Below are 41,883 nucleotides of genomic sequence, written 5' to 3'. Positions count from 1 at the left end.
CGCGTCCGGCTCCGACGAGGAGGTGCGCTCCGACGTCGTCGACCTCGAGGGTCGCCCGCACGTCGTCGGCGTCACCTGGCCCGAGGGCGAGGTCTCCGAGACCGCGACCGTCGAGCTCCGCGAGGAGCGCGAGGGCGAGTGGGGGGCCTGGCAGGAGATCCACGTCGAGGCCGAGGAGGGCCCGGACCCGGGCACCGAGGAGGCCGAGCAGGCCCGGGCCGGCACGATGCCGTGGGTCTCCACCGCGGACGCGCTCCAGGTGCGGGTCGTCGGGGACGACGAGAGCGACGGGGAGGCGGCGCGGCTCGACGTCGTCGACACCACGGTCACCGCGGCCGACGAGGCCGTGACGGCGGACGTGCGCGGCGGGGCCGCCGCGGCGGCGTCGCGTCCGACGATCCACTCCCGTGCGGCGTGGGGGGCCGACGAGAGCATCCGGAGGGGCTCGCCGTCGACCGGCGAGGTGAAGGCGGCGATCGTCCACCACACGGCGGGCTCGAACAACTACTCGCAGTCGCAGGTCCCCGGGATCCTGCGCGGCATCTACTCCTTCCACGTCAAGGGCAACGGCTGGAACGACATCGGCTACAACTACCTCGTCGACAAGTTCGGTGGTGTGTGGGAGGGCCGCTACGGCGGGACGACCCGGGACATCTCCGGCGCGCACGCCGCCCCGTTCAACAGCAGCTCCTTCGGCATCAGCGTGCTCGGCGACTTCACGTCGTACACGCCCCCGGCGGCGGTGCCGGCGGCGCTGGACGGGGTCATCGGCTGGCGCCTCGGCCTCAAGGGCATCGACCCCGCGGGGACGACCTACCTCGAGGGGGAGGGCACCTCGCCGACGGTCATCGGGCACCGTGACGTCAACCAGACCTCGTGCCCGGGCGCCCGGCTCCACGCGATGCTGCCGAGCATCCGCACCGACGCCCGCGCCGCCCAGGGCACGATGCTCTACCAGCCGTCGATCAACCGGACGCGGTACGGGTACGGCAGCGCGGGGGTGACGGTCGCGACGGCCGCGAGCCGCGCCCTCACCTGGCGGCTGACCGTCACGAGCCCCTGCTCCGACGGCCCGGTCGCGGAGTCCTCGGGCAAGCGCTCCGGCGCGGGCGCCTTCACCGCCTCGTGGAACGGGCGACGGGCCGACGGCTCCTTCGTCCCGCCGGGCCGCTACACCGTGACCCTCACCGGAGCGAGCGGGACCGGGACACGCGCGACGGCCCTGTCGAGCAGCTGGACGCTCGACGTCGTCGCCCGCAGCGACTCGCCGCCGAGCCTGTGCCCACCGCGGCTGTCCGGGAGGGACCGCTACGCCGTCGCCGTCTCCGCGGCCGTCGAGAAGGACTCCCGCACCCGTCGGGTCGTCCTCGTCAACGGGGCCTCGGGGAAGATGGCCGACGCGCTCGTCGCCGGGCCCCTGGCCCGGTCCGACGACGCCGTCCTCCTCCTCACCCGGGCGGGGTCGCTGCCCGCGGTGACCCGCAGCGAGATCGTGCGTCGTGGCGTCACCGACGTCACCGTCGTCGGCGGGACCGCGTCGGTCTCCTCGACCGTCGTCCGCGAGCTGCGCTCGGCCGGGGTCTCCCGGGTCGAGCGGGTCGAGGGCGAGAGCCGGTACGAGGTGGCCGCGAACGTCGCCCGTCGGATGGCCGGTGGCGCCCCCGTCACCGACGTCGTCGCCGCGAGCGGGCAGGAGGGCAGGATGGCCGACGGTCTCGTCCTGTCCGGCCCCGCGGCCGCGCTCGGGCGCCCCATCCTGCTGCTGCGCAGCGGCGAGGTGCCCGAGGCCACCGCCGCCGCCGTCGCCGAGCTCGGCGTCCGGCGCACGGTCGTGGCCGGTGGCACCGCCACCGTCTCCGCCGAGGTGCTCGCCGACCTGCCCCGGGCCACCCGGCTGTCGGGGACCTCTCGGTACGCGGTGAGCGCGACCGTCGCGTCGTGGGCCCGCGGCCAGGGCGTCGACGTCTCCGGCGTCCTCGTCTCCTCCGGGGTCGACGCCGCGCTCGCGGACACCCTCAGCGGCGGCCAGCTCGCCCGGCCCATCCTCTACGTCCGGGCCGACGCCTACCCCCGCGCGGTGCGGACGTGGCTCGCCGGTGCGGCGACCGACGAGGTGACCGTCCTCGGCGGGACCTCGAGCGTGTCGATGGTCACCGGTGGGGCGGTCCTCGCCACGGTGACCCGATGACCTCGTCCGGTCGCTGGGTCCGGGCCGCCGTCGGCGCGGCGGTGGTGCTCGCCCTCGCCGCGCCGGCCGCCACGGCCGACGACGGCACGTGGGGGGTGGACCTGCCGCGTCCGGTCCCGGGGGCGGACCCTGCCGAGGCCGCGGAGGTCGCGGAGGGGCTCGCGGCCGCGCCCGACGTGGCCGCCGCGGAGTCCTCGTCGTGGACCCTGTCCGGCTCGGGGTGGGGTCACGGCGTCGGGATGAGCCAGTACGGCGCGTACGAGATGGCGCGGGACGGGTACTCGGCGGCCGACATCCTCGGTCACTACTACACCGGGACCGACTACGAGCGCCGCGACGACGACGCCACGGCCCGGGTCAACGTCCGCAACCGGGCGGCCTCGGTGACGCTTCGCACGAGCGCCCTGTCGAGCGGCGGAGGGTCCTTCCGGGTCACCGTCGCGACGGGCGACGGCGACGTCGACATCCGGGGCGGGGCGGGCGACGTCGTCACCGTCCGGCCGTCCGGCGGGTCGATGGCGGTGTCGTGCTCCGGGTGCTCGGGGACGCGCAGCGCGACCGGGGCCCGGCCGACGGTCCGCTTCGACGACGACCGCACCCTGCTCGTCGTCGACGGCGCCGGGTCCTACCGGGACGGGCTGCTCCGCGTCACGCGCACACCCGGCGGCTCCACCCTCGAGGCCGCGATGTACGTCCGCGTCCACGACGAGTACCTCGACTACATTCGCGAGGTGCCGTGGTCCTGGCCGGCCGCGACGCTGCAGGCCCAGGCCGCCGCGGCCCGCGGGTACGTCCTGCGGAACATCGCCGCCGGGGTGAGCTCCTCGTGCAACTGCCACGTCTACGACGACACCCGCAGCCAGGTCTTCGGCGGGTACCCGACGTCGTCGGGCGACCGGCGGTACTGGCCCGGCTGGACCGACGCCGTGCGGGCGGCGGGGTCCTCGGACCAGGGGTACGTCGCGACGTACCGCGGCTCGATCATCGAGGCCTACTACTCCTCCTCCAGCGGGGGGCGCACCCAGAACAGCGAGGACGTCTGGACCGCCGAGCTGCCGTACCTGCGCAGCGTCGACGACCGGTGGGCCCAGCGCTCGAGCAACCCACGCGCGCACTGGACCGCGGCCCCGAGCCGCAGCGGTCTCGCCTCGGCCTTCGACCTGCGCGACGTCGTGCGCCTCGACCTGTCCGAGCGCTACGTCTCCGGTGCCGTCGCGTCGGCGACGGCCACCTCGTCGACCGGCGCCACCCGGACCCTGTCGGGCGAGAGCCTGCGCTCCCGGCTGCGGCTGAACTCGACGTACGTCGAGCGGCCGACGACGCGGCTCGGCGGCTCCACCCGCTACGCCGTGGCCGCCGCCCTCGCCCGGACGCACTCCTCGTCCGCGCGCACCGTCGTCGTCGCGAGCGGCGCCACCGAGAAGCGGGCCGACGCCGCCGTCGCCGGCCCCCTCGCCCAGTCGCTCGACGCGCCGCTGCTGCTCTCGACGGGGACGGCGCTCCCGGGCGCGACCCGCACCGAGCTGGCCCGGCGGGCCGGGACGCTGCGCGAGGCCGTCGTCGTCGGGGGCGAGGCCACGGTGTCCCAGGACGTCGTCGAGCAGCTCGAGGCCCGCGGGCTCACGGTGCGCCGGATCAGCGGCGCCGACCGCTACCGGGTCGCGGCCAACGTCGCCCTCGACGTCGCCGGGCGGGGCCGCGTGACGGCGGCCGTCGTCGCCTCCGGCACGGCGCTCGCCGACGCCCTCGGGGCCGGAGGGCCCGCGGGGGCGGAGCACGAGCCGGTGCTGCTCACCCGCGCCGACGTCCTGCCCGGGGCGACGGCCTCGGCGCTCCGCTCGACGGGCGCGACCTCGGTCCGGGTGCTCGGCGGCGAGGCGTCGGTGTCCGGCGCGGTCGTCCGTGCCCTGGAGGGCACCGGCGCGCGGACCGACCGCATCGGCGGCGCCGACCGGTACGAGGTGGCGGCGGCCGTCGCGTCGTTCTACCGTCCGCGGCTCGCGGCGGCGACGCACGTCTCGCTCGCCAGCGGCGCCGACGCGGCCCTCGCCGACGCCCTCACCGCCGGCAGCGTGCCGCGGATGACCCTCCTCACGACCCGGGCCCGGCTGCCCGAGGCGAGCACCCGGGTCCTCCAGGAGTCCGGGGACCTCGAGCGGGTCGTCGTCATGGGCGGGACCGCCTCGGTCTCCGGCGGCGTGCGCACCGGCGCGGCGCGACGCTGAGCCGGTCGGCTCGGGCGGACGCGGGGCGGCGCCGAGCCGGTCGGGTCCCGCGGACGCGGCGCCGGAGAAGAACAGGCGTGTAATTCCCACGATCTGCTTGCGGCGTGTGGTACCGCATGAAACAAATGTGGTGCTCGTACATCCGATGTGCCTCGTGTGACTCATGGGACCGGATGACCGAGTGCGTCCGGACCCCCTGCCCCGGACGCAGGTCTCGCCTCGTTTGGAGCATCGCGTGTCCCTGCCCCGCCCTGCCCGACCGGCGCTGCGTCGGGTCCCCACCCGCACGATCGGCGCCGTCTCGGCCTCCGTCATCGCCCTGCCCCTCGGGGCCGCCGCGGCCCAGGCCGCCTCGGTCCCGGTGCCGCAGCCGAGCCGGTCCCTGCCCTCCGCGCTCGACGTCGCCCCGCCGTACCAGGGCGGGTTCCGCTGCCTCAGCGAGAACCAGCCCGGTCCGGTCGCCTTCGCCAAGCTGCTCGAGCAGACGTACGGCAAGCACGCCTACGGCATCCTGCGCGGCTGCGACCAGGAGCACGGGGAGGGCCGCGCGCTCGACTGGATGCTCGACGCGCGCAAGGCCGACGAGCTCGAGGTCGGCAACACCCTGACCCGCTGGCTGAGCGCCAAGGACAGCCAGGGCCGGCCCGGCGCCATGGCTCGCCGGTTCGGGATCAACTACATGATCTGGAACCGGAAGATCTGGAAGGCGTGGGCCCCGGACAAGGGATGGGCCGCCTACAGCGGCTCCTCCCCGCACACCGACCACATCCACATCTCCTTCACCTGGGACGGCGCGTACGCGCTCAACTCGTGGTGGACCGGCCGGGCCCGCACGGACTACCTCACCGGACCGATGAAGACCGGCGGCACCGAGTCCCTCGACCGCTACGTCTCGACGACGCTGCGCCGCGGCTCGACCGGGGCCGCCGTGCGCGCGCTCCAGGGCGCCATCGGCGGGCTCTCCGTCGACGGCTCCTTCGGCCCGGCGACCGAGGCACGGGTCAAGACCTACCAGGGCTCGAAGGGTCTGCCGCGCACCGGTGTCGCCGACCGCGCCGTGTGGGACGCGCTGCGCGGGGCGTCCTCGGGCTCGTCCGGGTCCGGATCCGGCTCGGGCTCCGGGTCGGCCTCCGGCTCCTCCGGGTCGGCCTCGGCCGCCGACATCGACCGCTACGCCTCGACGACCCTGCGACGCGGCGCCCGCGGCGAGGCCGTCCGCGTCCTCCAGCGCGCGGTCGGCGGGATCGCCGTCGACGGCTCGTTCGGCCCGGCGACCGAGGCGCGGGTCAAGAGCTACCAGGGCTCGAAGGGTCTGCCGCGGACCGGTGTCGTCGACCGCGCCGTGTGGGACGCCCTCGCGGGCCGGTCCTCCGGCGGGTCCGGGGCCTCGTCCTCGGCGCACCCCCTCGCGAAGTACTCCGGGGTCACCCTGCGGCTCTGGAGCCGCGGCGAGGCCGTGAAGGCGCTGCAGAAGGCCGTCGGCGGGCTCGCGGTCGACGGCTCCTTCGGACCGCGGACGCAGTCGCGGGTCGTCGCGTGGCAGAAGAGCGTCGGCCTGGCCGCCGACGGTGTCGTCGACGCCAAGGACTGGAAGGCCCTCATGGCCGGCGGGTCCGGTGGCGGCGCGTCGTCGGGTGCGTCGTCCGCCTCCTCGGGCTCCGCGGGCTCGGTGGGCTCCGGGACGGGGTCCTCGACCTCGTCCTACGCCTCGACGACGCTGCGTCGCGGTTCGGCCGGCGCTGCCGTGCGGGCGTTCCAGCAGGCCGCCGGCGGGCTCACCGTCGACGGCCGCTTCGGGCCCCGGACCGAGACCCGTGTCGAGAGCATCCAGCGGGCGAACGGGCTGCGGGTCACCGGTGTCGTCGACGCCAGGACCTGGACGGTCGTGCTCGCCAGGAGCGCGCCGCTGTCGGCGCACTACGACACCGTCCTGAAGCGCGGGGCGCGCGGGGAGACCGTCCGGGTGCTCCAGCGGGCGCTCGGCATCACGGCGGACGGCTCCTTCGGGCCGCAGACCCAGGCCGCGGTCAAGGCCGCCCAGAAGCGGGCGAGGATCGCGCAGACGGGCGTCGTCGCCCGGGTCACGTGGAAGGCGATCGAGCGCCAGATGTGACGCCTCCGTGGGAGGGTCGACCACGCCCTGACGGGGTGGACCCTCCCACGGCGTCCGTCCGGCGCCCGTCCGGTGCCCTCAGCGGTCCGACGGCGCCGTGCGGAACTGCGCCCGGTAGGCCGACGGCGTCGTCCCGGCGACCCCGCGGAAGTGGTGCCGGAAGGTCTCGACGGACCCGAAGCCGACCCGTGGGCCGACCGCCTCGACCGGCAGGGTCGTCGTCTCGAGCAGGTGCTGCGCCGCGTGCACGCGCTGCCGGACGAGCCACCGGTGCGGGGTCTCACCGGTCTCGTCCCGGAACCGGCGCAGGAAGGTCCGCCGGGCCATCCCCGCGTGCCGGGCGAGGTCGTCGACCCCGAGCGGCTGCTCGAGCCGCGAGAGCGCCCAGTCCATGACCGCCGAGGCGCCGACCCGGTCCGGCCGCGCCGGACCCATCGGCCGCGGGACGTACTGCGCCTGCCCACCGGAGCGGTGCGGGGGGACGACGAGCCGCCGCGCGACGGACGCGGCGACGTCGGCGCCGTGGTCGGTCCGCACGAGGTGCAGGCACATGTCGATGCCGGCGGCGCTGCCCGCGGAGGTGACGACGTCGCCCTCGTCGACGTAGAGGACGTCGGGGGTGACGGTGACCGCGGGTCGGGCGCGGGCCAGGCGCTCGACGTAGCGCCAGTGCGTCGTCGCCCGGCGGCCGTCGAGCAGCCCGGCCGCGGCCAGCACGAACGCCCCGGAGCAGACCGACACGACCCGGGAGCCGTCGCGGTGCGCCGCCCGCAGCGCCTCGAGCAGGGCGGCGGGCGGGGTCTCGTCGGGGTCCCGCCAGCCCGGGACGACGACCGTGTGCGCTCCGGCCAGGGCGTCGAGACCGCGGGCGCCGTCGAGCACGAGCCCGCCGAGCCCCCGCAGCGGCCCGGGCTCCGCGGCGGCGACCTCGAAGGAGTACCAGGGGAGGGAGAGCTCCGGGCGGGGCAGGCCGAAGACCTCCGCGACGATGCCGAACTCGAAGGTGCAGAGGCCGTCGTAGGCGACGGCGACGACCCGGGGACGCTCCGGTGCGGTCATGGCGCGATCTTACGGGCACTGGTCACCCGTGCCACTGGTCGTCGAGGTCACGACCGGGCGAGGCTGGGGGCCCCGCCCCTCCCCGGAAGGACCCTCCCGTGCCGAGCAGCGTCACGACGCCGACGACCGCCACCCGCCCCGCGACGCCGGGTCCCGGCCCGATGACCGAGGAGCGCCTGTTCATGACCGAGGAGCGCCTGCTCGCCTTCTTCGACGCGTGCTCCGCCGGCGACCCGGACGCGATCGCGGCGTTCTTCACCGCCGACGCCGTCTACCTCGGCTCACGCGGTCCCGCGGACGACGGCGTCGTCTTCGAGGGGCGCGAGGCGGTCCGCGCCGGGATGGCGGCCTTCCTCGGCGGGTACGCGGACGCGTCGTACCGGGACGTCGACGTCCGGGTCGGCGGCTCGTGGGGCCTCGCGACGTGGACCTTCCACGGGACCCCGCACGGCGGCGTGCCGTCGAGCTACCGGGGGGTCGACGTCCTCGCGTTCGAGGGCGACCTCATCCGGCGCAAGGACGCCTTCCGCAAGGAGCGGTCCGAGCCGGCCGGCGGTGACGGGTCGGGGTCGGTCGGCGGTGACGGGTCGGGGCCGGGCGTCAGACCCCGGTGACCCCCTCGGTGGCGAGCCGGGCCGCGAGGACGTCCGCGTCGGGGGCCCCGCGGGTCAGCACGACCGACCCGTCGCCCGCCCAGGCGCGCAGGACGACCTCGAGCAGCGTGGCGGTCTCCCCGGTCGCGACGTGCTCACGGACCGGTCCGGCACCGGTCGGGACGAGACCCGCGTAGGTGAGGGCGCCCTCCGGGGTCCGCAGCGCGACGGCGTCCGCGTCCGGCTCGTCCCACGCGGTGAAGACGTCGCCGTGCGTCGCGAGGTCCTTCGCCTCGTCGACGGCGCCCGGCGGGACGGGACCGTCCGCCGACCGGGCGAGCGCGGCGAGCGTCACGAGCACGGCGACCTCGCCCTGCTCGCAGCGCTCGGGGTCGTCGGTGACGACGACGTCGACCGGGGTGTCGGCGTCCGCTCCGGGCAGGACGACCTCGGCCCCGACGGACCACACGGCGAACGCCCAGTAGACCGAGCGCCAGTGCGCCGGCAGGTCGAGGAGGACCCGGGTGCCGGGGGCGGCGTCGAGGTCCTCCTGCAGGAGGTTGCCGGCCTTGGAGACCCAGTTCGCGACGACCCGCGCCGACAGCTCGATGCGCTCGCCCCGGGTGGGGCCCTCGGTGTCGTCGTACGTCGTGATCCGCGGGCGTCCCGGGTCGGACTCGACGAGACGGGCGAGCAGGGCGGCGGGGGTCTCGGGGCTCATCGTCCGCACCGTACCCCGGCTGGCTAGGCTCGCCGCCATGACCCGGTCCGTGAGCGTCGGCGCCCCGCTGACCCGGACGGGTCTGGCTGCCGGGCTCTGGCTCGCCGGCACGAGCGTCGCCGCCGGGCTGCTGGCGTGGGTGGGCTGGTGGACGCCGTGGGTGGCCTGGCCGGTGGGCCTGCTCGTCCTCGTCGCGGCCGCCGTCGCCGTCCGCGGCCTGCCCGGGGTCGCACTCGGTCGGGGGCCGGCCGCGGGCCTCGTCGTCGTCTGCCTCGGGTTCGCGGGGTACGCCGCGGCGACCCACTCCGAGCACGTGATGCCCCGGCGGGACGCCGCGAGCAACCTCCAGGCCGCGGTGTCCCTCGCGGCGACCGGAGAGCGCGTCGTCCCGGTCGACGTCTCGGTGTTCGGGGGCCCGGACCTGCTGCGCTCGGGCGACCTCACCCTCGCGAGCGCCGCGTTCTACCAGGTCGGGTCGGCCGCGGACCCGGCGATCCAGCCGCAGTTCCTCATGGCGCCGGCGACGGTGTACGGCTACGGCGTCCTCGCCGGGGGCCCCGAGGCCGCGATGCTGCTGCCGGCCGTGGCGATGGCCCTCGTCCTCATGCTCCTCGGGCTGCTCGCGGCCCACCTCACCCGGCCGTGGTGGGGGGTGGCCGCGGCAGGCCTCACGGGGCTGCTCTTCCCGGTCCTCAACGTCGCCCGCGGCACGTACTCCGAGCAGCTGGCGCTGCTCACGCTCGTCGGGGGTCTCCTCGCGCTCGTCCTCGCCGCCGGGCGGGACGGCGGCGACCGGACGGCCGGACGGCTCGCCCTCGTGGGCGGCCTGCTCGTCGGCGGGACCGGCGTCGCGCGGGTCGACGCGCTGCGCGAGGTGATGCTCCTGCTGCCGGTCCTCGCGGTCGCCGTCGCGCTCGGCCGGGCGTGGGCCCGGCCCGCCCTCGCCGGGCTCGTGGCCTCCACGGTCGTCGCGTACGGGCTGGGCTGGGGCCTGTCCTTCCGCTACCTCGGCGACATCCACGCGAGCCTCCTGCCGCTCGTCGCGATGGTGGTCGTCGTCGCGGCCGTGTCCGGGGCCGGGGTGCGGCTCTGGCGGCGGGGCCGCCGCCTGCCCGCGGGGCTCGTCCGCCGGGCCCCCGACGTCGTCGCCGGGCTCACCGTGCTCGCGGGCCTCGTCCTGTGGTCCCGGCCGTGGTGGCTCACCGTCCGGCAGGACCCGGACGACCCCGGGGCGCGGTACGTGGCCGGCATGCAGCGGCGCCAGGGCCTGCCGGTCGACGGCGGACGCACCTACGCCGAGCACACCGTCGACTGGCTGTCGTGGTACGTCGGCTGGGCGGCCCTCGTCGTCGCGCTGCTCGCGCTCGCCCTCGTCCTGCGGGCGATGCTCACGCGGCTCGCGGACGGCGACCTCGTCCCGTGGGCGGCGCCGCTCGTGCTCGCCGCGGGCTCGACTCTGCTCACCCTGCTGCGCCCGGGCATCACCCCCGACCACCCGTGGGCGGACCGGCGGCTGCTCGTCGCGCTGCCGTTCGTCGTCCTCCTCGTCGTCGTCGCCGGGCGGTGGGCAGGCGACCGGGTCGCCCGCGAGGGCCGGCCGTGGGCCCGTCCGCTCGTCGCCGCGGTCGTCGTCCTCGGGCTCGGGGTGCCGGCCGGGCTCGCGTCGTGGCCGTTCCGCGGCGTCGGGGTCGAGCGCGGCTCGCTCGCCGCCGTCGACGAGGTCTGCGCCGTGCTCGACCCGGACGACGTCGTCCTCGGGATCGACGGACGGGCGTCCTCGGAGTGGCCGCAGGTCGTCCGCGGCATGTGCGGGACCCCCTTCGCGGTCGCGACGACCCCGGTGCGCGAGGACCCCGAGCGGCTGCGCGCCGTCGTCGACGAGGTGGCGCGCGGGGCGGCGGCGCAGGGCCGCTCGCTCGTCGTCCTCGCCGCCGACGGTCCGGAGGCGGTCGAGGAGATCGGCCTCGACCCGCGCGAGGTCGTCGACATCCGCTTCCCCGAGGAGGAGCACGCCCTCGACCGGCCGCCGCGGCGGTTCGACGTCGGCGGCATCCGGGTGTCGGTCGCCGACGTCCCCGCCGGCTGAGCGACGGTGCCGACCCGGCCGGGTCAGTCGCGGGTGAAGTGCTCCTCGACGCGGCGCTGGACCGCCCCGCACGTGTGCGGGTCGACCCCGACGACGAGCCCGGGCCGCAGCGAGCGCGGCGAGTAGCGCGTGCCGTCGGGGTGCGCGACGCAGCCGCCGGCCTCGGTGACCATGAGCGTGCCCGGCGCGTGGTCCCACGGGTTGGAGCGGGAGTACACGATGTAGTCGGTCGCCCCCTCGAGCAGGCGGGGGTAGTCGACCCCGCAGCACACCCAGGACAGGCCCATCGGGGCGAGCCCGTCGAGGGTGTGGCCCTTGAGGGCCCAGGCCGAGGTGACCCCGCGCGGGGTGGTGCCCGCGTCGACCGGGGTAGTCGTCACCGGCTCGCCGTCCCGCCGGGTGCCGGCGCCGCGCTCGGCGGTCCAGGTCACCCCGTGCGCGGGCTGGTGGATCCAGGAGCGGACGGTCTCGCCGCCGACGACCTCGGCGACCATGACGGCGTGGTCGGGGGAGCCGTTGACGAAGTTCTTCGTCCCGTCGACGGGGTCGACGGTGAACGCGTGCTCGGCCGCGAGGTAGCGGTCCATGAGTCCGCGGTCCGCGGCGTAGGCCTCCTCGCCGAGGACGACGGCGTCGGGGTAGGCCGCGAGGAGGCGGCCGGTGATGAGCTCCTCGGCCTCGCGGTCGGCGACGGTGACGAGGTCGCCGGGGTTCTTCTCCATCACCTCGTCGTCGTCGAGCGAGCGGAATCGAGGGGTGATGACCGCGGCGGCGACCTCGCGGAGCAGGTCGGAGACGGTGTCGGTCGAGAGCCCGGACATGCCTCAACGCTTCCACACGCGGCGAGCAGCACCAAACCCGCTGGTCGTCGAGGGTCGGCGTCCGTGCAGGTCACGGCGCCGGTCACTGTCTAGAGTGCGGGCATGGCGAGGTTGCGACGGGTGTCCCCGCGGTCGGCCGGGTGGACCCGGCGCCGGGCCGGCAGGCACTTCTCGTACCGGGACGCGGGCGGGGAGCGGCTGCCGGCGGAGGACGTCGCCCGGGTCAAGGCGCTCGCGATCCCCCCGGCCTGGGAGGACGTGTGGATCTGCCCGTACCCCACCGGTCACATCCAGGCGGTCGGCACCGACGCCGCGGGCCGGCGCCAGTACCTCTACCACCCCGAGTGGCGGGCCAAGCGGGACGAGCTGAAGTTCGACCGGGTCGTCCTCGCGGGGGCCCGGCTGGCGCGGGCGCGCGAGCGCATCGTCACCGACCTCGCGGGAGAGGGCATGCCGCTCGCCCGGGCCGCCGCGACCGCGACCCGGCTGCTCGACCTCGGCTACTTCCGGATCGGGTCCGACGCCTACGCCGACTCCAACGGCTCCTTCGGCCTCACGACCCTCGAGCGTCGCCACGTGCGGCGTCGGGGTGAGGACCTCGTCTTCTCGTTCGTCGGCAAGTCCGGGGTCGAGCACTCGATCACGATCAGCGACCCGGCGGTCATCGAGTCGCTCAACTACATGCGCCGCCGCCGCGGGGGCTCCAAGCGGCTGCTCGCCTACCGCGGCACGGCCCGCTGGGCCGACCTCGACGCCGCCGCCGTCAACGACTACATCTCGCAGATGGTCGCCGAGGACCTCACGGCGAAGGACTTCCGGACGTGGCACGCGACCGTCCTCGCCGCCGTCGCGCTCGCGGAGTCCGACGAGCCGGGGGACACGAAGGCCTCGCGCAAGCAGGCGGAGAAGGCGGCGGTCGAGGAGGTCGCCGCATACCTCGGCAACACCCCGACGATCGCCCGCTCGTCGTACATCGACCCGCGGGTGCTCGACCGGTACGAGGACGGGGTGACCATCGCCGGCACCCTGCGGCGCCGGTACCCGGACGAGACCCGCCGGCAGGCCGCGGTCGAGAAGGCCGTCGCCCGGCTCGTCGACGGCGCCTGAGCCCCGGCCCGGGGGCGCGCCGGTAGGCTCGCGGGCGATGAACGAGCACCCCGAGGCCGGCGACACCGGCGCCGACCACGACGCCCTCCACGCCGCGTCCACCGAGCGCATCGACGTCCGCGTCGGCGAGCTCGCCGGACGCGGGTACGACCCCTCGGCGCGGCCGTCGAACGAGCGGACGCGTACGAGCGGCGGCTACGTCGTCGAGGACGGCCCCGAGGGCCCCGGACCCGTCCCGTACGTCACGGTCGTCCTGCCGTGCTTCAACGAGGGTGCCCACGTCCTCGAGGAGATCGACCGCATCTCGGCGGTCCTCGACGACAGCGAGCTCACCTACGAGCTGCTGTGCATCGACGACGCCTCGACCGACGACACGCTCGCCGTCCTGCGCGCCGCCCAGGACCGCTACCCGCACGTGCGCGTGCTGCCCTTCCGGCGCAACGGGGGGTCCGGGACGGCCCGGCGGATCGGCACCCAGCAGGCCCGCGGCGAGATCGTCGTGTGGACCGACGCCGACATGACGTACGAGAACGAGCGCATCCCCGAGCTCGTCCGGACCCTGCGCGACGACCCGACGTACGACCAGGTCGTCGGCGCCCGCACGACCGAGGAGGGCACCCACAAGTGGGCCCGCGTCCCGGCGAAGTGGCTCATCCGCAAGATCGCCGAGTGGCTGACCAAGACCCGCATCCCCGACCTGAACTCCGGGCTACGGGCCTTCCGGCGCGACGTCTCGCTGCCCTACCTGCGGCTGCTGCCCGCGGGGTTCTCCTGCGTCACGACGATCACGATCGCGTTCCTGTCCAACCAGCACGACATCAAGTACGTCGAGACGACCTACGCCAAGCGCGCCGGGGTCAGCAAGTTCCACTTCGTCCGCGACGCCTACCGCTACATCCTCCAGGTGCTGCGGATGGTCATGTACTTCGAGCCGCTCAAGGTGCTCATGCCGCCGGCGCTGTGGATGCTCGCGATCGGCGTCGTCAAGGCGGTCGTCGACATGGTGCGCCACCCGTTCTACTTCCCGGCGAGCACCGTCCTGCTCGTCGTCAGCGGCATCATGATCGCCTCGCTCGCCCTGCTCTCCGACCTCGTCGTCCGGTCCCGCGACGGTGTCTGAGGACCGGCCGGACGGCCCCGGGTCCGACCTCCCCGGGTCCGACGCCGCGCTCTCCGTCGCGCTCGTCGGCCCGACCCACCCCTACAAGGGCGGGGTCGCGGCCCACACGACGACCCTCGCCCACGAGCTGTCCGAGGCCGGCCACGACGTCGCGCTCGTCTCCTGGAGCCACCTGTACCCGGCCCGCCTCTACCCGGGCGAGCAGGCGGTCCCCGGCGGCAGCCCCGACGTCACCCCCTACCCGCGGAGCATGCGGGTGCTGTCCTGGGCCCGCCCGGACACCTGGGTCCGCACCGGACGCCGGCTGCGGGACGTCGACGTCGTCGTCCTCGTCCACGTCGTCCCGGCCGTCGTCCCGGCGCACCTCGCGCTGCTGCGGGCCGCCGGCGCCGGTCGACGGGACGGCCGCCGCGGGCCCGCCGTCGTCGTCGTCGCGCACAACGTCCTGCCGCACGAGCCGCACCCGGGGGACCGGCGCCTCGTGGGGGCGCTCCTCGCCGCGGCCGACGCCGTCGTCGTCCACTCGGGCGAGCAGGCCCGGCTGGCCGCGGAGCTCGGGGCGCGCCGGGTGCGCGAGGTCGACCTGCCGCCGCACCTGCCGGGAGGCCCACGTGTGGACCGGCCCGCGCACGACGGCCCGGTCCGCCTCCTCGCGCTCGGCATCGTCCGCGACTACAAGGGGCTCGACCTGCTCGTCGAGGCGGTCCGCGAGGTCGAGGGCGTGACCCTCACCGTCGCCGGAGAGCTGTGGGGGGAGGCCGGTCGCCGCGTCCGCGACCTCGCCGCCGACCCTCGGCTGCGGGGCCGGGTCGAGGTGCACGGCGGCTACGTGCCGGCCGACCGGATCGCCGGGCTCATGGCCCGCCACGACGTCCTCGCCCTGCCGTACCGCTCGGCGACCGCGTCGCAGAACGTCCTCCTCGCGCAGCGGCACGGGTTGCCCGTGCTCGCGACGAGCGTCGGGACCTTCGCGGACCAGGTGCGCGACGGCGTCGACGGGGTGCTCGCGGCGCCGGGGGACCGGGACGCCCTCGTCACGGCGCTGCGCCGTCTCACGGGACCGGGTGCCGTCGCGGCGCTCGCGGACGGGGTGCGCGAGCCCGACCTCGACCGGGCCTGGGCCAACTACGTCGGTGCCGTCGAGGCCCTCGCCGCGGCGCCGACCGTCTGGGACGACGACGAGCCGGCCGCCGTGCCCCTCGGCCGGGTGGCGCGGGTGCGGGCCGCGGTCGCCGGCCTGCGGGCCCGTCGCGGCCCCGTGCTCGAGCTGTCCCCGGTCGACCTGCCCGACGAGCTGCGGGCCACCGACCTGCTCACCGTCGACGCCGAGGCCGTCGACGCCCAGGAGGTCGCCCGTCTCCTCGGGCTGCCGCGCGCCAAGGACCCCGTCGCCGCGTGGGCTGCCCTCGGGGCGGTCGCGGCCCTCGTGCGGGTCCTCGACGACCGGTCGCGGACCGCCGTCGTCGTCGACGAGTCCGGGTCGGGCAGCCCCTTCTCGCGCTGGACGCGCGCGCTCGGCTTCGCCCCCGTCGAGCTCGAGCTCACCGGCCGCCGCGCCGCCGTCGAGGTGCTCGACGTCGACACCGCGAGCCTCGACGTCGTCGCCCGGCTGCACCCCGGCGGGTGCACGGCGTCCGACGTCGACCTCGTCGTCGGGCAGGCGTCGTGGACGCTGCGCACCGGCGGGCTGCTGCTGCTCACCGTCCCGATCGGCGACGACGACCCGGAGTTCGCCGTCCGCCCGGCCGACGTCCGCGGCATCCTCGCGCGGGCCGACGACCTCGGGCTGACCCTCGTCGGCGACGTCGACGGCGACGTCCTCGGGCGGATGGCGCAGGCCCGGTCCTCGTTCGGTGGCAGCGGGTCCCCGGCGTACGCGGTGCTGCGGCTCACCTTCCGGCGGAAGTGACGCCGGTGTCCCGCTCCCGCGTCGTCGACGTCGTCCGCTTCGGGCTGCTCGTCGTCATCCTCGCCGCGGTCGGGTGGGCGCTCGCGCGGAACTGGTCGGAGGTCTCGAGCGAGCTCGGCCGGATCAGCCCCGTCGCCGTCGTCGTCGGTCTCGTCCTCACGGCGGGGGCGCCGCTGCTGACCCTCGGCGGCTGGCGGGTCCTGCTCGCCGACCTCGGCAGCCCGCTCGCCCTGCCCCCGGCGGCGAGCGTCTTCTTCGTCGGCCAGCTCGGCAAGTACGTCCCCGGGTCGGTGTGGACGGTGTTCGCGCAGGCCGAGATGGGGGCGCGGCTCGGGGTCCCCCGGCGCCGGATGGCGGTCACCGGTCTGCTGTCGATCGGTCTCGCGATCCTCTGCGGGGGGCTGCTCGGCGTCGTCGCCCTGCCCCGGCTGCTCGCCCGCGGCAGCTCGCCCGTCACGGCGTGGGCCGTGGTCGCGGCGCTCGCCGTCGGGGCGGTGCTGCTGTGGCCGCCGCTGCTCAACCGGCTCGTCGGCCTCGGCCTGCGGGTGCTGCGCCGCGAGCCGCTCGAGCACGCCCTCGGCGGCCGCGCCGTGGCGCTCACCTGCGCCTGGTTCACCGGCGCCTGGGTGTCGGCGGGGCTCGGGGTCGCCGTCCTCGTCCGCTCCGTGCAGCCCGACGCCCCCGTCGCCGACCTCGCCGTCGCGGCGGTGTGCGGGTTCGCGCTCGCGTCGGCGGTCGGCCAGCTGTCCGTGCTCGTCCCCGCGGGGGTGGGGGTGCGCGACGGGGTGCTCGCCCTGCTGCTCGTGACGTTCATGCCGTTCGGCGCCGCGACGGCGGTCGTCGTCGTCGCCCGGTTCCTCGCCGTCGTGGCGGACCTGCTCGTCGCCGGGGGCGGATGGCTGTGGGGTCGTCGGCACCACCTCCTAGGATCCGGGGGATGAGCGACCCGAGCGAGCCGGTGCAGCCGGGCCATCCCGTGCAACCTGACGAGCCCGTGCGGCCCGAGGACGCCGCTCCGGCGAGCGGCCGGGCCGAGCAGCTCGCGTACTCCGACTCGATGGCGAAGATGCTCGACGAGACCGGGCGCCGGCAGAAGGCGGCGAAGATCGTCGCCGTCGTGCGGCACGCGCTCGGGGTCGACGACCTCTCCGGGCTCGCCGCCGTCGACGTCGGGTGCTCGGCGGGGTTCATCGCCGACGAGCTCGCCCTCGCCGGGGCGCGCACGACCGGGGTCGACATCGACGAGCCGGGCCTCGAGAAGGCCCGCGCCCGGTTCGGCGAGCGGGTCGACTTCCGGGTCGCCCGCGGCGAGGACCTGCCGCTGCCGGACGGCTCGGCCGACGTCGTCGTCCTCAACCACATCTACGAGCACGTCGTCGACCCCGAGGCCGTCGTCGCCGACATCCACCGGGTGCTGCGGCCGGGCGGCCTGCTCTACCTCGGGGTGGGGCACCGCTGGCAGGTCGTCGAGCCGCACCACCGGCTGCCGTTCCTGTCCTGGCTGCCGCGGCCGGCGGCCGACCGGTACATGCGGCTCACCCGCAAGGGCGAGGAGTACTACGAGCGGTACTACACCCCCGGCGGTCTGCGCCGGCTCTTCGCGGCCTACGACGTGTGGGACTACACGCTGCCGGTGCTGGCCGACCCGGGAGCGTTCGCGGCGGGCGACACCGTGCCCGCGTGGGCCGAGCGGGTGCCCGAGCGGGTGCTCGCGGCCGCGCTGCCCCTCGTCCCGACGTACGTGTGGGCCGCCTTCAAGGGCGCGTCGACCCCGGCCGGTCCGCCGTTGAAGGTCGCCCCGCGGCACCTCGTCTGACGATGGCGAGCGCGGGCGCGGGCGCGGGCACGGGAGCGGGGGAGCCGCGGGTCCGGGAGGTGCGCTGCTCCCGGCCGGTGCCGCTCGGTGCCGTCGTCGGCATCCTCCGCCGGGGCGCGGGCGACCCGACGAGCCGCCGTGACGAGCGCGGCTGGTGGTTCGGGTGGCGCACCCCCGACGGACCGGCGACGCTGCGGCTCGAGGCGCCCGGCGGGGTGTCCGAGGTCGTCCGCGCGAGCGCGTGGGGCGTGGGGGCCGGGTGGGCGCTCGAGCAGGTGCCGGGCCTGCTCGGTGAGCACGACGACCCGTCGGGGTTCGAGCCCGCGCTGCACCCGCTCGTCCGGGACGAGTGGCGGCGCCGGCCCGGCTGGCGGGTGCCGCGGACCGGTCTCGTGACGCAGGCGCTCGTCGCGTCGGTCATCGAGCAGAAGGTCACCGGCAAGGAGGCCTTCGCGGGCTACCGGCGGCTCGTGCGGCGGTTCGGAGAGCCGGCGCCCGGGCCGGGCGAGGCGCTGCACCTCGCCGTCCCGCCGAGCCCGGCGGGATGGGCGGCCGTGCCGTCGTGGGAGTGGCTCGCGGCGGGGGTCGACGGCGCGCGGTCGCGCACGGTCGTCCAGGCGGTGCGGCGGGCCGGCCGGCTCGAGGAGTGCGTCTCGATGTCCGCGGACGCCGCGCGTGCTCGGCTCACGGCGCTGCCGGGCGTCGGGCGCTGGACGTGGGCGGAGGTCGCGCAGCGGGCCCTGGGGCTCGCCGACGAGGTGAGCTTCGGGGACTACCACGTGGCGAAGGACATGACGTGGGCCCTCACCGGGACCCCGGCCGACGACGACGCCCTCGCCGCGCTGCTCGAGCCGTGGGTGGGGCACCGGTACCGGGTGCAGCGGCTCCTCGAGCTCGGCGGCCACCACCGGCCCCGGCGCGGGCCGCGGATGTCGACGCCGACGCACCTGCCCACCCGCGGCCGCTGACCACCCGACCGCCACACCCGTCCACCCGCTCGCCCGCCTGCGCACGTCGCCCGCTCTGCGCGCTTGCCCTGCTCCGTGGGAGGACCGACCCCGCCCGGACGGGGTCGGTCCTCCCACGGAGCGCCTCACCGGCTCCGGACCGCACACGACCGACGCCGACAGGGCCGCAGGGACCCGGTCCAGCCGTGGGCCCGGAGAAGACCACCGATGTCGACCGCCGTGTCGCAGGGCGTCACGGCGACGTCGGGCCAGAAGACGCGCGTCGTCCATCCGCCGTCGACGGCCGCCGCCCGGTCCCTGCGCCCGTCGCGGACCCGGTCGCTCCACGCCTCGTGGCCCAGGCGGCCGTCGACCTCGACGACGAGGCGGTAGGCCACGTAGACGTTGTCGTGCCGACGCCACGGTCCGGTGGTACCGGCCACCTGTCGACGGGCCTGGGGAAGGCCGTGGGCCCGCTCGACGTCGCGCACGTACCGGACCTCGGCCGGGCTGTGGGCGCCGGCACCGACGTCGAGGAGCACCTCCCGCAGGAGGACGCCGTGCCGGTGCCGCCCTCGGGCAGCCAGCTCGCCCGCCAGGTCGGCCGCCGTCGCGGCACCGCGGGAGACGACCGTGGCCACGACCGAGACGGCGTGGTCCGCGTCGCCGGTCGAGGCGGCCTCGAGGGCGGCGGCCGGCACGACCGTCCGCCAGGGGTAGGTCCGCGGTGCGACGATCTCCTCGAAGCGGGCGCAGCGGCGCAGCCGGACACCCGCCGGTGCGGTGACCCGGCGACCGTGGGGGACGACGAGGTCGATGCACGACGGCGCCCGCGCGGTGAGCCCGGCCACGTGCAACGCCGTCGCCCCGGCGAGGGCCACGTCCGCGTCGTCGGGTGCGGACCGCGCCGCGAGGAAGGCGGCGACCGCCCGGGTCCCCCACGACGCCGTGCCCTCGGTGAGGTAGACCCCGCGGTGGAGCACCAGCCACCGACCGGACTCCACCCGCCACTCGACCGCCCGCTCGCTCATGCCCGCGGCGAGGCACTGCCCGCGGCTGACGACGCCGAGCTGTCGACCGACCTGCCGGGACATCGGACCCGGGAGGTCCCGAGCGAGGCGCTCCACGTCGCGCCGCGGCCCGACCGATTCCTGCCGCCCACCCATCCGCACACCCCCGGTGCCCAGCATGGCCCCGGCGCGCGACTCGGCCGGCCACTCGTCCACAGGCGTCGGTCCGGAGAGCCCCGTGGGAGGATCCACCCCGTTGCAGCGGGGTGAGGGCTCCCACGGAGCGGTCAGGGGAGGGTGAGGCGGACGGTGACGGCGTCGGGGGTCCGGGACGCCACGTCGCACCGCAGGTCCTCGGAGGCGGCGGCGACCTCGGTGCGGACGACGAGCCGGCCGACGTCGTAGGGGTCGGCGGCCGTCAGCGTGACCTCGGCGCCGTCCGGTGCGACGGACACGTCGGCGCCGCCCTCCTCGACGTCGTGGAGCGCCAGCGCGACGACCCGCCCGACGCGGACGTCGAGCGGCTCCGGGGCCACCGACCGCAGACCCACCCGGTCGGACGCCGCCGACCCCGGCCGCACCCCGAGGGCGCCCCGCAGGGCCTCGACGTGGCCCGTCGCGAACCAGTCCCCGGGCCCGGTGCGCACGAGCTCGCGGGCCCCGCCGTCGCCGTCGAGCCACGCCGGCGGCAGCCCCCGAAGCAGCGCCGCGGGGACGCCGTCGGCCTTGCCCTTGACGAGGTCCGCGGCGGCCGCCACCTCGTCGGCGACCGCCCGGGCCGTCACGGCGAGCGGTCGGCCGTCGTGGTCGACGCCGCCGCGCAGGTCGTCCAGGACGGCGAGCCCGGCGGCACCGAGCGCGAAGTCGGTGAGGCCGGCCCGCCACGGCCGCCCGGCCGTGTCGGTGAGGACGACGCCGAGCGGGGTGTCCGCCGGCAGTCCGGCCCGGGACAGCAGCGCGGCACGCAGGGTCGCGGCCTCGGCGTCGGGATCCGCCGGCAGCAGGAGGACCCGGCCGTCCGGACCGGTGTTCGAGGCGTCGACCCCGGCGGCGGCCATGACGGGACCGGCGACCGACTCGACGACCCGCGTCGGCTCACCCGTCGACCCCAGCCGCTCGGCGACGACCCGGACGGTCTGGGAGTCGACGGCGGCCGCGCGTTCGCCGTCGACCGTGAGCCCCCGTGCCTTGGAGACGACCTTGCTCGAGACGGCGAGGCAGTCCCCGGCGAGCAGCGTCGTCCCCGCCCGGTCCAGCGCCTCGACGAGCAGGGCGGCGACGTCGTCCCCCGCCCCGACCTCCGGGACGCCGGGCAGCCCGACGACGCGGACGCCGGCCTCCGACGGCTCTGGCGACAGCTCGGCCGACGGCTCCGGCGACGTCACCCGCCCACCGACCGGGCCAGCGCCAGTGCCCGACCGGCGATCCGGCCCGCGGCCTCGACGTCCGTCATGAGCAGCGGCTCGTCGAAGGCCTCGACCCGCACGCCGCGCACGCTCGTCCCGGCGTCACCCGGGTCGACGAGCCAGCCGTCCAGGAAGTCGGCGAACAGCCCGCCGACCCCGGCCGCCGTCGACGCGACCCCGACCGCCCGGAGGCACGCGTCGGCATGGCCCCGGACCGGCCGGCCGGAGATGAGCGGCGACACCCCGACGACCGGCGCCCGCGTCCCGCGCAGGGCGTCCCGGACGCCGGGCACGCCGAGGACGATCCCGATCGACACGACCGGGTTGCTCGGCGGCAGGAGGACGACATCGGCCTGGCGGACCGCGTCGAGGACCCCGGGGGCGGCGGAGGCCCGGTCGAGCCCGGCGACGACGAAGCGCCGCGCCTCGAGCGCCGCCTGGTGACGGACCCACCACTCCTGGAAGTGGATCGCCCGCTCGCCACCCTCCCCGTCGTCGACGACCACGTGGGTCTCGACGGGGGTGTCGGTCATCGGCAGCAGCCGGATCCGCCGGTCCGGGAGGCCCCACCGCTGCGCGAGCCGGGCCGTGACCTCGGACGGGGTGAGCCCGCGGGAGAGCCAGTGCGTCCGGACGACGTGGGTGCCGACGTCGCGGTCGCCGAGGGAGAACCACTGCGGCTGCGCCCCGTACGCGGCGAGCTCCTCCTGGACGTGGTGGGTCTCCTGCGCGCGCCCCCAGCCCTGGCTCTCCTCGACGCCGCCGCCGAGGGTGTAGAGGAGGGTGTCGACGTCGGGGCAGACCCGCAGGCCGTGGAGGGTGATGTCGTCGCCGGTGTTCGCGACGACGGTGACCTCCGCGTCCTCGAGCCCGGTGGTGTCGAGGTGGTGGCGCAGGCCGCGGACGAACCGCGCGCCCCCGACACCCCCCGCGATGGCCGTGATCCGCATGGATGGCAGTCTGGCAGCCCCGGGGCCGGACCGATGCGTCCGCCCGGGCGTCCACCTCCGGACAGCACCCGGACCACCGTCGGACCGGGACCGTGCCGCGCGTCGGCGCACCGGGGTGCTGGTACCACCTGAGGGAAATCCGAGCAATAACACCATTCGGCTTGACGTGCGCGGCATGACACGCGTGTAATTCCATGCATGTACTCCGCGGCGGTCGTCCGGAGGACGAGGGTCGAGGGTCGAGGAGGCACACCGTGAACGACCTGGTTCTGATCGAGGGGCTGTTCGAGGACGTCGAGCCCGAGGAGGGCGCGCTGTCCTGGCAGGAGCGCTCGCTCTGCGCGCAGACGGACCCGGAGGCGTTCTTCCCGGAGAAGGGCGGGTCGACGCGCGAGGCCAAGAAGGTCTGCGTCTCCTGCGAGGTGCGCGCCGAGTGCCTCGAGTACGCCCTCTCCAACGACGAGCGGTTCGGCATCTGGGGCGGCCTGTCCGAGCGGGAGCGGCGCAAGCTGAAGAAGCGCGCCGTCTGAGGGGCCCGCCCCTCACGACCCCGCCGTCCCGCATGACGCTGGCCCCGACGCGCCCCGACGCCGCTCCCGCCCCCTCCGCCGGAGTGGTGGCGCCGCGGGTCGTCGCCGTCCTCGTCAGCCGGCGCGAGCCGAGCGGCATCGGCGACGTCCTCGAGGCGACCCTGGCCCAGTCCCAGGTGCCCGACGCAGTCCTCGTCGTCGACCGCACCGGCGGGCGCACCGCACCGACCGCCGACAGCCCGGAGGGCGAGACCCTCGAGGCCGTCGTCGCCGCCGTCCGCGACGGGCACCCCGTCCCCGTGTCGGTCGTCCCCGTCGAGCGGCGCCGCCCCGTCCGCACCGCCGTCGCCCGCGCCGTCGCCGACGTCCCCACCGAGGAGGGCGTCACCGACCTCCTGTGGTTCCTCCCCGTCGGCGCCGTCCCCGAGCCCGAGGCCCTCGTCCGGCTCGTCGACGCCTGGCGCCGCTCGCCGTCGACGGGGATGGTCGGCCCGAAGCACGTCGACGCCGACGCCCCGCACCGGCTGCGCGCCCTGTCGATCCGCACGACCCGCGGCGGACGGCTGCTGTCCCGGCCGCACCCGGGGGAGCCCGACCAGGGCCAGTACGACGCGACGACCGACGTCCTCGCCGTGCCGTTCGCCGGCGCCCTCGTCGAGCGCGACCTCCTCGACCGGCTGCGCGGCTGGGAGCCCTCGTTCGGCGACGTCGGCGCCGACCTCGACCTCGGCTGGCGGGTCCAGGCGAGCGGCCGACGCGTCGTCGCCGTGCCGACCTCCCGGGTCCGCTCGCAGCCCGGCGTGGCCGTCGCCACCGCCACGACCGCCGCCCGACGCCGCGCCGCCCGCCGGGTCGCGCTCGCCCGGGCCCCCTGGTGGTCCGCGCCGCTGCTCGCCGTGTGGATCGCCCTCACCTCCGTCGTCGCCGCCGTCGGGCTGCTGCTCCTCAAGCGCCCCCGGGCCGCCGTCGCAGAGCTCACCGCCCTCACCTCGCTCGACCCGGTCCGCGGGCTGCGGGCCCGCTGGCGCACCCGGCACCGCAGCGAGGTCCGCCGCCGGGACCTCGGGATGCTCTTCGAGCCGCGCCGGGCCGTCCTCACCGGCTGGGCCGACGCCGTGCACCACGCGGTCGTCCCGCCCCAGGCGCCCGTCGGTGACGCGGCGACCGACCTCAACCCGCGCTCGTGGGCCGGGCGCGTCGTCCGGCACCCCGGCGTCGTCGCGGTCCTCGCGGCGCTCGCCGTCACCGTCGCCGCGGGCCGCACCCTCGGCCTCGGCGTCGTCACCGGCCTCGGCTCCGGGCTCCAGGGCGGTGAGCTGCTCGGCACCCGCGCCGACGCGGCGGCGCTGTGGCACGCGTGGACCGACGGCTGGTCCGGTACCGGCCTCGGTGGCCCGGAACAGGCCGGCCCCGCGAGCGCCCTCCTCGTCGCCCCCTCCTGGCTCGTGGCGCACCTGCCGCTCCTGCCGGCGCCGACCTCTCCCGGCGGCCTCGTCGTCGGGCTCCTCGTCCTGCTCGCGATGCCGGTCGGCGCGCTGTCGGCCTACCTCGCGCTGCGGGTCGCCGCCCGCCGCCCGTGGGTGCGGGCCCTCGGGGCCCTCGCGTGGGCCTGCTCCGCGCCCGCCGCCGCGGCCGTCGGCCAGGGCCGGCTCGGGGCGGTCGTCGCCCTGGCGCTGCTGCCGGGGGTCGCCGCCGGGCTCTGGCTCGTCGCGGCCCGTCGCTCGACCGCGACGAGCGCCTTCGCAACGGCGCTCGGGATCGCGACGCTCGGGGCCTTCGCGCCGACGCTCGCGGCCCTCGCCGTCGTCGTGGCCCTCCTCGTCTGCCTCGTCCGGGGGCCGCTGCACACCGCCGTCGTCGTCCTCGTGCCGTCGGCGCTGCTCGCCCCCTGGGTCGTCCCGGCCGGTGCCGCCGGCTGGACCGGGCTCGTCGCGGGCTCCGGCCTCGCGGACTGGGGAGGCACCCCGGTGGCGCCGTGGCGGCTCGCACTGCTGGACCCGGGCGGCGTGGCGGCGCCGCTCGTGTGGACCTCGGCCGCCCTCGTCGTCGCCGGCGGGCTCGCGCTCGCCGGGACCCGCGCGTGGCGCGGCGCCCCGTCGGTCCTCGCCCTCCTCCTGCCGGTCCAGGTCGCCCTCGCGCTGGTCGCGCCGCGGGTCACCCTCGGCACGGTGCCGGCCGGGCTCGACCGGGCCGGGGAGGCCGTGACGCCGTGGGCCGGGACGATGCTGCTCCCGGTCGTGCTCGTGCTCGTGCTCGCCCTCGCGCACACCCTCGACCGGGTGCCGGTGGCCGGACGCACCGCCTGGCGCAGCACGGGCGGCCGGGTGCTGGTCGGCACGGCCGTCGGCACGGTGCTCGTGTCGGTGGGCGGCGTCGTCGTCACCGGGCTCGGCGACACCGTCGACGCCTGGCGCGACCCGCGACCCGCGGTCGCCGTCGACCAGGCCCAGGGCGCCTTCGCCACCCGGTCGCTCTTCGTCGTCCCGGGGGACGCCGGCGCGGCCTACCGCTTCGTCGGCCGCGAGGACGCCGCCGTCGTGCGCACCCTCGACACCGGCGCGCGCGCCGACGACGAGGTCGCCGGCACCGTCACCGACCTCCTCGTCGCGGCACCGGGCAGCGAGGACCTCGCCCCCGCGACCGCGGCCGACCTCCTCGCGATCCGCGGCGGGCAGGTGCCCGAGGTCGCGCGGCGGCTGGACGCGACGACCGGCCTGCAGCGGATCTCGCCGCGGGACGGCTGGACGCTGTGGCGGCTCGCCCCCGTCGGCGAGCGCGCCGAGGCCCTCGTCGCCCCGCCGCGGCTGCGGATGGAGACGCCCGACGAGACCCGCCTCGTCCCCACGACGGGCCTGCACGCGGCCACCGACACCCCCGTCGAGGTCCCCGAGGACGCCACCCTCGTCGTCGCGCAGCCGGCCGCCTGGGCCGAGCGGGCCGTCGTCCGCGTCGACGGGTCCGTCCTCACCGCCGTCGAGGGCGCCGCGTCGCCGACCTACGAGCTCCCGCCGGGGGAGGGCCGGCTGACGGTCGACCTGCCCGACCCGCACGGCTGGAGCCACCTCGGCCAGACCCTCGGCTTCCTCGTCGTCGGCTTCCTCGCGATCCCGTTCGGCCGCCGCGAGTCCCGGGTGGTCGAGCCGTGAGCCGCCCGAGCCTGCCCACCCGCCCCGACGTGCGCGCCGCGCTCGGCCGGCTGCGGGCGGTGCGCCGGCTGCGGCCCGCCGTCCCCGGGGCGGTCCGGGTGCTCGTCGCCGGCGGCGCGGCCGCGGGCCTGGTCTGGGCGGCGACCTCCACACCGTCCACCCTCGACCTCGCCGCCGCCAGCGGCGCCGTCCCGACCGAGGCGCCCTCGACGAGCCTCGCGACGACCCTCGCCGCGATGTGCCCCGGCAACGAGCTGAGCGGCATCTCCGGGGCCGACGACATGCGCGTCGGGGGCACCGTCACCGCCGTCACCGGCCCCGACGACCTGCTCCCCGTGCCCGTCGAGGGCGAGGGCGAGGCCGCGCTCACGGCCGGGTCCGCCCCGCTCGGCGAGCTGCCCGCGCAGCGGCCGGGCTCGGTCTCGGCCGACCTGCCGCGCAGCGGGCCGGTCGCCCTCGACGCCCGGTCGGCGCTCGCGCCCGCGACGACGGCGACGCAGGAGTGGCGCGTCGACGAGGACGGGATGCGCGGCCTCGCGACCTCCCCGTGCCTGCCGGCGGCGTCGGACATGTGGCTGCTGGCCGGGGGCGCCGGGCCGGGACGCCAGGAGCGCCTCGTCCTCGTCAACCCGGGGGGCAACCCCGTGACGGCGGACGTCACGGTCCACGGCGAGGCCGGCCGGGTCGGCGAGCCGCGCTCGGAGTCCGTCCCGCCCGGGGGCCGGGTGACCCTCCTCGTCGACGCCCTGGCGGGTGAGGAGTCGCTGCCCGTCGTGCACGTCGCCGCGAGCGGCGGCGGGCTGCACGCCACGCTCACCGACACCTGGGTCGACGGGCTCGCCGCCCGCGGCGCCGAGACGGTCGTCCCGGCGGCGGACCCCTCCCGGCGCGTCGTCGTCCCGGCCGCGGTCCTCGGCGGCCGGGCGGCCGTGCGGGTCGCGGTGCCCGGTGACGAGGAGGCCGTGGCCCGGGTGACGCTCGTCGGGCGCGACGGCGTCGTCCCCACCGAGGAGCTCACCGTGCTCAGCGTCCCCGGGGGCGCCGTCGGCGAGCTGCCCCTGCCCGACGTCCAGGACGGGACGTACGGCGTCGTCGTCGAGGCCGACGTGCCGGTGACGGCGGCGGTGCGCACCGAGGTCGGCCCGGCCGACGGCTACGGCGAGATCGCCTGGTCCGAGGCCGCGGCGCCGGTCGAGGAGGTCGCCGGGACCGCGCTGCCGGACACCTCGGGGGTCGAGCGGACGCTGCGCCTGCTGAGCACCGTCGGCGGCTCGACCGTCCGCGTCTCGCTCGTCGTCGACGGCGAGGTCGAGACCCGCGGGGTGGACCTCGGCCGGGACCGGGCCGCGGACGTCGACCTCGACGGGGCGAGCGCCGTGTGGGTCGCGCGGTCCGCCGGGTCCGGGGAGGTCCGCGGCGGCGTCGTCTCGACGTCGGGGACCGGCGCGGAGCAGATGCTCTCCGTCGTCCCGCTCGAGCCGGTCGCCGTGTCCTCGCCGGTGAGCCGGGCGTTCCCGCTGCCCTGACCGGGGGATGCGGCTCCCTCAGACGTCCGGGTCGGCCTCGGGGTCGAGCTCCTCGGGGGGCACGCCGAGCAGGGCGGCGACCTGCTGCGTCACGACCCCGCGGACGATGACGGCGAGGTCGTCGGCGTCGAGCGCACGCGCCTCGACCGGGCGCCGGTAGAGGACGACGCGGTCGGTCCGTCCGGCGCCGGCCCGCAGCAGCCGACCGAGCGGCGGCGCCTGGTCCTCCCACGGCGCGGGGTCGGTGGGTGGGACCTCCTGGACGGCGAACTCCGTTCCGGCGTAGCGGTTCCCCAGGTGGGGCCGCAGCCGGTCGGCGGCGTCCAGGACGAGGTCGTCGAAGCGCTCCCGACGGGTCGTCATGGCCGGGACCGGGGGCCACGCGAGGGGTCCCCGGGGCCCTCGCCCGTGCCGGTCCCGTCGGCGTCTCGTCACGTCCCGCATGCTACGGCGTGCCTGCGTCGGGCTGTCCGGAGCGCCGTCTATCGTCGCTGGCGTGAATGTGTCGCGCAGGTGCACGAAGACCGGGTGCCGCCAGGGGGCGGTGGCGACCCTCACCTACGTCTACTCGGACCGGGCGGCCGTGCTCGGCCCGCTCGCGACCTACGCCGAGCCGCACACGTACGACCTGTGCTCCGACCACGCCACCCGGCTCACCGCGCCGCGCGGCTGGGAGGTCGTCCGGCTCGCGACGGAGTACGCCGAGCCCGAGCCCAGCTCGGACGACCTGCTCGCCCTCGCCGACGCCGTCCGCGAGGCCGCCCGCCCCCGCGAGGAGCGGGCCACCCCACCGGCGGCGCCGCTGCCGGGTGAGGTCCGCAAGGGCCACCTGCGGGTGCTGCGCGGCAGCGCCGAGGGCTGACGGCGGCCCCTCCGCCACCCCACCCGGACACCGGGACGGACGCCCGCGACCCGCAGGTAGGGTCGCCGTCGTGTCTCGCTCCCTCTCCGACATCGTCAAGGCCTACGACGTCCGTGGGCTCGTCCCCGACCAGCTCGACGGGGAGGTCGCCCGTGCGCTCGGCGCGGCCTTCGCCGAGGTCGTCCTGCTGCCCGAGGGCGCCTCGGGCTGCGTCATCGGTCACGACATGCGCGAGTCGGGCACGGAGCTGACCCGGGCGTTCACCGCGGGCGTGCGCAGCCGGGGCCTCGACGTCACCCACATCGGCCTGTGCAGCACCGACGGGCTGTACTACGCGAGCGGGTCCTTCGACCAGCCGGGCGCGATGTTCACGGCGAGCCACAACCCCGCCGCCTACAACGGCATCAAGCTGTGCCGGGCGGGCGCGCGTCCCGTGGGCCAGGACAGCGGCCTCGCCGACATCCGCGAGCGGGCCGAGCGCATCCTCGCCGGCGAGGTCTCCGACCCGGACGCCACGAAGGGCGCGGTCACCGAGACCGACCTGCTGCCGAGCTACGCCGCGTTCCTGCGCGGTCTCGTCGACCTGTCGGACGTCCGGCCGCTGCGCGTCGTCGTCGACGCCGGCAACGGGATGGGCGGGCTCACCGTGCCGGCGGTCCTCGAGGACGCCGCCGGCCTCGCCCCGCTGCCGCTCACCGTCGAGCCGCTGTACTTCGAGCTCGACGGCACCTTCCCGAACCACGAGGCGAACCCGCTCGAGCCCGAGAACCTCCGTGACCTGCAGGCCGCCGTCCGGGCCCACGGGGCCGACATCGGCCTCGCCTTCGACGGCGACGCCGACCGCTGCTTCGTCGTCGACGAGCGGGGCGAGCCGGTGAGCCCCAGTGCGATCACCGCCCTCATCGCCCGCCGCGAGGTGTCCCGGGCGGTCGCCGACGGCGCCGACGCCGCGGACGTGAGCATCGTCCACAACGTCATCTCCTCGCGGCAGGTCGCGGAGGTCGTCGAGGCCACCGGCGCCACCCCCGTCCGCACCCGGGTCGGCCACTCCTTCATCAAGAGCGAGATGGCCCGCCACGGGGCCGTCTTCGGCGGCGAGCACAGCGCCCACTACTACTTCCGCGACTTCTGGTTCGCCGACACGGGGATGCTCGCCGCGATGCACGTCCTCGCCGCGCTCGGGGAGCAGGACGCGCCGCTCAGCGAGGTCATGGCCGACCTCGCCCGCTACGCCGCCTCCGGTGAGGTGAACTCCACGGTCCCCGACGCCGCCGCCGCGACCGACCGGGTGCTCGCGTGGGCGCAGGAGCGGGACGTCACCCTCGACCGGCTCGACGGGCTCACCGTCGCGCACGAGGGCGGCGAGGGCGACCCGATGTGGTGGTTCAACCTCCGCGCGTCGAACACCGAGCCGCTCCTGCGGCTCAACGTCGAGGCGGAGGACGAGGCGACGATGGCCCGCGTGCGCGACGAGGTCCTCGCCGTCGTCCGCGCCTGACCCCGGTGGGCCGACGACGCCGCCGCCCGGGTGTGCGAGGATCGTCGGCGACCGACCCGGCCAGCGAGAGGACCCGAGCATGAGCGAGACGTCCGGCGCCGCGCACCTCGAGCCCTGGCTCCGCGAGATCCTGCGCTGCCCCGCGTGCCGCAGCGAGCTGCGCGACGAGGCCGGTGAGGCGGGTCCCGAGCTCGTCTGCGTGTCCGACACCTGCGGTCTCGCCTACCGCGTCGACGACGGGGTCCCCGTGCTCCTCGTCGACGAGGCCCGCCGGCCCGCCTGACCGTCCCGGTCCCGGGCGACCCGCTCGCCGGGTCCCGACCCCGAGGAGGTCCGCGATGACGTGGGTCGACGAGTCACGGCTGGACGACGTCGAGGCGCTGGAGCGGCTCGACGGTCGTGGCGCCCTCCGCTCCCTGGCCTCCGCCGGGGCGCAGGTGCGCCGCTCCCTCGTCGCGGCCGAGGAGGCCGGCGTCGACCGGGTCGGTGGGGGAGAGCGCCCGCGGTCGGTCCTCGTCGCCGCCCTCGGCGGGTCGGCCGTCGTCGGGGACGTCCTGGACCTGCTCGCCGAGCCCGGCTCGCCCGTGCCGCTGCTGTGCCGGCACGACACCCCGCTGCCCGGGTGGGTGGGCCCGCTCGACCTCGTCGTCGCCGTGTCCCAGTCCGGTCGGGCGGCCGGACCGCTCGCCCTCGCGACCGAGGCGGCCCGCCGCGGCGCGTCCCTGCTCACCGTCGGGGCGGCCGACTCGCCGCTCGCCGACGTCACGGCCCGGGCCCGGGGCGTCCACGTCGACACCGTGCTGCCCACGCCCTCCTCCCGGACGGCGCTCTGGTCGCTGCTCACCCCCGTGCTCCTCGCCGCCGACCGGCTGGGCCTCGCGGACTGCCCGCCGGCGGTGCTCGAGGGGGTCGCCGACGTCCTCGACGCCGTCGCCGAGGAGTGCCGGCCGTCGTCGGAGTCCTTCGTCAACCCGGCGAAGGTCCTCGCCGTCGGGCTCGACGGGACGATGCCGACCGTCCTCGCCGACGGTCCGCTCGCCGGGGTCGCGGCCGTCCGGGCGGTGCAGATGCTCTCCCGGACCGCCCGGGTCCCCGCGACCCTCGGGGTGCTGCCGTACGCGGCGTCCCAGGTCGTCGCGACGCTCGACGGGCCGTTCGGCAGCGGGCTGCGCGACGCGCCGGACGCCCCGAGGGGGGAGCGGGACATCTTCGCCGACCCCTACCTCGACGGGCCGTCGGTGCCACGGCTCGGTGTCGTGGCCCTGCGCGACCCGGACGTCGGTCCGGAGGGCGTCGCCCTCGCCGACGCGGTGCTGGAGTCGGCGCGCGAGGCGGGCGCGGTCGTCCTGGAGCAGGAGGCCCGCGGCGGGCACGCCGTCGAGCGGCTCGCCTCGCTCGTCGCCCTCACCGACTTCGCCGCGACCTACCTGGCGCTCGGCCTCGGGCTGGACCCGACGCCGTCTCGTCACGTCACCGACCTGCGGGACCGCACCTCGTCCTGAGACGCGACGGACCGGCGCCCCCGAGGGGGACGCCGGTCCGCGTGGTGCGCTCCGGTGGCCGTCAGCCGCGCGGCAGGACGAGCCCGGTGCGGCGGGCGAGCAGGAGGCCGAGGACGGTGTAGCCGACGAGCAGGTGCGCGCCGCCGACCCAGTCGCTCACCGGGGCCCCGACCGTCGCGAAGACCGGGATGCAGACGACCGCCCAGCTCTCGGCGACGACCGGCCAGGCCCGGGCCGCGCCGCGCCAGCGGCCGGACACGGCGACCTTGATGCCGATGAGGAACATCCCGAGCATCGACAGCGGCCAGAAGACGTCGAGCGCGGCGAGCCAGCCGGCGTCCCGGAAGGCCGGGAAGCAGCCGTGGACGACCGTCCACAGCATCGCGAGCGACAGCAGGACCCGCTCGACGCGGATCGCGACGCGGGCGCCGCGGCCGGTGCCGACGGCCCCGGTGAGGGACATCGCCCCGAGGAGGGCCATGACGCCGACCTGGAAGGGGAGGGCGGTGAGGTCGGAGACCGTGACGCCGACGGTCGTCTCCGGGTTGGCGCCGACGGTGACCATCGAGAGCGCCCAGGTGGCGGCGCCGGCGGCGAGGACCAGGCCGCGGCGCCGGACGGCGGCGGCGAGGTCGGGGTGCCCGGGCGAACCGGTGGGGGTCGCGGTCCGGCCGTCGGTGCGGGCCGGGGCGGGGGTGACGGTGGTGCGTGACATGGCGGGTGCCTCTTCGTGGTGCGGGGCGGTGGGACGGTCCCACCGCGACTGCCCCGAACGGTGCCGCCAGGGCGTCCCGGGTCGTCAGGGCCGCCGGTCCCGACCCGTGTCACCTCCGATGTCCCGGGTCGACCGGGACGCGCGTCCCGGGACAACGGGACGCCGGGTGCGGCACTCTTCTCGCGTGAGCGAGAGCACGGCCCCGTGGGTGGGCCCCGAGCAGGAGGTCGGTCCCGAGCGGGCGCCGGGACGGGTCCCGGCGGACCCGCCGGCCGCCCGCCGCGCTCGAACCGTGGCCCGGGTCCTGCTCGCGGTGGCCGTCGGGTGCGCGGTGCTCGCCCTCCTCCTCGAGCTGCGGGTCCCCGCCGGGCACCGGGTGCGGATCGGGCTCGACGCGACGTGGACCGCCGGGGTCCCAGGGGTGCTCCTCGCCGCGGCGGGCGCCGTCGTCGCCGCACGCCGGCCGGGCAACCGGCTGGCCCTCGTCCTCGGGGTGCTCGGGCTCTGGTGGGCGCTCGACGAGGTCGCCGCCGCATGGTTGGCCCTGGCGACCGCGTCCGAGCCCGCCCTGCCGGGGGCGTCGGCCGCCTTCTTCGTCTTCCAGCGGCTCGGGGCGGGTCTGCTCGTGGGGGTCCCGCTCGTCCTCGCGCTCTTCCCCGACGGGCACTGGCCGCGCGGACGGCTGCGATGGCTCGCCGTGGCCTCGGTCGCGGCCAGTGGCGCCCTCGTCCTCGTCCTCCTCACGATCCCGTCCGAGGTCGCCCAGCGCGCGTCCGGGGCGGGTGCGATGCCCGCGCCGCTCGCCGCGCTCGCCCTCGACCCGCTCGCCCTGCCGCTGCCGGACGACCTGTACGAAGGCGCCTTCCTCGTCGCGCGCCTCCTCGTCCCGCTCGCGCTCCTCCCGGCGCTCGTGCTCGTCGTGCTGCGGCACCGGCGGGCCTCGGGACGGGTCCGCGCACAGGGGCGGTGGCTGCTGTGGGCGGCGGTCGTGGACCTCCTCGTCATGGTCGTCGTCACCGTGGTCCCCGGGCTCGGGACGATCGGGGTGACGGTCGTCGTCGCCGTCACCGCGGCGGCGGTCGTCGTCGCGGTCGTCGAGCCGGACGTCGTCGACGTCGACCGGCTGCTCGTCGACACCCTCGTCGTCGCGGTGCCCGTCGTCGTCACCGTCCTCGTCGACCTCGCGGTGCTCGGCGGGGCGTCGTGGCTGCTCGGGGACCGGGTGCAGCAGCGGGAGGTGCTCGTCGTCGCGGTCGTCGTCACGGTCGCGGCCTGGCTGCCCCTGCGGACCCGGCTGGCCCGGGTCCTGGGCCGGCTCCTCGGCGGGCGGCAGGACCCGTACGACGTCGTCGCCGGGCTGGCCCGGGGGCTGGAGCACTCGCGGGGGGCGGAGGCCGAGCTCGCCGAAGTGGCGCGCGCCGTCGCCCGGGCGGTCCGGGTCCGCTGGGTGGGCGTCGAGGTCGGGTACGGCGACGGCCGCACGGTGCTCGTCGAGCACGGGGACCGTCCCGACGCGACCCGCGCGCTGCCCGTGACCTACCGCGGCGAGGCCATCGGACGGCTGCTGCTGCCCGCCCGCGGGGTCCCGGGCCGGCTGCGAGCCGCCGAGGAGCGGCTGCTCGCCGACGTCGTCCGCCAAGCCGCCGCCGCGGTCCGCACGAGCCTGCTCGCCGACGAGCTCCAGCGCAGCCGGGAGGATATCGTCACGGCGGTCGAGGAGGAGCGACGACGGCTGCGCCGCGACCTCCACGACGGCCTCGGGCCGATGCTCGCGGCCGTCGCGTCCCGCATCGACACCGCCCGGATCCAGGCCCGCAAGGACCCGGCCGCCGCCGACGAGGTGCTCGTGCGGGCCCGGGCCGACGTCACCGGCATGCTCACCGAGGTGCGCCGGCTCGTCCACGGGCTGCGTCCTCCCGCCCTCGACGAGGTCGGGCTCGTCGGTGCCGTCGAGCGGCTCGCCCGGGACGCGTCACCGACGACCGCCGTCCTGGTGCGCTCCGAGGGTGACCTCGTCGGGCTGCCGGCCGCGGTGGAGGTGGCGGCCTACCGGATCGTCGCCGAGGCGCTGACGAACGTCGCCCGGCACGCCGGGGCGGCCGAGGCCCACGTCAGGCTGGCGCCGGGGTCGGAGGGGCTCGTCGTCGAGGTCGTCGACGACGGCGTCGGCATCCCCGCGGGGACCCCGGCCGGGGTGGGCCTCGTCGCCCTCCGCGAGCGCGCGGCCGAGCTGGGCGGGCGGTGCGAGGTGTCCGACGCCTCGCCGGGGACGCGGGTGCGCGCGGTGCTGCCGCTGGGACCCGGGGTGGGCGCGCGGTCGGTCGTGCCCGTCGCGGAGGTGACGGGGTGAGCGGGCCGGTCGGGGTGCTCGTCGTCGACGACCACCCGGTCTTCCGCGAGGGGTTCGCCGCGCTGCTCGCGACGATCGACGAGGTCAGGGTGCTCGGGACGGCCGCGACCGGCGCCGAGGCCCTGCGTCGGGTCGCCGAGCTGCGTCCCGACGTCGTCGTCATGGACGTCGCGATGCCCGACCTCGACGGCATCGAGGCCACCCGGCGGCTCGCGGTGAGCCACCCGCACGTCGGCGTCGTCGTCCTCACGATGTCCGAGGAGGACGCGACGATCTTCGACGCCGTGCGGGCGGGGGCGCGGGGCTACCTCCTCAAGGGGGCGGAGCCGGACGAGGTGGTCCGCGCCGTGACGACGGTGGCCGCCGGCGGCGTCGTCTTCGGGGCAGTCCTCGCGGGCCGGATCGCGGAGTTCTTCGCCCGACCGCGTGGCGGCGCGGCCGAGCCGTTCCCGGAGCTGTCGCCGCGGGAGAGGGAGATCCTCGACCTCGTCGCGGCGGGCCTGTCGAACGGCCAGATCGCGGAGCGGCTCTTCCTGTCCGGCAAGACCGTCCGCAACCACGTGTCGGCGGTCCTCACGAAGCTGCACGCGGCGGACCGCGCGGCGGCGATCATCCGGGCGCGGGACGCGGGTCTCGGACGCTGACGGCTCCGTCGAGAAGCGGTGCGGCGCACCGATGTCCGGAGGGCTCGGGTCTTGCCGACCGGCACGAACAGGTGTACGATTAAGTCACAGGGGAGGGGGCCCGACGGACACGACGACCGGCGCGGTGGGCGGGGCGACGACGGCCCTGGCCGACCGGCTGCGCGAGGGGTGCGAGAGCGTCGCGCGTGGGCTGTCGCGGGCCGATGACCGGGGTGGTTGGGCCGCGGTGGCCGCCGACTGCCAGCGCCTGGTCGACATCGCCGCGGCGGTGCAGGACCGGGCCGTCGCCGAGGTCGCACGCCGCGAGGTCGTCGAGACCGAGGACGGCACGCTCTCCGAGGTGGTCCACCTCCCCGGGGTCGTCACGCTCGACGCCGCGGACCTGCTCGCCCCCGCCCTCGGCGCGTCGCACGCCCAGGCGCAGCGCCGCGTCGACTCGGCGGTCCGGCTCGCGGCGCAGCGTCGCCCGCACCCCGCCGGGCGACCCGGGCTGCCCGCCGGCACCGGGTTCGCGGGCCTGCACGCCGCGATGCTCGACGGGCGCCTCGACCCCCGGCGGGCCGACCTCGTCGTCGAGGAGCTGGCGGAGGCCCCGGGTGAGGTCGCCGAGGCCGTCGTCGCCGTCCTCGACCCGTTCCTCGGTCGCGACGACGGTCCGACCCTGCGCCGCCGCTGCCGGCGCGCGATCGCCCGCATCTCCCCGGACCTCCTGCGCGAGCGTTCCCGACGCGCCCGCGGCGAGTGCGGGCTGCGACGGTGGGCGGGGGAGCCCGGTGTCGACGTGTGGCAGGGCGTCTTCCCGTCGGAGCAGGCGGCCCGGGCGTGGGCCGCCATCGACGGGCTCGCCCACGACCACGTCGCCGCCGGACGGTGCACCACCCTCGAGCAGGCGCGTGGGCAGGCCCTCACCGACCTCGTGGTGGGGAACGCCAGCGTCGAGGTCGTCGTGCACGTCGCGGTGCCGGACGACGGCGTCGGTGACGCGGGGGACCCCCGGGGTGCGGGCGCGGACCGTGCCGACGTCCTGGAGGCGGACGCGGAGGGGGCGGACGCGGACGGCGGGGACGCGGAGCGCCGGGACGCGAAGGGTTGGCACCCGGCGCCCGCGGCCCGGTCGGCGTCGGTCGACGACGCGCGGGAGCGGCTCGTCCAGGTCCACGGCCTCCTGCCGGGGGAGCCGGCGCTCGTCGACGGCCGGTGGCTGGCGGAGCGGACCCCCGCGGAGGCGCCGGTCGTCTGCGACCGGACGACGGGCGCCCGCGTCGACGTCGGCGCCACCCACGCGACACCCGCCTACCGGCCGAGCCGGGCCCTAGCCGACCTCGTCCGCGCCCGGGACGGCCGCTGCCGGTTCCCCGGGTGCTCGGTCGCGGCGCGGTCCTGCGACCTCGACCACGTCCGCCCGTGGCCCGGCGGCCCCACGAGCGCCGACAACCTCCTCTGCCTCTGCCGCCGGCACCACCGGGTCAAGCAGCGGCCGGGGTGGTCGCTCCGGCTCCTCCGGGGTGCCGTCGCCGTCTGGCGCGACCCGACCGGGCGGGAGCGGACGACGCATCCCCCGGACGTCCTCGAGACGGTCGTCCTCACGACGCCGGCCGACGCCCCGACGTGGCACCCCAGCGCTCCCGTCGAGCCGGTCGGCCGGTTCAGCGTCCTGGAGTCGACGGTGGACGTGCTGTCGGACCGGCGACCCCGGCCGGTCGTGCTCGACCTGCGCCACGGCCGGTGCCGCCACCGGCGGGTGAGCCGACGGGCCGCGTGGTCCGGGGCGAACGACCCGCCGCCGTTCTGACCCGGCCTCAGCCGGTGCCGGGGTCCCGCTTCCCGGTCGATGCCTCCCGCGCCTCGCCGGGCGGTCGCTTGGCGATGACGCCCGGGCTCTCGTCCGTCTCCGGGTCCGGAGGCGGGATGGACTCCTCGACGCGGTCGCCCATGGCCTCGGCCTTCTCCATCTGGCCCGCCTGCATGTCGGCGATCCGGTCGTACTGCTCCTGCCACTCGCGGGCGGGCTTCTCGGCCTCGCGCTCCTCGGCCGCGGCCTGCGCCTCGTCGGCGAGCCGCCGCGTCCGCTCCTCGGGGGTCTCCGGGTCCGGCGTGCGATGAGTCATGCCGGACCCCTACCCGGACGGGCCCGCCCTCACACCGGGGTCAGCCGGCGGGCTGGGCGAGGTCGAGCCGCTCCGCCCCGGGCAGGCGCAGCAGGTCCGCCCCGGGGAGCAGGACCTTGCTGCGGCGCAGGCCGCTGCCGATGACGACGTCGCCGGCCTCGAGCACCGCGGCGTCGACGAGGACGGGCCAGTCGGCGGGCAGGCCGACGGGGGTGATCCCGCCGAACTCCATGCCGGTGAGGCCCACGGCGTCGTCGTGCGGGGCGAAGGAGATCTTGCGGGCACCGAGGTGCTTGCGGACGACGCCGTTGACGTCCGCCCGGTGCGTCGCGAGCACCATGACGGCGGCGTAGGTCTCGACGCCGGCCCGCTTCGCCCTGACGACGACGCAGTTGGCGCTGGCCCCGAGGCTCACGTCGTAGGCGTCGCAGAGGGCGGCGGTGTCGGCGAGCGTCGGGTCGATCTCGGCGACCTCGGCCGACGGGAAGGCGCCCGCCGCCTCCGCGACGGGGTGCGCCAGCAGGTCGGGCCGCTCGGCGGCGGGGCTCCAGGTCAGGGTTCCGCGGGGGGTCGGCATGGACCCACGCTAGGCGACGGCCCCGCCGGGACGGGCCCGACGCTAGTGTCGTCGGACGTGGCAGATGACAGCGGCAGGACGGCGATCATCGCGGCGTTCCTCGCGAACCTCGGCGTCGCGGTCACGAAGTTCGTGGCGTTCCTCCTCACCGGGTTCTCCTCGATGCTCGCCGAGTCCATCCACTCGGTGGCGGACACGGGCAACCAGCTCCTCCTGCTCCTCGGCAGCCGGCGGGCGAGTCGCGAGGCGACCCTGGAGCACCCGTTCGGCTACGGCCAGCAGCGCTACGTGTACTCGTTCCTCGTGGCGATCATGCTCTTCGTCCTCGGTGGTCTCTTCGCGCTCTACGAGGCGTACGAGAAGATCCGGGAGTCGCTGGGGGAGAGCGACTACGACCCCTTCGAGTCCCGGTGGTGGTGGGTGCCGCTCCTCGTGGTCCTCGCCGCGATGGTCATGGAGGGGCTCAGCCTGCGCACGGCCGTCCGTGAGTCGAACCGGGTCCGGGGCCGGCGCTCGTGGCTGAAGTTCGTCCGCTCGACGAAGTCCCCGGAGCTGCCGGTCGTCCTGCTCGAGGACTTCGGGGCGCTCATCGGGCTCTCGGCGGCCTTCCTCGGCATCGGCCTCACGGTCCTCACCGCGAACCCGGTGTGGGACGGCGTCGGGTCCGGCGTCATCGGCGTGCTGCTCGTCGTCATCGCCGCCTTCCTGGCGGTGGAGATGGGGTCCCTGCTCGTCGGGGAGTCCGCCTCCCCGGAGCTGCGCCACGCGATCCTGCGGGCCCTGGAGTCACCCGAGGCCGTCGACCGCGTCATCAACAGCCGCACGATGCACCTCGGCCCGGACGAGATCCTCGTCGCCGCGAAGATCGCCGTCGGCGGCAGTGACCGCGCCGCGGACGTCGCAGTCGCGATCGACGAGGCGGAGCGCGCCGCCCGCGCGTGTGCTCCCGACCTCACGATGCTCGTCTACCTCGAGCCGGACGTCGACCGGGCCCCCGGGACGCCCAGCCTCGACGGTCCGGGAGTCGACGCGGACCCCCGCGAGGCGGCGGCGCACCCCGGCCGCGACTGACGCCCGCCGCGGGCGGTCGGCCGAGTCCCTCATCGTCCGAACGGGCGACACGCGCCCCGACGGGCGCCTGTCGAGGGACTGCGCCTCATAGCCTGTGCGCAGCTCACCCCCTGCCGAGCGTCCCGGAGAACCACCCATGACCGACATCGTCGCCGTCGACGGCACGCGGATCCGTCCGCTGCCGACCCGCACCGCCGCCGTGGGCCGGCGGGTCCGCCTCGTGGCGCTCGCAGTCGTCACCGCCACCACGCTCGTCCTCGCCGGGGTGGAGCCGCGTCTCGCGCTCCTCGCCGCCGCAGGTGTCGTCGTCGCGGGCGTCGTCCTGGCCCGGGCGTGGCACTCCTACCTCGCGGCCGGCGACCAGATCGACGCGCTCTTCGAGACCCTCCCGCCGCCGAGTGGCCAGGTCCACGACCCGCGTTCCTCCTGATCGGTGACGGTCGACCGGGGTCTTCTCGCACGACTCTCTCGGGACGCGTTGTACCTGGCAGCGCTCCCGGCCGCGTGGATCCTGTGGGTGCGTCCGTTCGACGAGCTCGGTCGGGACTCGGCGCACGCCTACTGGAACGCCTGGAACCAGGACCTCTACGGGGCGGGCCCGGGGTCGGTCGACGCCTACAACTACTCACCGGCCTTCGCCCAGCTGATCTACCCGCTGACCGTGCTGTCCTGGCCGGCGTTCTACGTCGTGTGGGCCCTCCTTCTCGTCTCGGCCCTCGTATGGCTGCTCTGGCCGATGGCTCCGGCCTGGCGGTGGCTCGTCCTCGCATACGCGGTCCCACCCTCCCTCGTCATCGGCAACATCGAGCCGTTCCTCGCCGTCGCTGCCGTCATCGGTCTGCGCCACCCCCCTGCCTGGGCGTTCCCGCTCCTCACCAAGGTGACCACCGGGCTGGGTCCTCTGTGGTTCGCGGTGCGCCGCGAGTGGCGCTCCGCCGGGCTGGCGGTCGCAGGGACGGCTCTCGTCGTGACGGTCTCCTTCGCCGCAGCGCCCGACCTGTGGTTCCGCTGGGTGGAGTTCCTCTCGAGCAACACCGGAGCGCCGACCCGGGTCCTGCCGATCTGGGTTCGGGTTCCGCTGGCCCTCGTGGTCGTCGTGTGGGGGGCGCGACGAGCGCGCCCCGCCGCGCTCGCATGGGCGATGATCCTCGCCACCCCGGTGTGGTCGGCGAGCGCAGTGCTCCTGCTGGCGGCCGTTCCCCGTCTCCGGCGGGCCGAGGTGGCCTCGCCATGAGCGGGTACGGGTCGTGGCGAGGCAGGACGGCGATCATCGCAGTCCTGCTGGCGACCCTCTCGGGATGCGCGCGGGCGCCCGGTGGACCCGGGCACGACTTCCTCGACCTCGAACGACGCGAGTGGGGCGGCATGTGCGCCGAGGGGCCGTGCGAGTCGACGCTCGGGGTCGGGGCCGACGGGGCCTGGACCTTCACGTCGCAGCGCGGCTCGACCACCGGGCGGCTCACGGACGGTGCGCTGCTCGCGATGCGACGGGCCGTCGGCTCGACGTCGGCGGCCGGGACGGGTGACCCGGACGGAAACTGCGAGGCGGACGCGGACGGCACGTCCGTGGAGTACACGTGGCGGCTGTTCGAGGCGCCCTCCGAGACGTCGACGGCCACCTCGTGCGGCGACGGTCTGGACCCCGAGGACCCCCTGGTGACCGCCCTGGACGACCTCGCCGAGGACGCGGCGGCGTCACTCGACTGAGCCACGACCCCGTCGAAGCACGGGCGTCACGGTTGGGGCCCGTCCGGCGCCCTGCGCTAGCCTGAAGGGCGTACCACCGGCTTGGGTGATGACCCTCGCGCTGCACGCGGCCCAGATGGGCGACGCCGGTCAACCGAACCGCACGCTGCCTCCAAGGAGCCTTCGCATGCCCGTTGACCACAAGATCCGCGACCTGTCCCTCGCCGAGTCGGGTCGCCACCAGATCCGCCTCGCCGAGCACGAGATGCCCGGCCTCATGGCGCTGCGCGAGGAGTACGGCGACGCCCAGCCCCTCGCCGGCGCCCGCATCGCCGGCTCGCTGCACATGACCGTGCAGACCGCCGTCCTCATCGAGACCCTCACCGCCCTCGGCGCGCAGGTCCGCTGGGCCTCCTGCAACATCTACTCGACCCAGGACGAGGCCGCCGCGGCGATCGTCGTCGGGAAGGGCACCCCGGAGGACCCCCAGGGCGTCCCGGTCTTCGCCTGGAAGGGCGAGACCCTCGCCGAGTACTGGGACTGCACCGAGCAGATCCTCACCTGGCCCGGCGGCGAGTTCGCCAACATGATCCTCGACGACGGCGGCGACGCCACGATGCTCGTCCACAAGGGCAAGGAGTGGGAGACCGCCGGCCAGGTGCCGCCCACGACCGAGGAGGACTCCGAGGAGTTCGGCGTCTTCAAGGCCCTCGTGCGCCGCACGATGGAGTCCGACCCGCAGAAGTGGACGACGGTCGCCGCCGAGATCAAGGGCGTCACCGAGGAGACGACGACCGGTGTGCACCGGCTCTACCAGCTCGCCGAGACCGGCGACCTGCTCTTCCCGGCGATCAACGTCAACGACTCGGTCACCAAGTCCAAGTTCGACAACAAGTACGGCTGCCGCCACTCGCTCATCGACGGCCTCAACCGCGCCACCGACGTCCTCATCGGCGGCAAGGTCGCCGTCGTCGCGGGCTACGGCGACGTCGGCAAGGGCTGCGCCGAGTCCCTCCGGGGTCAGGGCGCCCGGGTCATCGTCACCGAGATCGACCCGATCTGCGCGCTCCAGGCCGCGATGGACGGCTACCAGGTCGCGACCCTCGACTCCGTCGTCGACCAGGCCGACATCGTCGTCACCTCGACGGGCTGCTTCAACGTCGTCACCGCCGAGCAGATGCAGAAGATGAAGAACAAGGCGATCCTCGCCAACATCGGCCACTTCGACAACGAGCTCGACATGGCCGGTCTCGCGAAGGTGCCCGGCGTGCAGAAGCAGGAGATCAAGCCCCAGGTCCACGAGTGGACGTTCGACGACGGCGACTCGATCATCGTCCTGTCCGAGGGGCGCCTGATGAACCTCGGCAACGCGACGGGCCACCCGTCGTTCGTCATGTCCAACTCGTTCTCGAACCAGACGATCGCCCAGGTCGAGCTGTTCGGCAAGGACGCGGAGTACTACGACGAGGACGGCAAGCCGACCGTCACGACGCTGCCGAAGCACCTCGACGAGAAGGTCGCCCAGCTGCACCTCGAGGCGCTGGGGGCCGAGCTCACCGAGCTGACGAAGGAGCAGGCCGAGTACCTCGGCGTCGAC

Annotated in this window: 36 protein-coding genes; 26 read left to right on the top strand and 10 right to left on the bottom strand. The window is 76.4% G+C overall.

Going from position 1 to position 41,883, the window contains the following annotated elements:
• The 3 genes from KC207_RS11680 to KC207_RS16930 all read left to right on the top strand — a co-directional run.
• Nucleotides 1-2,188, top strand: a 2,188-nt coding sequence (locus tag KC207_RS11680) for a cell wall-binding repeat-containing protein (RefSeq protein WP_211603231.1), incomplete at its 5' end; no start/stop codon positions are given.
• On the top strand, nucleotides 2,185-4,413 hold the full coding sequence (locus KC207_RS11675) for a cell wall-binding repeat-containing protein (protein WP_211602723.1): 2,229 nt from the start codon (nucleotides 2,185-2,187) through the stop codon (nucleotides 4,411-4,413). The genes KC207_RS11680 and KC207_RS11675, both read left to right, overlap by 4 nt.
• A gap of 235 nt (nucleotides 4,414-4,648) precedes the next feature.
• Nucleotides 4,649-6,526 (top strand): peptidoglycan-binding domain-containing protein, encoded by a 1,878-nt coding sequence (locus KC207_RS16930; protein ID WP_249138661.1) that lies wholly within the window; start codon nucleotides 4,649-4,651, stop codon nucleotides 6,524-6,526.
• A 78-nt stretch (nucleotides 6,527-6,604) separates the two neighbouring features.
• Here the strand turns inward: KC207_RS16930 and ftrA are convergent, their stop codons facing one another.
• Nucleotides 6,605-7,585: a transcriptional regulator FtrA gene (gene ftrA / locus KC207_RS11655; RefSeq protein ID WP_211602722.1), complete on the bottom strand. Its 981-nt coding sequence runs from the start codon at nucleotides 7,583-7,585 to the stop codon at nucleotides 6,605-6,607.
• 98 nt (nucleotides 7,586-7,683) lie between these two features.
• Between ftrA and KC207_RS11650 the strand changes: the two genes are divergently transcribed.
• Nucleotides 7,684-8,199 (top strand): nuclear transport factor 2 family protein, encoded by a 516-nt coding sequence (locus tag KC207_RS11650; protein WP_211602721.1) that lies wholly within the window; start codon nucleotides 7,684-7,686, stop codon nucleotides 8,197-8,199.
• On the opposite strand, the gene KC207_RS11645 is transcribed toward KC207_RS11650, so the two are convergent.
• A complete protein-coding gene (locus tag KC207_RS11645) occupies nucleotides 8,186-8,899 on the bottom strand; it encodes a TIGR03089 family protein (protein WP_211602720.1) in 714 nt (237 codons plus the stop codon). The two genes, KC207_RS11650 and KC207_RS11645, sit on opposite strands and share 14 nt — an antisense overlap.
• A 37-nt stretch (nucleotides 8,900-8,936) precedes the next feature.
• Here KC207_RS11645 and KC207_RS11640 point away from each other — a divergent pair, with 37 nt between their 5' ends.
• Entirely contained in the window at nucleotides 8,937-10,985 is a 2,049-nt protein-coding gene (locus tag KC207_RS11640) for a hypothetical protein (RefSeq protein WP_211602719.1), read from the top strand.
• A 23-nt stretch (nucleotides 10,986-11,008) separates the two neighbouring features.
• Here KC207_RS11640 and KC207_RS11635 read toward each other — a convergent pair whose 3' ends face one another.
• A complete protein-coding gene (locus KC207_RS11635) occupies nucleotides 11,009-11,806 on the bottom strand; it encodes an inositol monophosphatase family protein (RefSeq protein WP_211602718.1) in 798 nt (265 codons plus the stop codon).
• 102 nt (nucleotides 11,807-11,908) lie between these two features.
• Here KC207_RS11635 and KC207_RS11630 point away from each other — a divergent pair, with 102 nt between their 5' ends.
• From KC207_RS11630 to KC207_RS11605, 6 genes are read left to right on the top strand one after another with little or no spacing between them, the layout of a single operon-like run.
• Nucleotides 11,909-12,913: a DNA topoisomerase IB gene (locus KC207_RS11630; RefSeq protein ID WP_211602717.1), complete on the top strand. Its 1,005-nt coding sequence runs from the start codon at nucleotides 11,909-11,911 to the stop codon at nucleotides 12,911-12,913.
• A 37-nt stretch (nucleotides 12,914-12,950) separates the two neighbouring features.
• Entirely contained in the window at nucleotides 12,951-14,033 is a 1,083-nt protein-coding gene (locus KC207_RS11625; protein WP_211602716.1) for a glycosyltransferase family 2 protein, read from the top strand.
• Nucleotides 14,026-15,942: a glycosyltransferase family 4 protein gene (locus KC207_RS11620; RefSeq protein WP_211602715.1), complete on the top strand. Its 1,917-nt coding sequence runs from the start codon at nucleotides 14,026-14,028 to the stop codon at nucleotides 15,940-15,942. Before KC207_RS11625 ends, KC207_RS11620 begins: the two co-directional genes overlap by 8 nt.
• A 5-nt stretch (nucleotides 15,943-15,947) precedes the next feature.
• The gene (locus tag KC207_RS11615) at nucleotides 15,948-16,883 is read left to right on the top strand and encodes a lysylphosphatidylglycerol synthase domain-containing protein (RefSeq protein WP_211602714.1); all 936 of its coding nucleotides are present in this window, start codon (nucleotides 15,948-15,950) and stop codon (nucleotides 16,881-16,883) included.
• Nucleotides 16,880-17,758, top strand: coding sequence for a class I SAM-dependent methyltransferase (locus tag KC207_RS11610; protein WP_211602713.1), 879 nt, complete (start codon nucleotides 16,880-16,882; stop codon nucleotides 17,756-17,758). The genes KC207_RS11615 and KC207_RS11610 overlap by 4 nt, the downstream gene beginning before the upstream one ends.
• Before the next feature lie 2 nt (nucleotides 17,759-17,760).
• Complete coding sequence (locus KC207_RS11605; protein ID WP_249138660.1) at nucleotides 17,761-18,726, top strand: DNA-3-methyladenine glycosylase family protein; 966 nt, start codon at nucleotides 17,761-17,763, stop codon at nucleotides 18,724-18,726.
• Between the two features lie 125 nt (nucleotides 18,727-18,851).
• Here KC207_RS11605 and KC207_RS11600 read toward each other — a convergent pair whose 3' ends face one another.
• From KC207_RS11600 to cofD, 3 genes are all read right to left on the bottom strand, one after another.
• A complete protein-coding gene (locus tag KC207_RS11600; RefSeq protein WP_211603229.1) occupies nucleotides 18,852-19,736 on the bottom strand; it encodes a hypothetical protein in 885 nt (294 codons plus the stop codon).
• Nucleotides 19,737-20,002: 266 nt separating this feature from the next.
• Nucleotides 20,003-21,100: a coenzyme F420-0:L-glutamate ligase gene (cofE, locus tag KC207_RS11595; protein ID WP_249138706.1), complete on the bottom strand. Its 1,098-nt coding sequence runs from the start codon at nucleotides 21,098-21,100 to the stop codon at nucleotides 20,003-20,005.
• On the bottom strand, nucleotides 21,097-22,071 hold the full coding sequence (gene cofD / locus KC207_RS11590) for a 2-phospho-L-lactate transferase (protein ID WP_211603227.1): 975 nt from the start codon (nucleotides 22,069-22,071) through the stop codon (nucleotides 21,097-21,099). Before cofD ends, cofE begins: the two co-directional genes overlap by 4 nt.
• A 254-nt stretch (nucleotides 22,072-22,325) precedes the next feature.
• Here cofD and KC207_RS11585 point away from each other — a divergent pair, with 254 nt between their 5' ends.
• Genes KC207_RS11585 through KC207_RS11575 form a run of 3 tightly spaced genes read left to right on the top strand, consistent with a single transcriptional unit; the run spans nucleotide 22,326 to nucleotide 27,273 of the window.
• Complete coding sequence (locus KC207_RS11585) at nucleotides 22,326-22,601, top strand: WhiB family transcriptional regulator (RefSeq protein WP_282958973.1); 276 nt, start codon at nucleotides 22,326-22,328, stop codon at nucleotides 22,599-22,601.
• A 32-nt stretch (nucleotides 22,602-22,633) separates the two neighbouring features.
• Nucleotides 22,634-25,747, top strand: a complete 3,114-nt coding sequence (locus KC207_RS11580; protein ID WP_211603226.1) for a glycosyltransferase — start codon at nucleotides 22,634-22,636, stop codon at nucleotides 25,745-25,747.
• Nucleotides 25,744-27,273, top strand: a complete 1,530-nt coding sequence (locus KC207_RS11575; RefSeq protein WP_211603225.1) for a DUF5719 family protein — start codon at nucleotides 25,744-25,746, stop codon at nucleotides 27,271-27,273. The genes KC207_RS11580 and KC207_RS11575 overlap by 4 nt, the downstream gene beginning before the upstream one ends.
• 18 nt (nucleotides 27,274-27,291) lie before the next feature.
• On the opposite strand, the gene KC207_RS11570 is transcribed toward KC207_RS11575, so the two are convergent.
• Complete coding sequence (locus KC207_RS11570) at nucleotides 27,292-27,636, bottom strand: metallopeptidase family protein (RefSeq protein WP_211603224.1); 345 nt, start codon at nucleotides 27,634-27,636, stop codon at nucleotides 27,292-27,294.
• 133 nt (nucleotides 27,637-27,769) lie between these two features.
• On the opposite strand from KC207_RS11570, the gene KC207_RS11565 reads away from it, so the two are divergent.
• The 4 genes from KC207_RS11565 (at nucleotide 27,770) to KC207_RS11550 (ending at nucleotide 31,135) form a co-directional block, all read left to right on the top strand.
• Nucleotides 27,770-28,135 carry a DUF3499 domain-containing protein gene (locus tag KC207_RS11565; RefSeq protein WP_249138705.1) on the top strand — a complete coding sequence of 122 codons (366 nt, stop codon included), beginning with the start codon at nucleotides 27,770-27,772 and terminating at the stop codon, nucleotides 28,133-28,135.
• 70 nt (nucleotides 28,136-28,205) lie between these two features.
• Complete coding sequence (locus KC207_RS11560) at nucleotides 28,206-29,633, top strand: phosphomannomutase/phosphoglucomutase (RefSeq protein ID WP_211603221.1); 1,428 nt, start codon at nucleotides 28,206-28,208, stop codon at nucleotides 29,631-29,633.
• Nucleotides 29,634-29,712: 79 nt separating this feature from the next.
• Entirely contained in the window at nucleotides 29,713-29,916 is a 204-nt protein-coding gene (locus tag KC207_RS11555; protein ID WP_211603219.1) for a Trm112 family protein, read from the top strand.
• Nucleotides 29,917-29,971: 55 nt separating this feature from the next.
• Nucleotides 29,972-31,135, top strand: a complete 1,164-nt coding sequence (locus tag KC207_RS11550) for an SIS domain-containing protein (RefSeq protein WP_211603217.1) — start codon at nucleotides 29,972-29,974, stop codon at nucleotides 31,133-31,135.
• A 61-nt stretch (nucleotides 31,136-31,196) separates the two neighbouring features.
• Here KC207_RS11550 and KC207_RS11545 read toward each other — a convergent pair whose 3' ends face one another.
• Nucleotides 31,197-31,850, bottom strand: a complete 654-nt coding sequence (locus KC207_RS11545; RefSeq protein WP_211603215.1) for a hypothetical protein — start codon at nucleotides 31,848-31,850, stop codon at nucleotides 31,197-31,199.
• A 184-nt stretch (nucleotides 31,851-32,034) separates the two neighbouring features.
• On the opposite strand from KC207_RS11545, the gene KC207_RS11540 reads away from it, so the two are divergent.
• From KC207_RS11540 to KC207_RS11530, 3 genes are all read left to right on the top strand, one after another.
• Nucleotides 32,035-34,200, top strand: coding sequence for a GAF domain-containing sensor histidine kinase (locus KC207_RS11540; RefSeq protein ID WP_211603213.1), 2,166 nt, complete (start codon nucleotides 32,035-32,037; stop codon nucleotides 34,198-34,200).
• A complete protein-coding gene (locus tag KC207_RS11535) occupies nucleotides 34,197-34,844 on the top strand; it encodes a response regulator (RefSeq protein ID WP_211603211.1) in 648 nt (215 codons plus the stop codon). Before KC207_RS11540 ends, KC207_RS11535 begins: the two co-directional genes overlap by 4 nt.
• Before the next feature lie 124 nt (nucleotides 34,845-34,968).
• Nucleotides 34,969-36,636, top strand: a complete 1,668-nt coding sequence (locus KC207_RS11530; protein WP_211603210.1) for an HNH endonuclease signature motif containing protein — start codon at nucleotides 34,969-34,971, stop codon at nucleotides 36,634-36,636.
• Between the two features lie 7 nt (nucleotides 36,637-36,643).
• On the opposite strand, the gene KC207_RS11525 is transcribed toward KC207_RS11530, so the two are convergent.
• Nucleotides 36,644-36,952 (bottom strand): hypothetical protein, encoded by a 309-nt coding sequence (locus tag KC207_RS11525; RefSeq protein WP_211603209.1) that lies wholly within the window; start codon nucleotides 36,950-36,952, stop codon nucleotides 36,644-36,646.
• Between the two features lie 40 nt (nucleotides 36,953-36,992).
• Nucleotides 36,993-37,529 (bottom strand): YbaK/EbsC family protein, encoded by a 537-nt coding sequence (locus KC207_RS11520; protein ID WP_211603208.1) that lies wholly within the window; start codon nucleotides 37,527-37,529, stop codon nucleotides 36,993-36,995.
• 57 nt (nucleotides 37,530-37,586) lie between these two features.
• Here KC207_RS11520 and KC207_RS11515 point away from each other — a divergent pair, with 57 nt between their 5' ends.
• The 5 genes from KC207_RS11515 to ahcY all read left to right on the top strand — a co-directional run.
• Nucleotides 37,587-38,600: a cation diffusion facilitator family transporter gene (locus KC207_RS11515; RefSeq protein ID WP_211603207.1), complete on the top strand. Its 1,014-nt coding sequence runs from the start codon at nucleotides 37,587-37,589 to the stop codon at nucleotides 38,598-38,600.
• A gap of 136 nt (nucleotides 38,601-38,736) precedes the next feature.
• Nucleotides 38,737-39,030: a hypothetical protein gene (locus KC207_RS11510; RefSeq protein ID WP_211603206.1), complete on the top strand. Its 294-nt coding sequence runs from the start codon at nucleotides 38,737-38,739 to the stop codon at nucleotides 39,028-39,030.
• A gap of 87 nt (nucleotides 39,031-39,117) precedes the next feature.
• The gene (locus tag KC207_RS11505; RefSeq protein WP_211603204.1) at nucleotides 39,118-39,834 is read left to right on the top strand and encodes a glycosyltransferase family 87 protein; all 717 of its coding nucleotides are present in this window, start codon (nucleotides 39,118-39,120) and stop codon (nucleotides 39,832-39,834) included.
• Nucleotides 39,831-40,307: a hypothetical protein gene (locus KC207_RS11500; protein WP_211603202.1), complete on the top strand. Its 477-nt coding sequence runs from the start codon at nucleotides 39,831-39,833 to the stop codon at nucleotides 40,305-40,307. The genes KC207_RS11505 and KC207_RS11500 overlap by 4 nt, the downstream gene beginning before the upstream one ends.
• A 166-nt stretch (nucleotides 40,308-40,473) precedes the next feature.
• On the top strand, nucleotides 40,474-41,883 hold a 1,410-nt coding region (gene ahcY / locus KC207_RS11495), incomplete at its 3' end, for an adenosylhomocysteinase (protein ID WP_211603200.1).

Source organism: Phycicoccus avicenniae, from assembly GCF_018139485.1.
Classification (GTDB): domain Bacteria; phylum Actinomycetota; class Actinomycetes; order Actinomycetales; family Dermatophilaceae; genus Phycicoccus; species Phycicoccus avicenniae.
The sequence above is the reverse complement of the archived record's forward strand: the minus strand, read 5'-3'. Positions and strand labels throughout refer to the sequence as shown.

What these genes read in the sequence shown, in the direction of transcription:
- KC207_RS11630 (WP_211602717.1), top strand. Translation starts at nt 11,909, where the DNA reads ATGGCGAGGTTGCGACGGGTGTCCCCGCGGTCGGCCGGGTGGACCCGG.
- KC207_RS11600 (WP_211603229.1), bottom strand. Translation starts at nt 19,736, where the DNA reads ATGAGCGAGCGGGCGGTCGAGTGGCGGGTGGAGTCCGGTCGGTGGCTG.
- KC207_RS11625 (WP_211602716.1), top strand. Translation starts at nt 12,951, where the DNA reads ATGAACGAGCACCCCGAGGCCGGCGACACCGGCGCCGACCACGACGCC.
- KC207_RS11610 (WP_211602713.1), top strand. Translation starts at nt 16,880, where the DNA reads ATGAGCGACCCGAGCGAGCCGGTGCAGCCGGGCCATCCCGTGCAACCT.
- KC207_RS11545 (WP_211603215.1), bottom strand. Translation starts at nt 31,850, where the DNA reads ATGTCACGCACCACCGTCACCCCCGCCCCGGCCCGCACCGACGGCCGG.
- KC207_RS11510 (WP_211603206.1), top strand. Translation starts at nt 38,737, where the DNA reads ATGACCGACATCGTCGCCGTCGACGGCACGCGGATCCGTCCGCTGCCG.
- KC207_RS11570 (WP_211603224.1), bottom strand. Translation starts at nt 27,636, where the DNA reads ATGACGACCCGTCGGGAGCGCTTCGACGACCTCGTCCTGGACGCCGCC.
- KC207_RS11605 (WP_249138660.1), top strand. Translation starts at nt 17,761, where the DNA reads ATGGCGAGCGCGGGCGCGGGCGCGGGCACGGGAGCGGGGGAGCCGCGG.
- KC207_RS11640 (WP_211602719.1), top strand. Translation starts at nt 8,937, where the DNA reads ATGACCCGGTCCGTGAGCGTCGGCGCCCCGCTGACCCGGACGGGTCTG.
- ftrA (WP_211602722.1), bottom strand. Translation starts at nt 7,585, where the DNA reads ATGACCGCACCGGAGCGTCCCCGGGTCGTCGCCGTCGCCTACGACGGC.
- KC207_RS11555 (WP_211603219.1), top strand. Translation starts at nt 29,713, where the DNA reads ATGAGCGAGACGTCCGGCGCCGCGCACCTCGAGCCCTGGCTCCGCGAG.
- KC207_RS11520 (WP_211603208.1), bottom strand. Translation starts at nt 37,529, where the DNA reads ATGCCGACCCCCCGCGGAACCCTGACCTGGAGCCCCGCCGCCGAGCGG.
- cofD (WP_211603227.1), bottom strand. Translation starts at nt 22,071, where the DNA reads ATGCGGATCACGGCCATCGCGGGGGGTGTCGGGGGCGCGCGGTTCGTC.
- KC207_RS11645 (WP_211602720.1), bottom strand. Translation starts at nt 8,899, where the DNA reads ATGAGCCCCGAGACCCCCGCCGCCCTGCTCGCCCGTCTCGTCGAGTCC.
- KC207_RS11550 (WP_211603217.1), top strand. Translation starts at nt 29,972, where the DNA reads ATGACGTGGGTCGACGAGTCACGGCTGGACGACGTCGAGGCGCTGGAG.
- KC207_RS11525 (WP_211603209.1), bottom strand. Translation starts at nt 36,952, where the DNA reads ATGACTCATCGCACGCCGGACCCGGAGACCCCCGAGGAGCGGACGCGG.
- KC207_RS11580 (WP_211603226.1), top strand. Translation starts at nt 22,634, where the DNA reads ATGACGCTGGCCCCGACGCGCCCCGACGCCGCTCCCGCCCCCTCCGCC.
- KC207_RS11635 (WP_211602718.1), bottom strand. Translation starts at nt 11,806, where the DNA reads ATGTCCGGGCTCTCGACCGACACCGTCTCCGACCTGCTCCGCGAGGTC.
- KC207_RS11500 (WP_211603202.1), top strand. Translation starts at nt 39,831, where the DNA reads ATGAGCGGGTACGGGTCGTGGCGAGGCAGGACGGCGATCATCGCAGTC.
- KC207_RS11675 (WP_211602723.1), top strand. Translation starts at nt 2,185, where the DNA reads ATGACCTCGTCCGGTCGCTGGGTCCGGGCCGCCGTCGGCGCGGCGGTG.